The sequence below is a fragment of the Paenibacillus sp. SC116 genome (assembly GCF_024733555.1).
Lineage (GTDB): Bacteria > Bacillota > Bacilli > Paenibacillales > Paenibacillaceae > Paenibacillus_B.
Window position 1 is genome coordinate 1 of the sequence record NZ_JANIOF010000008.1, and the last position, 57,671, is coordinate 57,671.

At 45.4% G+C, this 57,671-nt stretch carries 48 protein-coding genes and 1 riboswitch (1 of these 49 running past the window's edge); of the genes, 38 read left to right on the forward strand and 10 right to left on the reverse strand.

Annotated elements, in window-relative coordinates; translation table 11 throughout:
* The 5 genes from rnhA to NQ117_RS22435 all read left to right on the forward strand — a co-directional run.
* On the forward strand, positions 1–427 hold a 427-nt coding region (rnhA, locus tag NQ117_RS22415; RefSeq protein WP_258280250.1), incomplete at its 5' end, for a ribonuclease HI.
* Between the two features lie 630 nt (positions 428–1,057).
* Positions 1,058–2,743, forward strand: a complete 1,686-nt coding sequence (gene queG / locus NQ117_RS22420) for a tRNA epoxyqueuosine(34) reductase QueG (RefSeq protein WP_258280251.1) — start codon at positions 1,058–1,060, stop codon at positions 2,741–2,743.
* A 155-nt stretch (positions 2,744–2,898) separates the two neighbouring features.
* Positions 2,899–3,108 carry a YneF family protein gene (locus NQ117_RS22425; RefSeq protein WP_258280252.1) on the forward strand — a complete coding sequence of 70 codons (210 nt, stop codon included), beginning with the start codon at positions 2,899–2,901 and terminating at the stop codon, positions 3,106–3,108.
* Between the two features lie 64 nt (positions 3,109–3,172).
* Positions 3,173–3,766: a GTP cyclohydrolase I FolE gene (gene folE, locus NQ117_RS22430; RefSeq protein WP_258280253.1), complete on the forward strand. Its 594-nt coding sequence runs from the start codon at positions 3,173–3,175 to the stop codon at positions 3,764–3,766.
* A 167-nt stretch (positions 3,767–3,933) separates the two neighbouring features.
* Positions 3,934–4,995 (forward strand): DUF7309 domain-containing protein, encoded by a 1,062-nt coding sequence (locus tag NQ117_RS22435; RefSeq protein ID WP_258280254.1) that lies wholly within the window; start codon positions 3,934–3,936, stop codon positions 4,993–4,995.
* 557 nt (positions 4,996–5,552) lie between these two features.
* On the opposite strand, the gene NQ117_RS22440 is transcribed toward NQ117_RS22435, so the two are convergent.
* Positions 5,553–6,425: a LysR family transcriptional regulator gene (locus NQ117_RS22440; protein WP_258280255.1), complete on the reverse strand. Its 873-nt coding sequence runs from the start codon at positions 6,423–6,425 to the stop codon at positions 5,553–5,555.
* Positions 6,426–6,545: 120 nt separating this feature from the next.
* Between NQ117_RS22440 and NQ117_RS22445 the strand changes: the two genes are divergently transcribed.
* The 5 genes from NQ117_RS22445 (at position 6,546) to NQ117_RS22465 (ending at position 12,674) form a co-directional block, all read left to right on the forward strand.
* Positions 6,546–7,292, forward strand: a complete 747-nt coding sequence (locus NQ117_RS22445) for an ankyrin repeat domain-containing protein (protein ID WP_483874621.1) — start codon at positions 6,546–6,548, stop codon at positions 7,290–7,292.
* Positions 7,293–7,336: 44 nt separating this feature from the next.
* Complete coding sequence (locus NQ117_RS22450; protein WP_258280257.1) at positions 7,337–8,560, forward strand: amidohydrolase family protein; 1,224 nt, start codon at positions 7,337–7,339, stop codon at positions 8,558–8,560.
* Positions 8,561–8,800: 240 nt separating this feature from the next.
* Positions 8,801–10,282: a sensor histidine kinase gene (locus NQ117_RS22455; RefSeq protein ID WP_258280258.1), complete on the forward strand. Its 1,482-nt coding sequence runs from the start codon at positions 8,801–8,803 to the stop codon at positions 10,280–10,282.
* Positions 10,279–10,968, forward strand: coding sequence for a response regulator transcription factor (locus NQ117_RS22460; RefSeq protein WP_258280259.1), 690 nt, complete (start codon positions 10,279–10,281; stop codon positions 10,966–10,968). Before NQ117_RS22455 ends, NQ117_RS22460 begins: the two co-directional genes overlap by 4 nt.
* A 185-nt stretch (positions 10,969–11,153) precedes the next feature.
* Positions 11,154–12,674: an S-layer homology domain-containing protein gene (locus NQ117_RS22465; protein WP_258280260.1), complete on the forward strand. Its 1,521-nt coding sequence runs from the start codon at positions 11,154–11,156 to the stop codon at positions 12,672–12,674.
* Between the two features lie 255 nt (positions 12,675–12,929).
* Here NQ117_RS22465 and NQ117_RS22470 read toward each other — a convergent pair whose 3' ends face one another.
* Positions 12,930–13,790: a DNA adenine methylase gene (locus tag NQ117_RS22470; RefSeq protein ID WP_258280261.1), complete on the reverse strand. Its 861-nt coding sequence runs from the start codon at positions 13,788–13,790 to the stop codon at positions 12,930–12,932.
* A 129-nt stretch (positions 13,791–13,919) separates the two neighbouring features.
* On the reverse strand, positions 13,920–15,359 hold the full coding sequence (locus tag NQ117_RS22475; RefSeq protein WP_258280262.1) for a Fe-Mn family superoxide dismutase: 1,440 nt from the start codon (positions 15,357–15,359) through the stop codon (positions 13,920–13,922).
* A 119-nt stretch (positions 15,360–15,478) separates the two neighbouring features.
* On the opposite strand from NQ117_RS22475, the gene NQ117_RS22480 reads away from it, so the two are divergent.
* Positions 15,479–15,604, forward strand: a complete 126-nt coding sequence (locus tag NQ117_RS22480) for a hypothetical protein (protein ID WP_258280263.1) — start codon at positions 15,479–15,481, stop codon at positions 15,602–15,604.
* Positions 15,605–16,150: 546 nt separating this feature from the next.
* Here the strand turns inward: NQ117_RS22480 and NQ117_RS22485 are convergent.
* Complete coding sequence (locus tag NQ117_RS22485) at positions 16,151–17,173, reverse strand: alpha/beta hydrolase (RefSeq protein ID WP_258280264.1); 1,023 nt, start codon at positions 17,171–17,173, stop codon at positions 16,151–16,153.
* Positions 17,174–17,713: 540 nt separating this feature from the next.
* Here NQ117_RS22485 and NQ117_RS22490 point away from each other — a divergent pair.
* The 5 genes from NQ117_RS22490 (at position 17,714) to nrdF (ending at position 25,001) form a co-directional block, all read left to right on the forward strand.
* Entirely contained in the window at positions 17,714–18,469 is a 756-nt protein-coding gene (locus tag NQ117_RS22490; protein WP_258280265.1) for an IclR family transcriptional regulator, read from the forward strand.
* 89 nt (positions 18,470–18,558) lie between these two features.
* Positions 18,559–18,673: riboswitch (TPP riboswitch) on the forward strand.
* A 427-nt stretch (positions 18,674–19,100) separates the two neighbouring features.
* The gene (thiC, locus tag NQ117_RS22495) at positions 19,101–20,849 is read left to right on the forward strand and encodes a phosphomethylpyrimidine synthase ThiC (RefSeq protein WP_258280314.1); all 1,749 of its coding nucleotides are present in this window, start codon (positions 19,101–19,103) and stop codon (positions 20,847–20,849) included.
* 684 nt (positions 20,850–21,533) lie between these two features.
* The gene (gene nrdI, locus NQ117_RS22500) at positions 21,534–21,923 is read left to right on the forward strand and encodes a class Ib ribonucleoside-diphosphate reductase assembly flavoprotein NrdI (RefSeq protein WP_192026991.1); all 390 of its coding nucleotides are present in this window, start codon (positions 21,534–21,536) and stop codon (positions 21,921–21,923) included.
* Positions 21,910–23,994: a class 1b ribonucleoside-diphosphate reductase subunit alpha gene (nrdE, locus tag NQ117_RS22505; RefSeq protein WP_258280266.1), complete on the forward strand. Its 2,085-nt coding sequence runs from the start codon at positions 21,910–21,912 to the stop codon at positions 23,992–23,994. Before nrdI ends, nrdE begins: the two co-directional genes overlap by 14 nt.
* 56 nt (positions 23,995–24,050) lie before the next feature.
* Positions 24,051–25,001, forward strand: a complete 951-nt coding sequence (gene nrdF, locus NQ117_RS22510; RefSeq protein ID WP_258280315.1) for a class 1b ribonucleoside-diphosphate reductase subunit beta — start codon at positions 24,051–24,053, stop codon at positions 24,999–25,001.
* Positions 25,002–25,821: 820 nt separating this feature from the next.
* Here nrdF and NQ117_RS22515 read toward each other — a convergent pair.
* Both NQ117_RS22515 and NQ117_RS22520 read right to left on the reverse strand, forming a co-directional pair.
* Complete coding sequence (locus NQ117_RS22515) at positions 25,822–26,325, reverse strand: hypothetical protein (RefSeq protein ID WP_258280267.1); 504 nt, start codon at positions 26,323–26,325, stop codon at positions 25,822–25,824.
* Positions 26,326–26,386: 61 nt separating this feature from the next.
* Entirely contained in the window at positions 26,387–26,914 is a 528-nt protein-coding gene (locus NQ117_RS22520; protein ID WP_258280268.1) for a DNA topology modulation protein, read from the reverse strand.
* Positions 26,915–27,188: 274 nt separating this feature from the next.
* On the opposite strand from NQ117_RS22520, the gene NQ117_RS22525 reads away from it, so the two are divergent.
* The 3 genes from NQ117_RS22525 (at position 27,189) to NQ117_RS22535 (ending at position 32,237) form a co-directional block, all read left to right on the forward strand.
* Complete coding sequence (locus NQ117_RS22525) at positions 27,189–28,685, forward strand: erythromycin esterase family protein (protein ID WP_258280269.1); 1,497 nt, start codon at positions 27,189–27,191, stop codon at positions 28,683–28,685.
* Positions 28,686–29,042: 357 nt separating this feature from the next.
* A complete protein-coding gene (locus NQ117_RS22530; protein WP_258280270.1) occupies positions 29,043–30,554 on the forward strand; it encodes an erythromycin esterase family protein in 1,512 nt (503 codons plus the stop codon).
* Positions 30,555–30,734: 180 nt separating this feature from the next.
* A complete protein-coding gene (locus NQ117_RS22535; RefSeq protein ID WP_258280271.1) occupies positions 30,735–32,237 on the forward strand; it encodes an erythromycin esterase family protein in 1,503 nt (500 codons plus the stop codon).
* A 151-nt stretch (positions 32,238–32,388) separates the two neighbouring features.
* Here the strand turns inward: NQ117_RS22535 and NQ117_RS22540 are convergent, their stop codons facing one another.
* Together NQ117_RS22540 and acnA are read right to left on the reverse strand one after the other, a co-directional pair.
* Positions 32,389–33,828 carry a hypothetical protein gene (locus NQ117_RS22540; RefSeq protein WP_258280272.1) on the reverse strand — a complete coding sequence of 480 codons (1,440 nt, stop codon included), beginning with the start codon at positions 33,826–33,828 and terminating at the stop codon, positions 32,389–32,391.
* Between the two features lie 162 nt (positions 33,829–33,990).
* Positions 33,991–36,717 carry an aconitate hydratase AcnA gene (gene acnA / locus NQ117_RS22545; RefSeq protein ID WP_258280273.1) on the reverse strand — a complete coding sequence of 909 codons (2,727 nt, stop codon included), beginning with the start codon at positions 36,715–36,717 and terminating at the stop codon, positions 33,991–33,993.
* A gap of 266 nt (positions 36,718–36,983) precedes the next feature.
* Between acnA and NQ117_RS22550 the strand changes: the two genes are divergently transcribed.
* The 10 genes from NQ117_RS22550 to NQ117_RS22595 all read left to right on the forward strand — a co-directional run bounded on the left by NQ117_RS22550 (position 36,984) and on the right by NQ117_RS22595 (position 45,809).
* Entirely contained in the window at positions 36,984–37,982 is a 999-nt protein-coding gene (locus NQ117_RS22550; RefSeq protein ID WP_258280274.1) for an amidase domain-containing protein, read from the forward strand.
* Between the two features lie 109 nt (positions 37,983–38,091).
* Positions 38,092–39,201, forward strand: a complete 1,110-nt coding sequence (locus NQ117_RS22555; RefSeq protein ID WP_258280275.1) for a D-alanine--D-alanine ligase — start codon at positions 38,092–38,094, stop codon at positions 39,199–39,201.
* A gap of 220 nt (positions 39,202–39,421) precedes the next feature.
* A complete protein-coding gene (locus NQ117_RS22560; RefSeq protein ID WP_258280276.1) occupies positions 39,422–39,910 on the forward strand; it encodes a hypothetical protein in 489 nt (162 codons plus the stop codon).
* A 95-nt stretch (positions 39,911–40,005) separates the two neighbouring features.
* Positions 40,006–40,326, forward strand: coding sequence for a hypothetical protein (locus NQ117_RS22565; RefSeq protein ID WP_258280277.1), 321 nt, complete (start codon positions 40,006–40,008; stop codon positions 40,324–40,326).
* 541 nt (positions 40,327–40,867) lie between these two features.
* Positions 40,868–41,008 carry an XkdX family protein gene (locus tag NQ117_RS22570; RefSeq protein WP_258280278.1) on the forward strand — a complete coding sequence of 47 codons (141 nt, stop codon included), beginning with the start codon at positions 40,868–40,870 and terminating at the stop codon, positions 41,006–41,008.
* Positions 41,009–41,185: 177 nt separating this feature from the next.
* Positions 41,186–41,644: an ArpU family phage packaging/lysis transcriptional regulator gene (locus tag NQ117_RS22575; protein ID WP_258280279.1), complete on the forward strand. Its 459-nt coding sequence runs from the start codon at positions 41,186–41,188 to the stop codon at positions 41,642–41,644.
* 233 nt (positions 41,645–41,877) lie between these two features.
* Positions 41,878–42,879 (forward strand): UV DNA damage repair endonuclease UvsE, encoded by a 1,002-nt coding sequence (gene uvsE, locus NQ117_RS22580; RefSeq protein WP_258280280.1) that lies wholly within the window; start codon positions 41,878–41,880, stop codon positions 42,877–42,879.
* Between the two features lie 146 nt (positions 42,880–43,025).
* A complete protein-coding gene (gene fabI / locus NQ117_RS22585) occupies positions 43,026–43,796 on the forward strand; it encodes an enoyl-ACP reductase FabI (RefSeq protein WP_144993571.1) in 771 nt (256 codons plus the stop codon).
* Between the two features lie 233 nt (positions 43,797–44,029).
* Positions 44,030–44,854, forward strand: a complete 825-nt coding sequence (locus NQ117_RS22590) for a sulfite exporter TauE/SafE family protein (RefSeq protein ID WP_258280281.1) — start codon at positions 44,030–44,032, stop codon at positions 44,852–44,854.
* 100 nt (positions 44,855–44,954) lie between these two features.
* Complete coding sequence (locus tag NQ117_RS22595; protein WP_258280282.1) at positions 44,955–45,809, forward strand: inositol monophosphatase family protein; 855 nt, start codon at positions 44,955–44,957, stop codon at positions 45,807–45,809.
* Between the two features lie 80 nt (positions 45,810–45,889).
* Here the strand turns inward: NQ117_RS22595 and NQ117_RS22600 are convergent, their stop codons facing one another.
* Both NQ117_RS22600 and trpB read right to left on the reverse strand, forming a co-directional pair.
* Positions 45,890–47,236 carry a C39 family peptidase gene (locus NQ117_RS22600; protein ID WP_258280283.1) on the reverse strand — a complete coding sequence of 449 codons (1,347 nt, stop codon included), beginning with the start codon at positions 47,234–47,236 and terminating at the stop codon, positions 45,890–45,892.
* Positions 47,237–47,406: 170 nt separating this feature from the next.
* Entirely contained in the window at positions 47,407–48,576 is a 1,170-nt protein-coding gene (gene trpB / locus NQ117_RS22605; protein WP_258280284.1) for a tryptophan synthase subunit beta, read from the reverse strand.
* 321 nt (positions 48,577–48,897) lie between these two features.
* Between trpB and NQ117_RS22610 the strand changes: the two genes are divergently transcribed.
* The 9 genes from NQ117_RS22610 to ptsP form a co-directional block, all read left to right on the forward strand.
* Positions 48,898–49,782: an ROK family protein gene (locus tag NQ117_RS22610; RefSeq protein WP_258280285.1), complete on the forward strand. Its 885-nt coding sequence runs from the start codon at positions 48,898–48,900 to the stop codon at positions 49,780–49,782.
* 943 nt (positions 49,783–50,725) lie between these two features.
* Positions 50,726–51,505 (forward strand): dethiobiotin synthase, encoded by a 780-nt coding sequence (gene bioD, locus NQ117_RS22615; protein WP_258280286.1) that lies wholly within the window; start codon positions 50,726–50,728, stop codon positions 51,503–51,505.
* A 40-nt stretch (positions 51,506–51,545) separates the two neighbouring features.
* Complete coding sequence (gene bioB, locus NQ117_RS22620) at positions 51,546–52,544, forward strand: biotin synthase BioB (RefSeq protein WP_258280287.1); 999 nt, start codon at positions 51,546–51,548, stop codon at positions 52,542–52,544.
* 58 nt (positions 52,545–52,602) lie between these two features.
* Positions 52,603–53,811 (forward strand): aminotransferase class I/II-fold pyridoxal phosphate-dependent enzyme, encoded by a 1,209-nt coding sequence (locus tag NQ117_RS22625; RefSeq protein WP_258280288.1) that lies wholly within the window; start codon positions 52,603–52,605, stop codon positions 53,809–53,811.
* A 108-nt stretch (positions 53,812–53,919) separates the two neighbouring features.
* Positions 53,920–54,987 (forward strand): alpha/beta fold hydrolase, encoded by a 1,068-nt coding sequence (locus NQ117_RS22630; RefSeq protein WP_258280289.1) that lies wholly within the window; start codon positions 53,920–53,922, stop codon positions 54,985–54,987.
* The gene (locus NQ117_RS22635; protein WP_258280290.1) at positions 54,953–55,930 is read left to right on the forward strand and encodes a methyltransferase; all 978 of its coding nucleotides are present in this window, start codon (positions 54,953–54,955) and stop codon (positions 55,928–55,930) included. Before NQ117_RS22630 ends, NQ117_RS22635 begins: the two co-directional genes overlap by 35 nt.
* A gap of 461 nt (positions 55,931–56,391) precedes the next feature.
* Positions 56,392–56,877 (forward strand): PTS sugar transporter subunit IIA, encoded by a 486-nt coding sequence (locus NQ117_RS22640; RefSeq protein ID WP_258280291.1) that lies wholly within the window; start codon positions 56,392–56,394, stop codon positions 56,875–56,877.
* Positions 56,878–57,123: 246 nt separating this feature from the next.
* The gene (locus NQ117_RS22645) at positions 57,124–57,384 is read left to right on the forward strand and encodes an HPr family phosphocarrier protein (protein WP_258280292.1); all 261 of its coding nucleotides are present in this window, start codon (positions 57,124–57,126) and stop codon (positions 57,382–57,384) included.
* 56 nt (positions 57,385–57,440) lie between these two features.
* Positions 57,441–57,671, forward strand: the 5' end (the start) of a protein-coding gene (gene ptsP / locus NQ117_RS22650; protein WP_258280293.1) for a phosphoenolpyruvate--protein phosphotransferase. Its footprint extends 1,509 nt past the window's final position; 231 of the gene's 1,740 nt are visible here — the first part of the coding sequence; its start codon is at positions 57,441–57,443; the stop codon falls past the right edge of the window.

Below are 57,671 nucleotides of genomic sequence, written 5' to 3' on the forward strand. Positions count from 1 at the left end.
CGTCTACACAGATGGCGCCTGCTCTGGGAACCCCGGTCCTGGAGGATGGGGCGCCGTTCTCCTTTATGGTGTGTATCGGAAAGAAATATCGGGCGGAGAAAAGCATACTACGAATAATCGCATGGAGATTCAGGCGGTCATTGAGGCATTGAAAGCGTTGAATGAACCTTGTCTCGTCAAGCTGTACAGTGATTCTGCTTATGTCGTGAATTGTTTTCAAAAGGGCTGGATCTATAACTGGATGAAAAATGGCTGGCGTACGAGCAAAGGGCTCGCTGTCGAGAATAAGGAATTGTGGCAGGAGCTATGGCAGCTGATGCGCAAGCATAAAGTCGAATATATTAAGGTTAAAGGCCATAGTGATAATGAGCTAAATAATCATTGTGACTTCCTGGCAAGAGAGGCGATTAAGCAGTTGGGCAAATGAGTGGTATGGACAAAAATGCAGTTATTTTACAAGCTCAGAGGCTTTAAATAGGTATATGGAGAAAAACAACTGTATTTTTGCGGATAATATCCCTAATAAGCACAATTTCAGATTAAATAACTGCATAATTGACGTTTTCTAAACGAGTAGCCTCCTTCCCACTAATGGAGCTCTGGTTCTCCCTAAAAGCGCAGCCGTTGGCTTTAGTGAGTGTTGGTTGATTGAGGAAACGAGTTAGAAACATAAAGTAGTTATGCTATTGCAGAGGCAATTGGAACTAGAGCATCATTCACTTTGTTAAGTTGTTGGCATTAGGATATGGATTCATAAAGGCTTCGAACCATAAGCAACGCCAACTGTCAGCTTTATCAACTGTATGATGAGACAGACATCAAGTAATACTTTGCTTGGTGTTTTTGGTAATCTCGTTATTACAGAAACACACATTGATCCAAACCGTACTTTAACGTTATCATTAGTAAGGTTACAATAAGGTGTCGACAAGACGTCGAATATTTAGATAACTGACTTCAAATATAGAGATAGAAATCATATAATCTTAGCATCTAGGCATTTTGATTGAATTTGTAATGATAGATGTGAAATATAAGTAGAAGGAGGGGGCGTGAAATGCCTCGTGCGAATTGGCATGAGCCTGAGACGGCAGAACGTTGGGCATCCTTGAAACAAGACATCATTGAAGCAGCGTCGTCCTTAGGTATTGACCAAGTCGGGTTTACGACGGCAGATCCGTTTCTTTCTTTAAAAGAAAGGCTACAAACCTCGATTGATCGTGGCTATGCCTCGGGATTCGAGGAACCGGATTTGGACAAGCGAACGACACCGCGTCTGCTAATGTCGGAAGCACGGTCGATTATCGCGATTGCTGTCGCGTATCCGTCTAAGCTACCGGAGTCGCCGCTGAAGTCGGAGCCTGGGCAATATCGCGGGATGTTTGCCCGCACCGCATGGGGGACGGATTATCACCATGTGCTGCGTGATCGCTTGCAGAAGCTGGAGGCGTTTATTCGCGAGCGCGTGCCTGAACCGGAGCTGCAATTTAGAAGTATGGTCGACACAGGCGAGCTGTGTGACCGCGCTGTTGCAGAGCGGGCTGGCATTGGCTTTAGCGGCAAGAACTGTTTAATTATCTCGCCGCAATATGGATCGTGGATCTATCTCGGTGAGATGATCACGAATATTCCATTTCCGCCGGACCATGCGATTACGGAGGACTGCGGCGAATGTACGCGCTGCTTGGATGCTTGTCCGACAGGAGCCCTTGTTGGACCTGGCCAGATGAACGCAAAGCGCTGCATTTCGTTCTTAACGCAGCTCAAGGAGCCGATTGCTGGTGACTTGATGGCGAAGATGGGGAATCGGCTGTACGGTTGTGATACGTGCCAGGTCGTATGCCCGAAAAATAAGGGCTTCAACTGGACACATCATCCTGAAATGCAGCCAGACCCCGCGGCGGTTAAGCCGCTCTTAGTACCGATGTTGGAGCTGTCCAACCGCGAGTTCCGCGATCAGTTCGGCATGAGCGCCGCCGCATGGCGCGGGAAGAAGCCGATACAGCGCAATGCGATGGTGGCGCTGGGCAACTTCCGTGATCGCAGTGCAGTGCCTGCGCTCACGGAAGTGTTAAACGCCGAAGCGCGCGCAGAGCTGCGCATCACGGCGGCATGGGCACTTGGCCGCATCAGTGGAGCGGCCGCGATCGAAGCGCTCGCGAAGGCATTGCCGCGCGAGCAGGATGAGGAGGTGCGTCAGGCTATGCGCGACGCAATAGAGGAAGCGAAGGCGGCGCCAGAGCCGTTGTACGTACAAGAGATGGAATCCCCAATCGGTACATTGACATTGTGCGCTACGCTGGATGGTCTTTGTGCCATCGAGTTCGGCTCCGTATTGGAACGTTCGGATGCGATCCAAGCGTGGGCGGCTAAAGCAATCGGCAAAGTAACGATGCAGCGTCATCCAGAGCGCTTGAAGGAAGCGAAGCTTCAGTTGGGTGAGTACTTCCGAGGGGAGCGCAAGCAGTTCGACCTTAAGATCGATATGCGTGGCGGGACGCCGTTCCAACGTGAAGTATGGACAGCTCTGTGCGATATTCCTTACGGCGAAACTTGCTCGTATAAGCATATCGCAGAGGCAGTAGGTCGCCCTAAGGCAGTTCGTGCGGTAGGCGGAGCGAACAATCGCAATCCACTGCCAGTAGTCATTCCATGTCATCGCGTCATTGGTGCGGGTGGAGCACTTGTCGGTTATGGCGGCGGTTTAGGTATAAAAGAAAAGTTGCTTTCCTTAGAAAATTGACGAATTTTGTCTGATTTCCGGGTAAACAAGAAAAAAATGGAACTAAGTTCAATTGTAAAGAAACGGCAGACATGCTATCATAATGGCTAATGTAATGGTAGAATTATGGTTAGTGCATAAAAGTAAGAATATAAATGCTGGGGTGACGACGTAACATGTGGACAACCATTTTCATTATCCTTGCGCTAATTATCGGCATTGTCATTGGATTTGCCGCTGGCGTATTCTACTTGCGTAAGCAAATGGAGAAAATGCAGACTGATCCGCAGATGCTGCAAAAGATGGCCAAGCAAATGGGCTATAACTTGAATGGCAAGCAGATGCAAAAAGCACAGCAAATGATGAAAAACAAGAAAATGAGATAATCGGCCATCCTCTAAACGCAATTAACGGAGATAGAGATGGAGCGGCTGGAGGAAGGGGCCATTTATGGCAGGCGTGAAAGATTACCTTAATACGCAAGTTGGCGATAACCGAGAGCGAATCGAGCATCATGTGAAAGAAATCTTGAAGCTCATTGGTGAAAATGTGGAGCGTGAAGGATTGTTGGATACTCCTGCACGCGTGACGAGAATGTATGAGGAAATCTTCTCTGGCTATCAGGTAGATCCTCGCGATGTGCTCGGCGTTACCTTTGACGAACAGCATGAAGAACTTGTCATCGTCAAAGATATCACGTATTATAGCCAATGCGAGCACCATATGGCGCCGTTCTTCGGTAAAGTTCATATCGGGTACGTTCCAAGCGGCAAGATTGCTGGTTTGAGCAAGTTTGCTCGACTGGTTGACGCGATTACGCGTCGCTTGCAAGTGCAGGAACGGATTACATCCGAAATTGCAGATATAATGGATGAAGTGCTTCAACCACAAGGTGTTATGGTCGTTGTGGAAGGGGAGCACTTGTGCATGTGCGCACGCGGCGTGAAGAAGCCGGGCAGCAAGACGGTAACGTCTGCGGTTCGTGGTAGCTTCCGTAGTGATGCAGCACAGCGCGCGGAATTCTTATCGCTGTTGCGACAGTAGACTTGGGTTTAATGATGGAGGAAGAACCCGTTCCGGGCATGGAACGGGTTCTTCTTGCTCATAGACAGGAAGGTTTCGTAGGAAGCACACGACATCGTCGCGTTCTTCGTGCGAAGCCTTCGATGGTACGATCCGGTAGGCAACGAAGAAGGAGGAATTTTGAACTCATGACAGTGAAACAAGTGGAAGAGAATAGTGTAGAACAAGAACAGGTACTTACGGAAGAACAAGCTGAATTGACACGTATGTATGAAGCAGCGACAGCTTATAAGAAGTTGTCTCCTTGGAAGTGGATGTCCGATAATACGGTATTCGCAATTAGAAATCCTGAAGACGAAGAGATGGGCTATTGCAGTATTATGGGCACAAGCGAATCTTTGTTTGGATTGGCTTTGTTCCGTGGTGCAGAGGGCTTGGAAAGCTTGAATAACATGCTGCTAGAGCGCGATGAGCGCTACGCATGGTTGCACCGTCAAAAGTGCATGATGGTAACGTATGAAGACCGTGCAGATATCGAGAAGCGCGACTGGCAAGAAATTAAGGATTTGGGCTTCAGCTTCCGTGGTAAAAATGCATGGCCGATGTTCCGTGCTTTCGACCCAGGTCTTGTACCTTGGACATTGAACCGTGAGCAAGTTCGCTTCATGACAACAGCACTTGAGCAAGCGATGATCGTAGCAGAGCGAGTGAAAAAAGATGCGGATACACTTGTAGCACCGCGTTCTGGACAAGTGCTGGTACGTGAACTGGAAAACGGTACATGGAAAGATACATGGAGAGATCCGGACTTTATTCTTAAGCGTCCTGTTAAAGTTATGTGTGAAGATCAAGCTCGCCTAAATGATATTATGGAGCGCTTCCCGAACAAAAAAGGGCATTGGGAGACAGAGTTCTTCTTTGCTCCTGTAGCGGTTCAAGGTGAATCTGACCGTCCTTACTATCCACGACTGTGCCTGTGGGTAGACCGTTTGGCGCGTCAAGCTGTAGGCTTCCACTTGTCTTATGACGATAACTATGAGCAGGAGTTCCTGAACCATTTCCTTCAATTGATCGAAGAAAAAGGCACTCGTCCGCAAAAGCTTATCATTCGTACGAACGATACAGTGGACTTGCTTGAAAAGACAGCACAGCGAATGAAGATCAAGATCGAGCGCGAGCCGAAGCTTGTTTATTTGGAAGAGGCACGTGATGATTTGTTCGAGTACTTCATGAAAAATGACAAGAAATAATAGATAGATTTATTCGCTATTCCACTTTGCTTGTGTGTAAAGCTGGATGCGAATCTACAAAAAATCGCTTTTCTTTTCCCTATCAATATGGGGAGGAAGAAAGGCGATTTTTTTATTCAATTAAATTTGTTAGAGTAGCAATTTCTAGTGAGCAGTCCTCGAACGTAGAATTGAAAAGAAGTAAGTAAGCGATTTTAATGAAATAGTAGACAATATTAACTGGCGTGAATTCCTGCTAAAGTGCATGTGTTTAGGCCGAAAATGGCTATATTAGGGAAATGGGTGCATATGTGCATCCTTTAGCTGCATAATCGCAACAATTCCAGAAGTAGCTGTCCCGTATATTTATTAAGGCTGGCAGGGAATGATCTGCTCCATTCCTATTTAAAATGCAAATCTCCCACCTTTTACAGAAAGATGGGAACGAATCAAGATGTAACGATTATCGACAGGCTTCTGCTCCAGCCAACTTTCCAATGAAAACTGGGTCGATTTCCAGTTATAAGATTGTGTGTAGATATGAGTAGATATAATTAATCAACAAACCTTTGCGCATGTTACTGGCGATAGTGGACTTGGCACAAGTCTATAAAATGCTGGGCTGCTTTAGAGAGATAACGATTTTTCAGCCATATTAATACAGATGCCGAGGTTGAATCTTCTATTTTCACAGTTTGAACCTGAAATCCAGGATGCATATGAAGCACAGTCTCTGGTATGATCGTTGAGGCAAATCCAGATTGAACAAGATTCATAAGCAATGCTATGTCCGAACATTCACCGATAACATTCGGTGCTATGTCTCTCCCCGCAAATTGTTCCATAATTAAGCTGTGCACACCAAGCCCCTGGGTACTCGGTAAAATGAGGGGCACTTCTCGCAGCTGCTGCCATAGATCACTGCTTGTACAAATGTTTTGTGTACTGGTTACAAAGCATAGTGACTCTTTTCGCAGCGGCATAACAGTGAACTCTTCCAGATTAAGAGGATAACGGATAATGGCGATTTCAATTGCTCGTTCCTTGACCATTTTACACAGCTGAGCGGATTCATTTTGCTGTATTTTATAAGTGATTTTCGGATATTTATCGCGAAAGGTTTGTAGTAGTTTCGGAAGAACGTTATCCGATAGCGTATTTACACCAAACGCTAATTGACCACGAATTCCGCTGCCGATTTCTTTAACCTCAATCTCACTCTCTTCCATGAACTGGACGATTCGAAGTGCATGTTCATATAGCGATTGTCCAGCGCTAGTCAGCTCGATCCCGGAGCGATGGCGCTTAACCAATTGGACATTAAGTTCTTGCTCAAGCTGCTTTAGCTGTTGGCTGAGCGGTGGCTGCGCCATGCGGAGCTTGGCAGCTGCTCCAGTAATTGTCCGCTCTTCTGCGATGGCAATAAAATATCTAAGTTGTCTAATATCCACAGTAAGCGCAACACTCCTCCCATACTCAATTCATATACAAAAGTAACTATATCAATATTTTTCATATATTTTGTTCCATGGTAGCATAAATAGCATTACCAAGAAAAGGCGAGGTGAAGCATCATGTTACGAGCTTTTACTATCGTATTATCCGGAATTGTGCTGATGGGCTGTTCAAGCGAGCCGTCTCAACAAGAGACTGCAAATTCCGTATCCTCCGAACAGGCTCATAAACAAGAGCCATCTCCTTCGAAGACGGGCAATGAAAAGGTCTTGAATGAAGCATTGTTGGCTGCAGCTGAACAAGGAGAAACAGCAGAAGTGCTTAAACATCTTAAAAACGGTGCGGACATCAACACGAGAGATAAGGATGGTCGTACACCTGTTATGTTGGCGACCGTTGGCAATCATCTTGTGACGGTTAAGGTCCTGTTAGATCGTGGTGCTGATGTTAACATTCAAGATGAGCGTAAAGACAACCCATACTTGTATGCTGGTGCAGAAGGGTTAACGGAAGTGCTCAAGCTGGCGATCGAAGCGGGTGCAGATACAAAACTTACGAACCGCTATGGCGGTACCGCGCTTATTCCGGCAGCGGAACATGCACATTTAGATGTTATTGAATACTTAGTACAGCATTCGGCTGTAGATATTAATCATGTTAACAATCTTGGCTGGACGGCACTGATGGAAGCAATTGTGCTGGGCAGTGGAGGAGAAGAACACCAGCGAGTGGTGGGAATGCTTATTCAGCATGGAGCTGATGTAAATATTCCAGATATAGATGGTGTATCGGCATTAGAACATGCGAAATCCAGGGAGTTCGATGAGATTACACAGATACTGGTTGCGGCAGGTGCAAAATAGAAGGTTAAAACTCTCAATTTTTCAGTCACTAGGAGGAAGATAGAATGAATGCATCGACGTATTGGCTAACGAATGTTTTGTTAGAAGTAGCTTTTGAAAAAGAGCAAGACGTGGTCGTAGGGACACAGACAGCACTACATCATATCCAAGTCAAAGAAGGCGTAATTGCTGACATTATTGCTGTGGGCCAATTGCCAGATGACGGGATTCCACATGTGGATGCCAAAGGTCTGCTTATGCTGCCGTCATTCAAGGAGATGCACATTCATATCGATAAAACGTATTATGGTGGGCCATGGAAAGCGGTACGGCCAGCTACAAGTATCTTCGATCGGTTGGCAGAGGAACAAGTCATTCTTAAGCAGCAGCTGCCTACTGTGAAGGAGCGAGCTGCTAAAATGCTCGACTTGCTGCTTGGTCATGGAGCGACGCATATTCGAACACATGTTAACGTCGATCCGATTGTTGAGACAAAAAATATGGAACTAACGCTGCAAGTACTTAGCGATTACGCTGGCAAGCTGACAGCAGAGAGTGTTGCTTTTCCGCAGCATGGGCTGCTTAAGTCTTCGTCTGTAGATCGAGTGAAGGGCGCGATGAGACTCGGAGCTACTCATGTTGGAGCTGTCGATCCAGCCGTTGTCGATGATAACATCGAGATGTCCTTAGCTACGTTAATGGATATTGCGGTTGAGTTTGATGCAGGTATCGATTTGCATTTGCATGAGCGCAATCAACTAGGACTATATACGATGAACAAGCTCGCTGATCTGACTGAAGAAGCAGGATGGCAAGGTCGTGTAACAGTGAGTCATGCCTTCGGATTCGCAGGTCCTGTAACGAAAGCGGCAGAGCAGTTGGCTGAACGTTTTGCTGAGCTAGGTATATCCATCTCGTCTACGGTACCAATCGGAGCGGTACAGATGCCAATTCCAATGCTGCGTGAAAAAGGAGTGCTTGTTGAGCTTGGAAATGACAGCATTACTGATCACTGGTCACCGTTTGGAACAGGGGATATGCTGGAAAAGGCTAATCGAATGGCAGAATTGTATGGTTATGCGGATGAATATTCATTATCCCGTGCGCTTACTTGCATTACAGGAGGTGTCACTCCGCTGGATAATGACGGGAAGCAGGTATGGCCTGTTCAGGGAGTCCTTGCAGATGCAGTATTCGTAAAGGCTAGCTGTTCAGCTGAGGCAGTTGCTCGTCGTTCGGATCGCCGCGCAGTTATGTTTATGGGACAAGTAGTAGCTGGAACATTATAGTTGGTAGGCAATAATTGACGTAGTCTAAAAGTTTCTAAAGGTTCAGAGGTTCATGGGTGCTAAATAGATGTCTAAATCGACGTCTAAATAGATGCAAACATACAGGGAGCGGCTTAGCCGCTCCTTTTCGATATCTAGGGGTAGAAGATAAATGTACTGTACAAGCGCTATCCAGTTATCTTAGTATCTTTAGATAAACGAACAGATAAAATACAGGATAGCTATAGAAGAGGTGATCGAATGACGATACGACTACGCTTGTTGTTGTCTTATACAGCGATGCTCATGACAACAGTCATTATGTTTGCTATCGCTGCAGTGCTTATTACGGTAGCGTTGACGGGTGATATACGGAGCTTAAAGGACTTTTACCAAATCCACTATTCCATTCGGCCGCTTACCGAGCAGGAAGAGACATTGTATCAAGATTTGAAATATATAGCGAAAAACAATCCGGACCAGCTCACAGATGAGAAGCTATTACAGGAATATGATTTCGAGCTTCGGAAAAAACAAGCAGGGCTTCATGTGCGAAAAGGAAATGACACGGTATTTTTATCGGGCATATGGAATGATCCCAATCTGACGCAGGCACTGCCAGCCTATGATCCTACTAATGTGAAGCTTCGCAATACGGTGAACGTAGATAATCGATTCTACGCGTACATGAAATTTGATTTTACATTTTTAGATGGACAGCCGGGCGGCATGTATGTCATTCGAGAGTTAAGCCCGTATACAGCATTGACGCAAAATTTATTTCCGGTGCTAATTGGATTGTTGTTCGTCATTATTGCGGTGGCAAATGGACTCTTATACTACTTTGTCACGAGAAGCATAACAAGACCGCTTGGGCGTCTTCGTGAATCCGCTGAGAAAATTCGGGATGGGGATCTGAATTTCCAGATTGCGTCCAGCTCGAATGATGAAGTTGGACAGCTTAGTCAAGCATTTGAAGATATGAGGCAGCGATTAAAGGAGTCGATAGATCTTCAACTGCAGTATGAGGACAATCGCAAGCAGCTTATTGCGAACATTTCGCATGATTTAAAAACACCGCTGACGACGATCAAAGGATATATCGAGGGGATACGTGACGGAGTGCCGGATACACAGGAGAAAATGGACAAGTACACAGGTACGATTTTTTCCAAAGTTGTTCATATGGATCAGATGATTGATGAATTGTTCCTGTTCTCGAAACTAGACTTGAAGCGACTGCCATTCACGTTCGAAGAGGTAGATCTCGCATCATTCCTTAGAGACTGTGTAGATGAATATAAGTTGGATCTGATGAGTAGAGGCATTGAGATTGAGTTGAGTGAGTCTGAGTCTAGGACACGTCCTATTATCGCTAAGGTAGATCGTGAGAAATTAATGCGCACGATGAATAACATCATTAGCAATTCGATTAAGCATATGGACAAAGAACACAAAAGAATCGAGATTCGTTATGAGTCGCATCCAATTGACAATACGGTAACGGTTGCGATTTCGGACAATGGTACAGGTATCGAATCTGAGGCGGTACCGTTTATTTTCGATCGGTTCTACTGCGCTGATCCTTCCCGCACGCAAGGCGGCAGTGGTCTCGGACTTGCCATCGCGAAGCAAATTGTTCAGGGACATGGTGGGGAGATTTGGGCAGATAGTGAGCAGGGAGAAGGCACAGTTATCACTTTTACCTTGCAGCGAATACGTAGACAGGAGGGCTCTGTATGAAATCGATTCTGATTATTGAAGATGAGCCGAGCATTGCCGAGCTGCAAAAGGATTACTATGAACTGAGCGGCATGCAGGCGGATATTTGCCACGATGGAGAAGAGGGGCTAAAGCGTGCTTTGGAGGGCGACTATGATCTCATCGTGCTGGATCTGGCCTTGCCGAAGCGGGATGGCTATGAAATTTGCAAGCAAATTCGAGCGGTAAAGGAAATACCAATCTTGATGGTATCCGCTAAAAAAGAAGAGGTCGATAAAATTAGGGGCCTCCATCTAGGTGCAGACGACTACATTACGAAACCGTTTAGTCCAAGTGAGCTCGTAGCACGGGTTAAGGCACATTTAGGTCGCTATGAGCGGCTAACAGGCAAGCAGCAGCCAGCAACAGATGAGATTCGAATTCGCGGATTACTTATTGATAAAGTATCGCGTCGCGTATATGTGAATGGACAGGAAGCGGTTATGACGACGAAGGAGTTCGACCTGTTAACGCATATGGCGACCCATCCCAATCGGGTATTTAGCAAAGAGCAGTTGTTTGATCAATTGTGGGGCTTTGACTCGATTGGCGATATTTCCACCGTGATCGTACACATACGGCGCATTCGCGAGAAGATCGAGCTGGATCCATCTAATCCACAATATATCGAGACCATTTGGGGAGCGGGCTATCGCTTTAATGTGTAATGGGATATGTAATGGAATGTGCAAAGTTTAGTGTAGAGTTTAACGAATGGAACGATTTGAAGATGCAATCCGTTATTTAATCTTTTGTTAATCTTTTGTTCAGTATGAGTTTCTTTTTCCTCTGTAAAGTGGTTGTTAGACGCATTACAACGACAAGACACTTTACACTTAAGGAGGAAGAACCTATGACACCAAATACAAAGAAGGTTGCTGCTTTCGTAGTAGCGGCAACAATTATTACTGGATATGCAGGGCCATTGGCAGTTCCTGCACAGGCAGCTTCTACTAAGGTTGCTCTTACTAAGGCAGTGGCTGTTAGCTTCAAGGATCTTTCACAAGATAGTGAATACGCACAAGCGATTCAAGCAATGATCGAGCAAAAGGTCATCGCAGGATATAAAGATAACACGATTAAGCCTAACCAACACGTGAATCGTGCCGAGCTGGCGAAGATGGTCGTACTCGCTCTTGAATTGGAGCAGGCAACTGCTGGCGAAGATGATGGTTATGCTGATGTCGCTCCAGGACAATGGTTCCATCGCTATGTAGCTACATTGACAAAGAACGGTGTTCAAGTGGATTCCGATAAATTCCAACCACGTAAACAAGTGACACAGCAGGAATTGGTCAATATGCTAGCTAATGTTTTGGAAAAAGACGGAGATGAAATCCAAGCTTGGATTAGCGACTATGCGGGCAACAAGCATGTGACGCGTGCACAAGTTGCTCAAGTGCTTTACCAAGCACAGCTAGCGAAGTCTTCTGAGACAGTTATCACGAACATTACACCGTTGAACTCTGTTACACTTCAAGTAACCTTCTCGAAGCCGCTGACACCAGAAGAAGTGAACCTAGATAATGCATCTAAGAACTTCGTGTTCAACAACGATTTGAAAATTGTGAACGTACCGCAGTTGAAAACAGGTGCAACTCAAACGTACATCGTGCCGACGACAACTCAAAAAGCAGGCACATCTTATACATTGAAGTATCGCGATGAAAAAGCAGTTAGCTTTACAGGAACAGCTGAGAAAATTCAACTTAGCAGCGTGGAGCAAGTAACAAACGATACGGTTCAAGTAATATCTAATCGTGCAGATGGCGTTGTTGACTATGGCTATGTGATTGCAGCATACCGCAATGGCCGTGGTGCGTTGGCTATGCAGTTGGATGAAAATAACCGTGCGAATGGCGTAACATATGAAATCATTCCATCTTTGCGCAGCCGTACAGCGACATTGACGCCAAACAATGGTGGCGCAGTTATTACAGCGAACTATGTACCATTCACACAGTCTACAGATGGTCGTCAAGCACCTAAGTTCCGTCTACCACAAGGTACGACGCTACAGCCAGGCGTTACTTACACGATTACATCTGACTGGATGGAAGTGAAGAATGCAACGTTCACAGCTGCTCAAATTGCACCATTGGCATTGCAATCTGCGAAGCCGGTATCTCCAACCTCGTTGGAAGTGACATTGGTAGCAGATCCAAAAGATGAGCTCTTGGCAGGTCGCAGTGTAACCCTGACAGCAGCAGATGGCAGTCAACTAACAGCTACGTACAAGTTCTCTTCACGTAAGGGAGCAACAGGTACATTCGATATCGCTAACAACGGCCAATTGAAGCCAGGCACGACGTACACGGTAACAGCTGTGAACGGTTGGGCAACAGCGAATCAAGTAACAGTAGCGGCACAATAATACAACTCAGATATAACTCTATTTACGCACAAACGAACACACTTATAGTAACCCCTTCCTTCATCTTATAAGTGACCTTTTTATACAAAGAGGCTATAGCGTTTTCCGGATTGATTTCGGGAAGCCTGTAGCCTCTTTTTGCGTGACACAGTAGAGAACATATCACTAAGCTGTGAAAGGGAATGAGCTGATGAGAGTGCATATCTATTGTCTATTGTAGGTACGAGTTAAAAGATAATCGCTGTGAAGTATGTCTTAGAAGGAATAGGCTGAGGAGCGTGAATGGGTGTCGTAGTTGACGACGACAACTTCATTGACACCGCCGCGAGCAGTACCTTTGGAGTTAATTAGGCGTTTGGCATGGACTTGATGGATGTGATAGTTGCGGTATAAGTCGGTGATGAACTCGGTGGCGTGGTTGGAAAGCATGACGTATACACCTTTTTGATCTAGCTCTTTATATAGTTCGGCAAGTCTGCGTTGTTCTTCTCGCGTAAATCCTCCCTTGGCATAGGATGTGAAAGATGCGGTGGGTGAGAGTGTATCATAGGGCGGATCGAAGTAAACAAAATCTCCTGCTTTTGCTTGGGTTACCGCCGCAGCATAATCTCCATGACGAATCTGGATCTTATTGCGGTTTACATACCGGGAAAAGGCACGTACTTTATGTTCCTGCACGATATTTGCCTGCTTGTACTTCCCATACGGCACGTTAAACTTGCCACGGCTATTTACACGATATAGACCGTTAAAGCATGTCCGATTTAAATAAATCGTCCGTGCAGCACGTTCAATAGGGGTGAGTAACGCATAAGTATCCTCCTCCCTATCCCAACTGCGGACTTCATAATAATGAGCCTCTGAGTTGACGTGTCCGCTGAGAGTGGCAATTAAGGCTTCTGGATCGTGTTGAATCATTCGATATACATTGATTAAGTCTTCATTAACATCATTAATTACGGCAGCTTGGGGCTTTAACGAAAGGAGCATGGCCGCTCCTCCTACGAATGGCTCGTAGTAGGTACATGTGGACCCATCCAATTGCGGCAGTTGATTGTGTAGATGATGAAGTATTTGCCGTTTGCCCCCGGCCCATTTTAGGATCGGCTTGAGCACAGGCTTTCTCCTTCCATAATAGCTTGGTATAGGGGATCGTCCCTTAGCATGAGCGAGCATATACTAAGGGACGAACATCTGTTTACCTATTTTAACCAAGTAAATACAAGGAATCAAGACATCATTAGGTTAAAATGGAGCCCATTTCAATTGACGTGCTTTCAAATAACGTTCATTAACAGCAGGCCAATACACGACGTTCCACCAGTCTTTAATATAATCAGCGCGTTTGTTCTGATGTTTCAAGTAGTAAGCGTGTTCCCACACATCGAGCACGAGCAGCGGGATAACATCCCATTGGGATAGGTTCTGGTGTTTCTCTGCTTGGAGAATTTCCAAGCGACGGCTGCGAGGGCTCCAGACGAGGATGGCCCAGCCGCCTCCTTCTACCTTTTCAGCTGCTTTGGAAAATTGCTGCTTGAAGGCTTGGTAGCTTCCGAAGTCCTGTTCAATTTGGCGTCTTAGATCGCCCTGAGGTTCGCCTCCGCCTTTCGGACTCATTACGTCCCAAAAGATCGTATGCAAATAATGTCCTGCCCCGTTGAACGCCAAATCGCGCTCTAGCGCTTTGATCTGATCGAAGTTGCCAGTGCGGCGTGCTTCGACTAGAGCCAGCTCTGTTTTGTTCAAGTCATCGACATACGCCTTGTGATGGATGTCGTGGTGGATTTGCATCGTTTTCGTATCAATGTACGGCTCTAGTGCATTGTAAGGGTAGGGAAGTGGCGGCAAGCGATGCCCGCCTGGAGGCACGTATACATTATCTGCTGGACGTGCCTCTTCTGGAGCCGCTTGGCGCAGCTGCTGCTCCACAGCAGCGTCTGCGGCTGCCACTAGCGAAGCGCCCGCCGCAGCTTGCGGCGCATATGGCGTGCCGTGCTGGCCCGCCGCAGCTTGCGGTGTGTAAGGCGTGCCGTGCTGCATCGTCGCAGCTTGTGGAGCGTAAGGCGTGCCGTGTTGGCTCGCCGCAGCGCTGCTAGGCGGGCGCCCGCTATGCGGCGGAATGGCTTCGCCCGCCGCAAAAGCCTGTGACAGCGGCCTGCTGCCTATGGCCGCTGTCACATCATTAGGCCTAACAGCGGCTGAAACGTACGCCGCAGTGGGGCCTTGCTCGTGCGCCGCAGCGTTCACTTGCGCTTCGGCGAGCGGGGTGCTCGTCAGCGACTTGGTCACGCTGACGAACACGTATGATTCGCGCACGACGTGGGCGCATAGAAGCGGTGCGGCTGACGTGTGCCGCACCCCTTGGCTGAACTGCTTCATATGTTCCAACTGCTGAATAAAATGCTCTGATTGGTGGACGGAAGCGCCTAGCAGCTGATCGATCTGTGTCAGCAAGGAGGTGTCCCATCGTCTATCTGAGCTTATGCAGTTGTGCAGCCAGCCGCGCGCCGTCTCCTCCGTCTTAGCAAAGACGTGCTCCCATTCAGTTAGCACCTGATGGAAGTTTGGTTCTAACTCTGGAACAACGCTGCGAATGAGCACAGCATGTTCCTTCTCTTGGCTTTTCCAGTCTTGAATCGCTTCCAATATTCGAATCGGCATGTAAGGACCGTAAATTAGCAGCATGGCATTCCTCCTCAACCACACGTGATGCGTTCACGGCTATTTATATGAGGATAAAAGGTTGGACTATAACAATGATAATGTTATCGATATGCTTGGGCATGACTAAGGGATGGTGGGAGATGAAAAAAAGCCGTCGTGGAGCAGCATCATTTTCTCGAAATCCTCCAGATGAGTGCATCAATTATGATGGTGTGGACAAAAGTACAGCTATTTTAAGCGAAAAACGCCATTTTGCAGTAGATTAGGACAAAAGTGCAGTTATTTTTTTCCGAATAGGCACTATACATGGGAAAGGAAACAAAATAAATGTATTTTTGACGTTAATAGTCTAAATAAGCACATTTACAGATTAAATAACTGCAGATTTGTCGCAAATCGAACAAGCGGCTTATCCACTGATGCAGAATTAGAGCTAGTCGAACAAGGGGCTTTTCCACTAATGCAGAATTAAAGCTAATCGAACAAGGAGCTATTCCGCTAATGCAGAATTGGCACTCATCCAAACTAGGAGCCTCCCACTAATGCAGCTTTGTCTACTATTGTCTACTTTCGCCTAAAAAGTACTGCCGAATGGTTACATATGAGCGAGCGATAAGCAAAGTTTTATTGCAAGAGCAACTTGAAGCGGAGTAAATATACGCTCGGTTCATTTGAACGCTTATTCATTTGATACATAAATATGACGCTGTATGAAATTTTTGACGCTTGATTTAAATGTTGATTCGATTAAATATAATAAAAAATCCCTTCCTAATTTAGGAAAGGGACTGATATTAATGTCAGGCCTGTGGTTACCGCTGAGCTGTAAGCTGCGTATCACGCTCGGCAGACGACTCCAAAAACTGTGCTACTTTGCGTAAATACGTTTTGCTATCTTCTCGATAGATGAGCTCATGGTGAGCACCGTCTACGATCCAAGAGCTTGAGAGAGCAGGATCCTGATTGCTAGCAATTTGCTCCGCAATTGTATAAGGAGCCTTTGTATCTGCTGTTCCATGAATGAAGAAGGTTGGAATCGAATACTGATGTGCCTTTACTTCATCATAGGGAATTTGCTGTAAACTCGTATCGTTCAGCAGCGGGAACATCATGCGTAATACATTTAGCGATGGCTCTTTTGGAAGATTTACAAACTGCTGCAAATTATGATAGAGCGTATCCGGCTCTAATAAGAACATGCTGTCCAGCACCATGGCATCGATATCATTGCTAATCAAGCTCGCTTGAAGTGCAGTACCAGCTCCCATAGAGAAGCCCCATACAACGATATGATCCGAACCGCGCTTTTTCGCTAACTCAACTGCTCCGAGAAGCTGTTCTTTCTCCAGCCTCCCGCCCGTTGCTTTTGTCTTATGGTTGGTTGAAGCAAAGCCATAATCGAACATAATGACGTTATAGCCGAGACGTTGAGCGAAATGGGCTAAGTCATACATAGGTACCCAGTATTCCTCGCGATTCGCTCCATAGCCATGGCTCAATATAATCGTCTTCTTGGATGTGGAGCTTGCTGGAATGTACCATCCTTCTACAAGTGTATGCTGATCACGCGCAGGGAAAGTCACATTTTCATATTGAAGTCCTTTCGCTGTCATAGGATTCGCAAACAGCGGAGGAACTTGAGGGTTAGCGAACATCCAAGCAATAAAGCCATGCAGGGCTAAAAAGATGACAACTACTGTGAACACAGCGGATAACAGCAAGGCGATGAGTATATGTTTCAACTTCACGCGCTTCATTCGAGCGGGTATTGCTGGCTCGATAGGAGCAATCCAATCGGGCTGGATGTTTGGGGTTGATATCATAGGTGAACTCATGGTGGATGCCTCCTTTATTCGCGATGTCTCACGGATGATCTGTACAACGATCGTGATGTATTTATGAAACGAAAGGCCTAGTCGAGTGTTGTCGAACAGGACGATCTCCGTGTAACGCTCTAGTTTGTTGGTATTGAGTTGAAATCGTTTTCTACTATTACCATCGTATGCGTATAACCCTGCTAAAACAATGGTATTGCATGATTTGTAAGGCGATTGTAATGCTCGTGTAATATAGTAAACTTCGTGTAAAAATAGAGCGGATTATGGGACTAAAGTCCAGCGTAGCAATCATCTTTTGAAATAAAGACGAAGCGTACGGAGTGGAGAGTGAGATCATCTGGATGATTACATACAAGTCATAGCAGAGACAGTTGTGAAATAGAGTATGGATAAGCATGTACCTTATCAACTGAATCCAACGCCGCATTCTTTTGTATTTAGCAATTTAGAACAACATCTCTTTACGCAAACAAATCTCGGCGTTATACTAGATGTAACAAAGTTCCATGTAATGGAACGAAAGAAGGTGATTTACCTATGGAAGAAAGCGGAGGTAAGTTGACGGTTCGTGCGGTCGAAAGAGCGCTTGATATATTGATGTGCTTCAAGGATGCTCATGATTTGAGCTTGACCGAAATCTCAGGACGAGTAGGTTTAAATAAGAGTACCGTTCATCGTTTGTTGGCTACGTTGGAGGAGAAAGGTTTCTTGCTGCGTGACGGAGATAAGTTCAGACTCGGGTACAGCGTATGGGAACTGGCAGCGAACTTAACTCAAGTGGATGATGCAGCTCAGCTGCTGCTTCCGGAAATGGAGCGTTTGCGGGACCAGCTTGGGGAAACGATAAGCTTGTATGTTCGGGACGGAAATGACCGGATTCGTATTCAAGCGGTGCAGAGCAATCAGGCGATTCGTCGTGTTGCACCGATCGGTGTACGATTGCCTCTATATGTAGGCGCATCGAGCAAAGTGCTTCTTGCCTTTGCTGATGAAGCAGAACGTGCAGAAACGATGCAAAGTCCATCTTGGCCAGCTTCGATTGAGACGACGGACTTTTTGCAACAGCTAGAAGAAGTAAGAAGAAGTGGATATGCATTAAGTGTGGAGGAGCGTGAACCTGGGGCGGCAGCGGTATCTGTACCTATACTCGATCGTTCCCATCGAATTTCAGCTGCGTTGTCCGTATCGGGTCCTGTTAGCCGCATGACTCCAGATACGATGCGGACGTACGCTCCTTTGCTCATGGAAGCTGCTTCTCGTATGGAGAAGATGATTCGTACTGTTAATTTGTAACGTTTATTTTCTGGGATTACTTGCATAATTGTTTCTATTCCGTTATGGTTAGTGAGATATAAGTTAACATTTACCATGCATGAACTGCATATTGTTACTGGGGGTGCCTCCGAGCGGGGGCTGAGACAAGATCGCACTGAAGATCTTAAACCCTTTGCACCTGATCTGGATTATACCAGCGTAGGGAAGTAATCGGCACGATAAGCACTAGTAGATTAGGGTGATGATCATCCTTTGTCTCGGTGTGTGGGTATATCGACGTCAGCCGGTTCCTTTACGGGACCGGCTTTTTGTATGTTTGAATCTATTGCTGAATCAAATACTACAGTCGAATATACGCACTACAGCTGCGCCACTGACCTATAGCCCTTATATTTGTAGAGATATAATAACGGGCCCCTCTGTTAGGTATAAACCGATAGATTTGCACATTTGCAGATTTCGTCATGGCATGACCAAGGAGGAAATGAACGTGAAGAAACCTACAACAACAACTGCACAATCGCAGACTGATTTTACCCCTAATAACGTATCGACTGAATCCTCAACTATTGCTGAAGCCGCAACAAGCGTGCAAACGGGAACGGAACTATCCGTAGACTCGCAATCAGCATCAACTTCTTCCAAGCCTATGATTGAACCTTTCCCGAGCAGCAGTAAAGTATATACGGAAGGATCGCGTCCAGATATTTTAGTGCCCGAACGCGAGATTAAGCTCCACGATACAGAGACACCTGACGGTATCGAGCATAATCCACCCCTGCGCGTATATGACACAAGCGGACCTTACACCGATCCTAGCGTCACGATTAATATCAGACAAGGCTTGCAACCATTGAAGATGAAATGGGTGCTTGAACGTGACGATGTAGAAGGTTACTCTGGTCGTGATGTAAAGCCAGAAGACAACGGCTTCCGTACAGAGCAAGGCGTACGCGTTGCTGGTGCAGAGCAGTTCCCTGCTGTGAATACGCAGCCGCTGCGTGCGAAGTCAGGTCAAAATGTAACGCAGATGCACTATGCGCGCAAGGGCATCATTACGCCTGAAATGGAGTTTGCAGCTATTCGCGAAGGCTTGTCTCCTGAGTTTGTCAGAGATGAGATCGCACGCGGTCGCGCAATCTTGCCATGCAACATTAATCATCCTGAGTGTGAACCGATGCTTATCGGGCGCAACTTCCATGTAAAGATTAATGCCAACATTGGTAACTCAGCCGTCGCTTCTTCTATTGAAGAAGAAGTGGAGAAGATGGCATGGGCGATCCGTTGGGGTGCAGATACGATTATGGATTTGTCCACGGGCAAAAATATTCATACAACACGTGAGTGGATTATTCGCAATTCACCTGTTCCAGTCGGTACGGTGCCGATCTATCAGGCATTGGAGAAAGTAAATGGCAAGGCAGAGGACTTATGCTGGGAAGTATTCCGCGACACGTTGATCGAGCAGGCGGAACAAGGAGTCGATTATTTTACAATACATGCGGGTGTACTGCTTCGTTACATACCGATGACGGCCAAGCGAATGACGGGTATCGTCTCGCGGGGTGGTTCGATAATGGCTGCATGGTGTCTTGCGCATCATAAGGAGAACTTCTTGTATACGCATTTTGAAGAGATCTGTGAGATTATGAAGCGCTATGATGTTGCGTTCTCTCTTGGCGATGGCCTTCGTCCAGGCAGTATTTATGATGCGAATGATGAAGCACAGTTTGCAGAGCTGGAGACGCTTGGTGAGCTGACAGACATAGCGTGGAAGCATGATGTGCAGGTTATGATTGAAGGACCTGGACACGTGCCTATGAACAAAATTAAAGAGAACGTCGATATTCAGCTGGAAATCTGTAAAGAAGCACCATTTTATACGTTGGGTCCGCTGACGACAGACGTTGCGCCAGGTTATGATCATATTACGTCTGCCATTGGGGCTGGCATGATTGGCTGGTTCGGTACTGCGATGCTTTGTTATGTGACACCAAAAGAACATTTGGGCTTACCTAATAAAAATGATGTGCGTGAAGGAGTTATCGCCTACAAAATTGCGGCTCATGCAGCAGATTTGGCGAAAGGACATCCACGTGCTCAGAAACGAGACGATGCCCTGTCTAAGGCTCGCTTCGAGTTCCGTTGGCGCGATCAGTTCAATCTGTCCCTTGATCCGGAGCGCGCGATGGAATATCACGATGAGACGCTTCCTGCAGAAGGGGCAAAGTCTGCTCATTTCTGCTCCATGTGCGGACCTAAGTTCTGCAGTATGAGAATTACGCAGGATATTCGTCAGTATGCGAAAGAGAACGGCTTGGATGAGGATACAGTCATTTCAACTGGCATGCAGGAGAAGGCGGAGCAATATCGTAGTAAATTAACAGCGACGTCCTAAGTTCGTAAAATAGCGTCAATACGATTTCTAGTTGAGCAATATGTGGAAATGAGTCCATTCGAACCATGAAAGGACACTAACACCAGATGTTGTGTTTGATTGCGTTGGGTAATTATAGAAGGGTTACAGAGGTTAGACGTATGTCAGACGTATGCTTGCAATAGCTAGGGTCCATTATAAAAGAAGCATTAACCTAGTTATTGATTTGCTTTAAATTATTTTATGCTCTAAATAATATGGTCCATTAAGGAAGGGTCGACAATTCGTCGATCCTTCTTTTTTCGCGCTGCATCAATATCTAGTGGTTGTTTACGGATTGTCAATGCGAACAAGTGAACTTTCTTTTTTTATTTTTTTGTGAAATAGAAGGATATGTGTTGAAGCACAAACATGCTTGTCCACGTAACCTCTGAAAGACACGGAATTGTCGATATCTCCGCAATGGCTTGCAGGTCAAGAGTTGGGCATTTTGTGCAAAGGAAACAAAGATTTGGAATGTGCGCAAGTCCATTGACAAACACTATATATTGATATAAATTTGATAATGCACTCTAGATATTGTTACGGATAGTCATTTCAAACAACATAGATAGCAGCGTTCCTGTCAGGGACAATGATCTATGCATGATCGCTTTAGGTGGGGCTGACAGGCTTCATATGAAGATGGAAGGAGATACGATTAAGATGTTAGTTGCCTATGATTCCAGAACCGGAAACGTACGGAGATTTATAAATAAATTGAACCTGCCTGCGGTACAAATTGACGATAAAATGACGTTGGACGAGCCATTTGTGCTCATTACCTATACAACAGGATTTGGAGAAGTGCCTGCGAAGGTGCAATCCTTCTTGAAAAATAATTATGCTCGTTGTGTTGCTGTTGCAGCCAGCGGTAATCGTAACTGGGGCGAATGCTTTGGCCGCAGTGCGGACATTATAGCTCGTACGTATGGTGTGCCTGTATTAAGCAAGTTTGAATTGGCAGGTACGACACAAGATGTAGAGCGGTTTAAGCAAGGCGTTGCTCGTTATGCGGGCTATCAAGAGGAGGTGAGTGCAGTTGCGTCATATTGAACTAAACAACTTGTTAATGCAGCGCGGAGCAGATGGCTTCTTCCAGTTGGAGCGCGATAAGGAAGCTGTACAGGCATTCATGGAGGAAGTGTTTGCGAAGAGTATTTCATTTGCTAACTCTGCAGAGAAAGTTCGTTATATGATTGACAATGATTATTACGAGGATGTCTACGCGAAGTACTCGTCTGAAACTGTAGAAGAGATTTATGAAATTGCACATAGCTATAATTTCCAATTTCAATCCTACATGGCAGCATCCAAGTTTTACACAGACTATGCGGTGAAAACAAACGACCGCTCTCAATACTTAGAACATTATGCAGATCGCGTGGCAATCGTTGCTTTGCACTTGGCACGTGGTGATGAAAATATTGCTCGTGAGCTGACAAGAGCAATGATGGAACAGCGTGTACAGCCTGCAACACCTACATTTTTGAATGCAGGGAAGAGCCGTCGCGGTGAAATGGTGTCCTGCTTCCTATTGGAAATGGACGATGCGCTTAACTCGATTAACTTTGTACTCGGCACGTGCATGCAGCTCTCGAAAATCGGCGGTGGCGTAGCAGTTAACTTGTCGAAGTTGCGTGGACGCGGTGAGCCAATTAAGGGTGTTGAAGGAGCAGCGAAAGGGATTATGCCTGTTCTGAAGCTGATGGAGGATGCATTCTCCTACGCAGATCAGATGGGGCAGCGTAAAGGTTCTGGTGCAGCTTACTACAACATCTTTGGCTGGGATCTTTTAGAGTTCCTGGATAGTAAGAAAATTAATGCGGATGAGAAGACACGATTGAAGACGTTGTCGATCGGTCTAATTGTACCAAATCAATTTTACAAGCTAGCGGAACAAAACAGACCGCTTCATCTATTTGCACCATATTCTGTGTATAAGGCATACGGCGTTCATATGGACGATATGGATATGGATGAGATGTACGAGCAGCTTCTAGCGGACGATCGTGTTCGTAAAAAAGAAGTGATGAGCGCACGTGACATGCTGACGAAGATTGCAATGATTCAACTCGAATCCGGTTATCCGTATATTATGAACAAGAGCAATGCGAACCATGCTCATGCCCTTAAAAATATCGGTTCCATCAAAATGTCTAACCTGTGCACGGAGATCTTCCAGTTGCAGGAGACATCCGAAATTACGGACTATAATCAAGAGGACATTATCCGCAGAGATATTAGCTGCAACTTGGCTTCTTTGAACATTGTTAACGTAATGGAGCATAAGAAAATTAAGGAATCCGTACATGCAGGCATGCTAGCTCTGACTTCGGTTAGTGACATGACACGCATTGAGAATGCACCAGGTGTTGCCAAAGCAAACAGTGAACTGCATTCCGTCGGTCTTGGCGCGATGAATTTGCACGGATTTTTGGCTAAAAATAAAATCGCTTATGATAGTGCAGATGCGAAAGAGTTCGCACGTACCTTCTTTATGATGTTGAACTTCTACTCTTTGGAAAAAAGTATGGAAATCGCGAAAGACAGCGGTATTACGTTCCAAGGGTTCGAGCGTTCTGATTATGCAGATGGTTCGTATTTCGAGCGTTATCTAACGACAGATTACCGTCCGTCTTCGGACAGAGTGAAGCAGTTGTTTGAGGGAATGGACATTCCCGGTGAAGCAGAGTGGCAGTCGCTTAAAGAAAACGTACAGAAGCATGGACTATATCATGCTTACCGCTTAGCAATCGCACCAACACAAAGTATTTCGTATATTCAAAATGCGACTTCCAGTGTTATGCCGATCGTAGAGCAGATTGAGACTCGTACGTATGCGAACTCAACGACATTCTATCCGATGCCTTATATGAATGCAGAGAATTTCTTCTACTATAAATCAGCGTATCAGATGGATCAGTTCAAAGTGCTTGATCTTATTGCTGAAATTCAAGTGCATATTGACCAAGGTATTTCTACGGTACTGCACGTAAATAGTGACGTGACGACGCGCCAATTGGCCCGCTACTACATTTATGCAGCGAAAAAAGGCTTGAAGTCGTTGTATTACACACGTACGAACCGTTTGTCTGTTGAAGAGTGCATTAGCTGCTCCGTATAATAGAACGATCATATAAATAGGCAACGAACGAGAAGGGAGCAACGGAATTGAGCGCCATGAAAGCTGTCAATTGGAATCGTCCAGATGACGATTTTACAATTACATTTTGGAACCAAAACATTATGCAATTTTGGACGGATGATGAAATTCCCCTGTCTGACGACAAAATGTCTTGGCTGACATTGAATGCGGATGAGCAGGATTTATATATGAAAGTACTTGGAGGACTTACGCTACTTGATACGATTCAGGGCGGCGTTGGTATGCCGAAAATTTTGGACCATGTAGAAGGCTTGCAGCGTAAAGCGGTTCTAGGATTTATGGCGATGATGGAGCAAATTCATGCTAAGTCTTACAGCAGTATCTTTACAACGTTGGCAACAACGGAAGAGATCGATGGCGTATTCCGCTGGGTAGAGGACAATGCTTGCTTGCAGAAGAAAGCTGAGATGGTATCCCGCTACTACACGAACATTGAGACGAGCAAAGATTTGTACTTGGCGATGTGTGCTTCGGTATTGTTGGAAAGCTACTTGTTCTATAGCGGTTTCTTCTATCCGCTGTACCTAGCAGGACAAGGTAAGATGACGAGCAGCGGCGAAATTATCGATCTTATTTTGCGTGACGAAAGTATCCACGGACTTTATGTGGGTGTACTTGCGCAAGAGTTGTTTGCAGAATTGAGCCCAGAGGATCAAGATGCAGCAGTGGCGGAGTTCCAAACGCTGTTTAAGGAACTACATGCTAACGAAGAAAAGTACACGGAAGAGCTGTACACGACGATTGGCTTGACGGAAGAAGTGAAGACATTCATCCGCTACAATGCCAATAAGGCGTTGATGAACCTTGGCATGGAGACTATGTTCCCAGAGGAAGAAATCAATCCGATCGTGTTCAATGGGATCAGCACACGTACGAAACAGCACGACTTCTTCTCGAAGAAGGGTAACGGATATGTGCGCGCGATGCATGTTGAACCACTGACAGACGACGACTTCCGCTTCTAATAGAAGTCATATATGGCGATATATTAAGAAGTGATAAATAAGCGGCTAAATAGGAAAAGCGTTAACGCGGCCACTAGAGTCTGACCTTGTTTGCGAGACAAGGATCAGCACTATGGCAAGTCGTTACCGCTTTTTTGTGCTGGTTACAGGAATGAATTTCATCATGCATCAAATTTAAAAAGTAGGCTACTTCTCTTTGAGTTGCTTCTGCCGTATGATGCTTCACGCATAACGCATAACGCATAACGCATAACGCATAACGCATAACGCATAACGCATATTGCATGTTGCATGTTGCATGTTGCGTATTGCACATCGCACATCGCGTATGGTCCATAGCTCATCGCTCAGGGTTGCACTAACGGCCGCCGCACTTAATTAGGCGGAATCAGCAGGGCCACAATAGTTGAAAACCCCAGACGTAAAATACTGACAAATATGCAGTTATTTTATCCGAAAATGCCCTTACCTAAAGGATTATCGACAAAAATACATTTATTTAAGCCGCTTTCCCTGATTTAAGCACATTATCGAGTAAAATAACTGCACTTTTGTCCTTATCTAACGCAAAATGACGCTTTCTACTTAAAATAGATGCACTTTTGTCCATACCGTCGAAATTGACGCACTCAAGGGGGAAATTGCACGTCAAGCTAGAATATCCAAGCGTTATTTATTCTGCCTCCTCAAAATGTTATTTTGAAGTGTGATTACGTAATTTCACCACTGCCCTATGCCCCTTTCACATGATGCAATAAAAGTAGGTAGTTTCTTTTTCTCATTAAATGGTCTATTTAATCGATGTTATCGAAAAACCCTTTTAAAATCCTACCGTTATTTTTCTTCGTTCATTATTTTCGTCCCATGATACAGTAAACGTAACCTTTTCTTTAAAGGATGCCAGTTTTCTATCGTCATCAAATGCCACTAGATATCTCAGTTCTGTCTCACTATCGCTTTCTAAACGGGGCCCTTTTATACCAACAAAAGATGCATGAATGTAGTTTAATGGAGTAGGTTCATTTATTTTTACGTCAAGGTTAGAAGCTTGTTTAGCTCCTACATTTTTTACTCGTACTAGAATATCAAGAAGCTTGATGCTGCCTGAGCTTTTAGCTAATACAGATGGTTCTAGTTTCATAATCTCATCTTTATCAGATACGACTCTATAGTCGGGAGATATAGACAGCTGGACGCCTTCCTTGGCCTGTTCAATCCGTTCTGCTATGTCAGGGTGTTTTGATTCTGTTGGGGCACATGCCGTGGTAACTAGTAATAGGGCAAGTATAGAGCTTAGCAGCAGGCGTTTGTTCAGAGCATTCAATAAATATCCCTCCTCGATGATAAAGTAACTATAATTGCTAACGAGTTAACGATTTCTTATACTAAAGCAGCCCCTCAATTCCATTTTTCTCGATTTCCTTCAACACTTTAGCAGAATCTGAGAGTTTGCGAAAAATTATAATCTTTTTCTCACGACCATACTCCGCTAGCTTTTGCTCGATTACAGGCTTGCTGTTCCTTCTGAAGTTCCACACCCATTTTATAAAAGCCCAATCAAGCTTCTCATCACAGCCTTCATTCATATCAGGTCTCGTTTTCCCATCGTACTGAATGCGTCTTTTGATGACTCGATAGGTGTTTAGAATAGGTGGGAGGTCGAAAAATAGGATGACATCAGCTTCTTTTATTCGAATATCCAGCGTTCTACTATAATTCCCGTCTATAATCCACGACTCTTCTTCCACAAGATTATTCATAAACAGGTCCCATTCTTCATTAGGCGTTGCAACCCAACTAGGTCGCCAGTAATAAGCGTCTAGATGATAGACAGGTAACTTGGTAATTGCGCTGAGCTTTGTTGCAAATGTGGATTTTCCTGAACCGGCAGATCCAATAATCATGATTTTCATAGGTAGGTAGTTGTCTCCTGCTTGTATTTGTGTTTATTGAGCTGTATCTCTATAACTAAAATATAATGAATCAATTGAAAAAGTCAGAGGGCTTATATTCTATACTAGCTTCCATGGATTAACAATGAACTGTTTTTTAACCTGAATTTAAACTTTAGGTTTCTCGTATTTAACTTTGGCCATCTAAACTTACATTATGAATACAGCAAGAACAAACAAACGAGCATTGAAGACGCTCCGTATATAAATAACTTTATTAAAAGGTGGAATTAGGATGAACAAAACAAAGATGCAAGCCAATAAACAAAGTACAGTGTGGCGAGGACGCTTGCAGGCTATGCTATTAACGGTAACGATGACGGCAACCGTAATGACAGCTTGGCTCGGGCCAGTTAACGTTGCTCAGGCTCAAGCAGCGACAGCCGGGACAGGTACAGCCATTCAACAGGGAGTAGCAACGACACAGCAATCGACTGTACAGCCAGCCCCAGCGGATAAAGCACGCACATATCCTCAAGCGATGGCAGATTGGACATCTTGGATCAAGGACAATGCTTACGCGCTAGATTCCATTGAACCGGAAAAGATTGAATTCGGCAGTGGCACAATTGCGAAGAAAGAGTTTGATGATTTACAGATGTTAAAGCCATTGCTGCAGTCAAAACGAATTGTTTATCTTGGTGAAAGTACACATGGTGCGGCACAATTTAATAGTGCGAAGACAAGACTTATTCAGTTTTTACATCAAGAAATGGGATATAACGTGCTTGCTTTTGAAAGTGGCTTAGGTGATGTTGCAGCTGCACAAGGTAAGTTGACCAGCGGTACTGTAGAAGAAGCGATGAAACAATCGATCTTCCCCGTTTGGTGGACAGAGGAGACATTACCGCTATTTCATTATATGAAGGACACACAATCCCAAAAGCAGCCGCTTCGTATGGCAGGCTTTGATATGCAGGATTATAAATTCAAAGTAGAAGAATGGTTGAATGATGAGGGGCTCATTAAAGAAGTTCAACAGGCGGAGAAGAATTTACGTGAGGCACGTGATGATTTGAAGGCTTATCAAAAGGTGAAGCCTAATGCGATAAAGACTTTCGAGAAGGTAAAACAGCAGGTGAAGCCAAGTGCAGAGCGCTTGAAGAAAGTATACCCAGATGAGCCTCATATCGTAAAGTTGATGGAGCGTGCGTTGAAGGTAAAGATTGATGTCATTAATGAATACAATGAGCTGAGTATCCGTGGAGGCATAGATGCAAAGCAAGGTAAATACGATACGATACTGCAATCATTTGCATGGCGCGATAAAATGATGGCGGCGAATCTGGTGTGGCTTGCAGAAGAAGTATACCCAACTGAAAAAATCATTGTATGGGCACATAATGATCATATCCGTAAAGCTCATTCTGAAGTAGAAGGTACGCCATATACGGTGAAGTTTATGGGCGAGTTGATGCCGGAAGATTATAAAAAATACAGCTATGTTCTTGGGCTTTATATGGCTAGTGGCGAGACAGCTGATAATGGAGGCAATAAGGTAGATGTTGCTAAACTTGAGCAGGGTTCCATGGAATCGATTCTATCAGCATCCAATCAGCCTTACACGTTCCTAGATTTGCGATATCAGCGTGAGACGCGGGGCAACTCTTGGATGTTCGAGCCTGTATCTACTTACAGTTGGGGGTATATTCCGGAGAGCATGAATGTTCGTGAGCAATACGACGGCATGTTGCTAATTGATAAAGTTCAGGCACCGAAATATGTGAAATAGATGAATTAGAACATCGAAAGCGTCAAAAGAAAAGCAAGCGCTGAATCGTGCAGGATTCAGCGCTTTTTTATATTTATCTCACTTGTTATTATAAGTAACATTCTATGTAGTAGTTTGCTCTGTAAATACGGCGTCTAGAACGGATACATTCTGTTCAAATGCTTCTCTCATACGCTCCAGTGCAGTTCTACTTGTATTTTTAACCTGAATTTAAACTTCAAGTATCTCTCATTTAACTTTAAGAATCTAAACTAACATTATGAGAGAAAGCAAGAAGATATAAGTGACTTCGTGAACAAACGTAATGATAGAACACAATTCGTACATACATCATTTTTGGAAAAGGCGGGTATGAGAATGAACACAACTGTGGGGCAAATGAACAAGTCAAATCATGTATGGCGTAAGCGTCTGCAAGCGATGATCTTGACGGTAACGATGACGGCAATAGTAATAACGGATTGGCTCGGGCCTGTTAACTCCGCTCAGGCTCAAGCGGCGACAGCGCAGCCAGAACAGAAATCTGAGCAAGCAGTGAAGCAGGGCGATCAAGCCAAAGAGCAGGTTGAGAAGACAACAGATAGCAAAGCCCGTACTTATAAGGAATCAATCGCGGATTGGAAAAAGTATGCGAATGATCATGCCTATGCTTTGAATTCGATTCAACCGGAGAAGCGGGTGAATGGCTCTATACCAGCAAGTAATTTTGAAGACCTTGATATGTTAATTCCATTGCTAGTAGATAAGCGCATCGTTTACTTGGGTGAAAGTACTCATGGTGCTGCAGAATTTAACTCGGCGAAGACGCGTTTGATTCAATATTTGCATCAACAGCTTGGCTATAACTATGTTGCATTCGAAAGCGGTCTTTCTGATGCAGCAATAGCTCAAGGGAAAATGAAAAATAAGACAGCTAAAGAAACGATGAAACGCTCTATTTTTAGTGTGTGGTGGACGGAAGAAACACTGCCTTTGTTCCAGTACATGAAGGATACACAAGACAGCGAGCGTCCGCTTCGTTTGGTGGGCTTTGATATTCAAACGCAAACTCCACTTCTTAAGGATGCTTCCTGGTTGAAGGATAAGGCACTTCAAGAAAAAATCATGAAGGCAGAAGCTGATTTTTCCAAATGGAGAGGCAGCAAAGATTTATCGGGGTATCGTAAGGTGAAGCCGGAACTTCTTAATTTGTATAAAAAACTAGTAAAGCAAGTGGAATCTCAAGAGGAAGCATTAAAGAAAGAGTATCCGAATGAGCCGAAAATTGTGGTTTTGATGAAACGGGCGGTAGAAGATCGAATTCGCTTGATTGACGAATATATTGAAATTAACATTGAAAGAAATATCGCGGTTGAAAAAGGTGACATGTTGGCAGTATTTCGTGCTACGGAATGGCGTGATCGTGCCATGGCAAACAATTTGATTTGGCTTGCTACCGAGGTATATCCAACAGAGAAGTTTGTTGTGTGGGCTCATAATGGTCATATTAGTAAGGCGCAGTCTCAAATTTATAGTTTCAAAGGCGCTCATAAATGGATGGGCGAGCTTATGCCGAAGGAGCTCCAACGTCAGAGCTATGTGATGGGATTGTACATGGCAAGTGGAGAATCGGCTGATAACGAAACTAGACAGCCGATCCCTGTACAGCCGTTGATACCAGGGTCGTTAGAGGATATTTTATCTGGAGCGAAGCAGCCTTACACGTTTATGGATTTACGCTATCGTGATAATGAGCGGGGTAACTCTTGGATGTTCGAACGTGTATTTGCTTATGATTGGGGAAATATGCCGACATTGATTGTGGCGCGTAATCATTATGATGGTATCTTACTTATCGATAAAGTGAAGCTGCCTCGTTATATTCCTTAATTGAATGATGTAAAAAACACCTAAATAGGCTCTTAGGAAAGCTAACGCTGCATCGTGAAAGGATGCAGCGTTTTTTCTATTTTTTCCAATAAGAGAGCACAAAATGTCAAGACGGTCATCTTGTGTAACTACTAGAATGATATCAAGATAAATAATACTGTATTTAGGGAGTTGAACCTAATGAAGCCAATGAAATTAACGCAGTCAGATCATACAGTCCAGCCGCCGTCTACACGTCGTCGTCGTTTTGCTTTGCTTCTGTTAACAGCGACAGTTGCGCTAACATCCGTAAGTTATGCAGCGGCACCGAGCAGCATTGTTTTTGCTCAAAGTAATACGCCATCCAAGCAGGAGGAACAATCTGAGCAGCAGGCAGACAAACAAACGGAACAGAAGGAAAGCAAACAAGCCCGTTCATACACCGAAGCTATTACGGACTGGAAGAAGTATGCCAATGATTATGCCTATGTTTTGAAATCGATTCAACCTGAAAAGCGGGTGAATGGAGCGGTTCCAGAAGGTAATTTTGAAGATCTCAACATGTTAGTTCCTTTGCTGGCGGATAAACGCATCGTCTACTTGGGAGAAAGCAGTCATGGTGCTGCTGAATTTAACTTGGTGAAGACGCGTTTGATTCAATATTTGCATCAACAGCTTGGTTATAACTTTGTTGCATTCGAAAGTGGTCTGCCAGATGCGGCCATTGCACAGGGGAGCATGAAGAGCAAATCAGCGGTAGAAACAATGAAACGCTCCATTTTTAAAGTGTGGTGGGCGGAAGAAACGCTGCCTTTGTTCCGATATATGAAGGATACGCAAGACAGCCAGCAGCCACTTCGCTTACTAGGTTTTGATATCCAATTGCAAACTCCGCTTCTGAAAGATGCACAATGGTTGAAAGATAAGGCGCTTCAAGAAAAAATCATGCAGGCAGAAGCTGAGTTGGCCAAGTGGAGTCGTGGAAAGGATTTAGCCGGCTACCGTAAAGCGAAGCCTGAACTCCTTAATTTATATGAAAAGTTATTGAAGCAAGTGACATCTCACGAAAACGAGTTAAAGAAAGAATATCCGAATGAACCGAAAATTTCGATTCTGATGAAACGCGCGGTTGAGGATCGTATCCGCCTCATTAACGAATTTGTAGAAATTAATATTGAAGTAAATCTAAGCGTTGAAAAAGAAGGAATGGCGGCGATGTATCGGGCAACGGAATGGCGTGATCGTGCCATGGCGAACAATTTGATTTGGCTTGCTACTGAGGTATATCCAGAGGAGAAGTTTATTGTATGGGCCCATAATGGCCATATCAGCAAGGCACAGTCTCAGGTTGTAGAAGGGACTCATAAATGGATGGGGGAACTCATGCCGAAGGAACTCCAGCGTCAAAGCTATGTGATGGGGTTGTATATGGCAAGTGGAGAATCAGCAGAAAATCAGACAAGGGAGCCGATCCCTGTACTGCCTCTAATCCCAGGCTCAATGGAAGATATTCTATCTGCATCGAAGCAGCCATACACGTTTATGGATTTACGATATCAGGACAAAGAGCGAGGCAACTCGTGGATGTTTGAACGTGTCATTGCTTATGAGTGGGGAGCGATGGCAAGCTTGATTATACCGCGTCATCATTATGACGGTGTATTGCTTATTGATAAAGTGAAACTACCTCGATATATCCCTTGATCACCCAAATAAACGAATGTACTCTTTCTATGTTTAATAGAAAGGCGCTGCAAAACTAACGTATGCAGTGTTTGGCGACAAGCGATAAGAGTTTCCGCAGACTGACGGGCGGTTTTCTCTTATCGCTTTTTTGCATCTACATTTGTATTCATCAGGTCAGCATAAGTATCACGATTGCTACCATAGTCGTAGCGATGAGTCCGATGAATACGGGAACAAGATTGCGCCGTGCGAGCTCGAAGGGGCTGACGCCGCAGATCGCAGCGGCTGGAATGAGTGCCCACGGGATAAGTGTACCGCCGCCGACCCAGATGGCGGTGATTTGCCCTAGGGCGCTCAAGGTGGCGGTGCCGCCGTCGATGCTGCTGCCGAATACGCTGGCGATTGATCCCACCAGCGAAAGGCCAGAGAAGCCCGAGCCGTCGAGGCCGGTAATGGTTCCGATAGTCGTCATCGTTACCGCACCAATCGCGGGATGAATAGGCACACTGTTGGCCAGCGCTAAGCCTAAATCATTGACGATGCCATGGGAGCCGGCTGGCAGCACAGAGCCGTACAAATCGATCAAAGCCGCATCACCGAGGTAGAAGAAAGCTGCGATTGGAACGACAGGTACGAATACTTTGAACCCGAATAGAAAGCCATCAATTAAATGTACCGTTGTTTGTTCCAAGCCCTTTCCACGGTAAGTAAGCAAATTGATGAATAGGAGAATAAGTACAGCGGTACCACCAACGAGAGCGGTAGCTTCACTTCCTTGGAGATTATAGCGAAACAGGATGATAACATCGAGTACGAACAGAAAAATAATAAATATGGCAGCTATGCGTTGTAGCAAAGGAGAGAGCGCTGTTGTCTTCTTGCTGGAGGTATCGGTATCTTGATTTGCGTTAGGTCTATCAGAAGGAGTTATTTCTGTCTCGGTCAACCCACTATTAATGTGCAGACTACCTGACTTCATGTCTCGCCGTATCAGCCAAAAGGCAGCAGCCGTCGTTGTTACACCCATCACAAATACGAGTGGAAGGCTAGCACTGATAACACTCTCTATCGGAATGCCAGCAGCATCTGCCGTCAGCTTTGGTGCACCTTGGATGATAAAGTCACCAGACAGTGCAATGCCTTGACCGAATAAACTCATCGTCATGGCGACCACTAGTGGTGGTAGTCCGGCGCGGATGGCTGCTGGAAGGAGTACAGCACCAACCAACGCCATGGAGGGTGAGGGCCAGAAGAAGAAGCTCATCGTCATAATAAGAATGCCAATCGTCCAGTAAGCCATCGTTGGGTTACGCATAAAGCGTGTGAATGGAGAAACCAGTGCTTCGTGAATCCCCGAAGCAAGCAGTACACGGCTCATACCAACGATGATAGAAATAATAAGTATCGTGGGCATCAGTTCTTTTAACGCATAGATAAAGGTAGAGAAAATACCACTAACAGCATGTGCAAGAGAGGATGTGGCCGTCCAGCCAAGCAGTAATATTCCGATAATACAAATGAGTGATGTATCGCGGCGTTTAATAAGAAAGACAATAACTAGGAACATAAAAATGAGATAAATACCGTGCAGCCAATTAAACTCCAGCATAGTACGTGATACCTCCTTGAGAAGGCTTACATGTGAGTTATTCATCATATGCGGAAGCCTATCTTTCGGCACGTACGGTCACACATCTATATTTGGTCAAAAAAGAGGTCCTTCCTAAGCATTAATCTGCTCGGAAAGGACCTCTTCATTTATAAGAAATAATTAAGCATGAGTGCGCATGTTAGCGATCATTTGACGAAGAACCGTCTGCAAAATACCGCCATTGCGATAGTAATCAACATCAACCATGCTGTCGAGACGCACGATTGCGTTGAATTCAAACGCTGTTCCGTCTTCGCGTACAGCCGTTACTTTCACTTGTTGGCCTGGAAGTACTGCATTGGACAATCCTTCGATGGAGATTGTCTCACGACCAGTCAAGCCAAGGGATGCCCAGCTTTGACCCTCTTCGAATTGAAGTGGCATTACGCCCATACCTACCAAGTTGGAACGGTGGATACGCTCGAAGCTTTCTGCGATAACAGCTTTAACGCCTAGCAAGTACGTGCCTTTTGCAGCCCAGTCACGGGAGCTTCCTGTACCATACTCTTTACCTGCAATAACGACGAGGTTTTTACCTTCTGCTTGATACTTCATAGAAGCATCATAGATGGACATTACTTCGTCAGTTGGCAAGTACTTCGTTACGCCGCCTTCTGTACCTGGCGCAACTTGGTTGCGGATACGAATGTTAGCGAATGTACCGCGCATCATTACTTCATGGTTACCACGACGGGAGCCGTAGGAGTTGAAGTCTTTGCGTTGTACGCCGTTGTTAATCAAGTATTCGCCACCAGGGCTGTCTGCTTTAATGTTACCAGCAGGGGAGATATGGTCCGTCGTAACGGAATCTCCAAGCAACGCCATAATGCTAGCATCTTTGATGTCGGAAATATCATCAAGATCATCGCCCAAGTTCTCGAAGAACGGTGGGTTCTGGATGTAAGTGGATTTCGGATCCCACTCATAAGATTCGCCTTCAGGAACTTCAATTGCATTCCAACGCTCGTTCTGCGTAAATACGTTCTCGTATTTATCGATGAACATTTGCGGGTTGATTGCTTGAGCAACAGCTTGTTGTACTTCTTCAGAAGATGGCCAGATATCTTTCAAGTATACAGGCTCATTATTCTGATCATAGCCGATTGGATCATTAGACAAATCGATATTGACTGTTCCAGCTAGCGCGTAAGCAACAACGAGTGGTGGAGATGCCAAGTAGTTTGCTTTTACTTGAGCATGTACACGGCCCTCGAAGTTACGGTTACCGGAAAGTACTGCTGCAACTGTCATATCGTTGTCTGTGATTGCTTGGCCTACTTCGTCTGGTAGTGGACCGGAGTTACCGATACAAGTTGCGCAGCCGTAACCAGCTACGTGGAAGCCAAGTGCTTCAAGCGGCTCCAACAGGTTCGCTTTCTTCAAGTATTCCGTAACGACAAGGGAACCTGGCGTCAAGCTGCTCTTCACATATTCAGGTTTAACCAAGCCGCGCTCGACTGCTTTCTTCGCAACGAGACCTGCACCAAGCATTACGCTAGGGTTGGATGTATTTGTACAAGATGTAATAGCTGCGATAACGACCGCGCCTGTTGCCATCTTGCTTTCTTTATTGTTAGGATGCTTAACCGTAACTTCTTCAGCGATCTTCTCATCGGACAAGCCGTAGCCGCCTTTATCCAATGGCGTACGCAAAATGTCATTGAACTCTTTCTTCATGTTTGTAAGTTCAACACGGTCTTGCGGACGTTTTGGTCCTGCTAAGCTTGGTACAACAGAGCTGATATCAAGCTCGATTGTGTCAGAGAAGTCTGGATCTGCCATGTCAGCTGTACGGAACATGCCTTGTGCTTTGTAGTACTCTTCAACAAGCTGTACTTGCTCTTCTTTACGACCAGTTGCGCGCAAGAAGTTCAATGTAACGTTATCAACTGGGAAGAAGCCGATTGTAGCGCCGTATTCAGGTGCCATGTTCGCAACCGTTGCACGGTCTTCCAAACCAAGCTGCTCAAGGCCAGGGCCGTAGAACTCAACGAATTTACCAACAACGCCTTTTTTACGAAGGATTTGTGTAACCGTCAAAGCCAAGTCAGTTGCTGTTGCGCCTTCTGCCAATTTACCTGTCAATTTGAAGCCGATAACTTCAGGTGTAACGAAGTAGAGTGGTTGTCCGAGCATACCTGCTTCTGCTTCGATACCGCCAACACCCCAACCAACAACACCAAGACCGTTGATCATCGTTGTGTGGGAGTCCGTACCCACTAGAGAGTCAGGGAATACTTCTGTTACGCCGTCGACTTCTTTTGTAGCTGCTACAGAAGCAAGGTACTCCAAGTTAACTTGGTGAACGATACCTGTAGCCGGTGGTACAGCGCGGAAGTTATCGAACGCCGTTTGAGCCCAACGAAGGAAGCGGTAACGTTCTTCGTTGCGTTCGAACTCAATGTTCATATTATATTCAAGAGCGTCTTTATTACCGAATGCATCTACCATGACAGAGTGGTCAATGACGAGGTCTACTGGAACGAGCGGGTTGATCTTCTTTGGATCGCCGCCTGCTTTTTTAACCGTGTCACGCATTGCTGCCAAGTCAACAACAACAGGAACACCTGTGAAGTCTTGCAAAACGATACGTGCAGGGATGAACGGAATCTCTTTGTTTCCATCACGGTCTTCAGCCCAGTTCGCGATTTGCTTCACGTGTTCTTGCGTAATTGCACGACCATCGAATTGACGAATTGCTGCCTCAAGAAGAACTTTAATAGAGAACGGTAGGCGAGAAATGCTGTTGAATCCTTGCGCGTTTAGTGCATCCAAGCTGTAGTAACGATAGGACTTGCCTCCGACTGTCAGCTCACGCTGAGCGGAATATGCATTAGTTCTTGTCATGTAAAGGACCTCCTTCATGGTTGTGATTGCAATATCTAGTTAGTGGTAATCGTTATAAACTCCTCAAATCCTCTGTATCAAATGAATGTTTCATCTAATGAAACCCCATTTCATATTTACAATACAAGTATATCGTTTCTAGTGACGCTGGTAAAGATGTTTTGCTTCAAAAATATGCCTAAATGTTTCACATCGACATGTACGAGACAAGTTGTGCATACATATGAATTTAGATGAATAGGCGATGGACAGGAGGAGGCAGGAAGATGAGGCAGGCATGGAAGACGACATTATATGCTTATGTAGAGCAGCATAACCGACACGAAGTTGACGAACGTCCTCAAGCACTTCTTACGCCAATTACGGATAGAAGATATGTGCTCATGATGAGTGAACGCAGGCAAAGGCTGCGTGAATGGTATCGGAGTCGTGATTTTGAGCCGGTCAAGTCTCAAACGAAGGCCAAATTGAATCGTGTGCGTGAGGCAGAAGGAGAAGTACATGTTGACTTGGAATTCCATGTTCAACGCATTGGTCAGCAAAAAGGAACTACATTAATAGAAGAGCGACTGGAATCGGAACGAGTCGTTCTTGTAAAGGAAGAGGGAGACTGGGTTATTGCCCAGATTGAGCATGCTGCCCCAGAACGAAAACCGATGTCGACGCTTATGCAGGATAAAAAGCTGCTGCAGGAGCAACGATCTACAGCGCGTCCATTTTTAAACCGAAATGTGCTTGGTCATTCAAAGCCAGCTAACTTAACGCCTTATCGCCGTGAAATGGCTGTGGAATACGCAGAATTGTATTGGAATGAGCCTAATCCTCAATTTTTACATTTCGAGGTTGATTGCACGAATTATGTATCGCAATGTCTCTTTGCAGGTGGAGCGCCCATGAACTATACTGGTAAAAGAGAATTAGGCTGGTGGTACAGAGGGATGGTAGCCGATCGTGAAGCGTGGAGCTACAGTTGGGCGGTATCAAATAGTTTAGAGGGTTATTTCACGCACAATCAATCTGGATTGCGAGCAATTGCAGTGGATTACCCACAAGAACTGAAGCTTGGAGATGTTATCCTTTATGATTGGGATGGCAACGGACATTATCAGCATAGTTCCATCGTGACTGCGTTCGATCTGAATGGTATGCCGCTCGTGAACGCTCATACGACGAACAGCCGTCACCGTTATTGGGATTATCAAGATTCTTACGCATGGACGGAAGCGACAGCGTATCGCTTTTTCCACATAAGAGACGTATTCTAACCGCTTGAAGTTATGAATTGCATGTTGCCGGTATTTTGGTACAGTCAGCGAAGCCTAAGGTACGTCATGGATAGACTAACTGCGCGAAGTGCGCTAAATGGAGGGGCTTATGGATAAACAACGTAAAATGCGCGTCGGTCTTGTGTACGGCGGCAAATCCGGGGAACATGAAGTATCGTTATCAACAGCGCTCGCCGTTATGAACGCTTTTGACTTTGACAAATATGAAATTATCCCATTCTTTATTACACAATCCGGGGAATGGCGTGTAGGCAGCTTGATGAACGCTCCGTTTGCAGATAAAGAGCAATTGAAACTATTGGATGCAAAGGGTGGAACCGTTCAAGCTATGGATATGTTATTCCGCAGCTTGGATCGCAGTGCAAGCACAGCCTCTGAACCTAGCATCGATGTCATGTTCCCGCTTATTCATGGAACGAATGGTGAGGACGGCACGATTCAAGGCTTGTTCGAGATGGCCAACGTACCATATGTAGGTGCAGGCGTATTGGCTTCGGCTGTCGGCATGGATAAGGCGTTTATGAAGCTTGTATTTGCAGATGCAGGTTTGCCACAAGTCCAGTATGTTCATTTTATCGGTGCAGAATGGAATCGTGATCAGGAGCAAATCTTGCGTCAAACGGAAGAAGAGCTTGGCTACCCTTGCTTCATTAAGCCAGCTAACCTTGGCTCCTCTGTAGGGATTTCGAAAGCACGCAATCGTGCAGAGCTAATCGCAGCTATCGAGCTTGCACTTCAATATGATCGCAAAGTCATCATTGAAGAATTCGTAGATGCGCGTGAGGTTGAGGTAAGTGTATTGGGCAATGACGAGCCGCAAGCTTCTGTAACGGGTGAAGTTATTTCTTCCAATGAATTCTACGACTACAAAGCAAAATATATCGATGGTAAATCCGGCATGCAAATTCCAGCTGAGATCGATGCAGAGCTGGCTGCTAGCATTCGTGAGATGGCGGTACGTGCTTATCGTGCGATTGATGGTTCTGGATTGTCACGTGTAGACTTCTTCGTCCGCCGTTCTGACAATCAGGTGTTTATTAATGAAGTAAACACAATGCCAGGCTTTACGCCGTACAGCATGTATCCTTTGATGTGGAAAGAAACAGGTAAGCCGTATCAGGAATTGTTGGATGACTTGATTGAGCTGGCATTGAATCGCTTTGAAGCGAAGCAGAAGCTTCATTATGTGAATGTGTAATGGTGTTAATGAAAATGGATTCATAGATATATAAATAGGAGCGTGCTGCTCAGCTTACCTCGTGTAAGTTGTCGGCACGCTTTTTTATATTGGTTTCGTAGCAGTGGACAAGGAGGATACGTGTAACAAGCTTTTCCGATTCTCTCTTTGTGAAAGAGATGAAATTCTCGTGGACATACTGATTTCTATATAAGTATCAACGCAACGGAGGGAAATCATTATGAAACGGAAAGCTTCAAAGGTCGTTATGTTGGGTGTTATTGTTGCTGCGAACATATTTGTAGCTATAAATGTAGGAGCCTATACAAATAAAGAGGTATTTACCGCCTATACGGCTTCTTCAACCGGGGAGCAGGACTCTATTCAACAATTGCGTGAGCGGCCTATTGGTAAAGAGCATATAGGTTTGAAAATGAAGCGACTTCAGCTTAGTGAGGTACTCGTTGAGCTTGGATTGGGGGCAGATGCTTGGCAGAAGGCAACAGCGGAAGGGAAGTCACTTGTTGAGTATGCACATACTAAAGGGGTAGCACGGCAGACCATTGTCCAAAAGATGAGTGATCGGATCCATGAAAAGGTGGAGCAAGAGGTTCGGGTTCGTAAGCTGCCAGCGAGTAAACGAGATCGTTTGAAGAAGATGCTGGAGCTGCGTATCGAGCGACTTATTGATCGTAAGTTGAATGAGAAGGAATTGCTGCGCATTAGCTGACTTTTTAGCTAGGATAAGCTGCACCTATCTCACATTGCCATCCCGTAGGGTTTCATGCTTCAATAGAGGTAGTAGATCAGGGAGGGGCGGTTAATATGGGATTCCAGACAGAGTTCAATTCGGTATGCAAATTTAAAAGTGAGCAAGAGCTGTATGAATTATTAGAATATGGGCGCGGGAAAATGAAGAAATCTGGTTTGCGTATTTTCCCAACAGGTCAGAAAGTCATTGCGTATACGCCGGATAATACGGCAGTTGCTATTGTCAAAATCGTTGCTTCCATCGCGGAAATTAACTTCCAAGGAGAAGAGGTAACAGAGGTCGAAATGGAACTTGTTCGCAAGTTGACTGACGAGGAGTCGCGTATTCAGACGGCGTTAGCTTTTGAGATGTTCTTTGGCGAGCAGACGGTATAAGTATGATCGGTTCTTTGTAATGCCTTAACCATTAGCTTTAACAAGAAAAAGTCCATTCCTCATGGGATGGACTTTTTTTGTACACTTTCGCGGTATGAAGGTTCTACTTCTTATTTGGCAGGAACATTTTTATATGATATTTCGTCACGTTTATGACAGGGATTCGTCATGGATAAATCAAAGATCGATCATAGATCGTTCAAGGATGAAGCGGAAGATAATCAGAGATTATCCATCGTATTATGCATAAGTATACGACGTGAATTCAACAGTATGGAAACGATAGAACATAAAAATAAGAACAAATGTTCGTAGTTAATTAATAGGAATCCCATCAAGCGTTTTGTTCTGGGCGTGTTAAATTGGTATTACGAAATCAAACGCAAATGACACACCGGTTCCACAATGGAACAAAGGCGCGGGCAGGCGCGATAAATGTACGTTTTGGGTTTGCGTTTGATTCATTACGCCAACTAATAACTAATAACTAAACCTATACTTGTTACGGAGTCCTCAGTTTACAAGAAGGGAGACTAGAACAATGGAATTTTGGAAATATGCATTCGATATGAATTGGATCAATGTAGAGGTTCTACGTAAAGCTGTGCGAACATCGAACAATCCATCTGGAGATATTACACCAGAACAATACCGTGAAATAACATCTATCGACTATATGTAACACGAATCATCTCAGCCCCCGGATAAGTCCGGGGGCTTTATTTATTTATAGGTGAAATATAATTTTAACCATAGATGTATGGCAAAGGTGATATATGAAAAATAGCTTGAATAAGAACATTTGTTCTTATATAATGGAATTATAAATACTGCAGATGTGGACAAAGGCGGTGCTACGATGCTTTGTGACGTATCTCTCGACCTTCCGGATCTAGACAAGGAAGCGACTCGTAGAAACGTTGAGGCGGTACTGGAGAAATACCGTATGTACAAGCAAATTGGTTATGAAGTGAATGAAACAAGACTGACTTCTTCCTACACGGTGCGTTCTCATGGGCAGACGAATCGAGTAACAGACCAGACGAGGGATATTGCTGTGGACAATGTGGATATTCCCGAGAAGATGCGCAAATATTGTGAACGAGTGGAGAAAGCCACACAGCGCTTGCCTGAGAAGGAACGTCAGATTATTACGGAGCGTTATTTGAAGGAAGACGGTGTTTATGACTACCAAGTGTATAGTTTTACGTTCGATCCCCCTCTATCCGAATACAGTTACTACAAATTAAAGTGGAAAGCCATTTCCAAGCTAGCCATCTCGCTTAATGTTCAGGTGTTTGTTGACACGCCTTCTTGATCGATTTCTTCCAAAATACACGCGCGCACATAGCCGGTGGTTGTCTATTTCTCCGGCTTCGTGCAGCATATCTTGTGTTTATATATATCCGATCTCCTATCCAGCTTGAGCTGTCCGCATGTCTAAATTTCCAATTTGCTCTTATTCCAGTATGTCTCCAAATCTCCAAGTATGATCCAATCTCTTGATTGGGATGCTATACAGTAGCAAATCACACATTGGAGGCTACAACTATGCTTGTCCGCTTCGGATATGTAGCGATGTCGGTACTTGTGGAGAATTGTTCGCCTTCACGTACGATGACGTATACGAGCTACTGTAAGATTGATGACCGCGAAGCCGCGATTCGCAAGCTGGAACGGTTGTCTGAGGAGAATTTGACCAATACGCTGCGGTTGTTGAAGCATAATCGTGCTCATCATATTGAGTTGTACCGCTGCTCCAGCAAGCTGATTCCACTCGCCACACATGAAGCGCTCGCAGATTGGGATCCCTTTATCGCTTTGAAAGAACCATTTGCAGCAATTGGTACGTATGCCAACGAACATGGGATGCGACTGAGCTTCCATCCGGACCACTTTACCGTACTGAGCACGCCTCGGGAAGATGTGCTGCACAATTCGATCCGCGACTTAGGGCATCATCTTCGTATGCTTGAGGCGATGGGAATGGATGCGCGTGCGAAGAACAATATCCATATTGGCGGTGCTTATGGCAATAAGAAAACAGCGGGAGAGCGATTCAAGGCCAATTTCAAGTTGCTGTCTGAACCTATCAAGCAGCGATTGACGCTCGAAAATGATGATAAAACCTTTACCGCTGCAGAGACGCTGGACGTATGTGAGCAGCTTCAAGTCCCGATGGTGCTCGATATTCACCATCATTGGGTCAATCATGAAGGGGAGCAGCTAGCTGAGCTGTGGCCAAGAATATTGAAGACATGGGACACCGCTTATGCCCAGGCGGACGCAACGGTCGATAATCCGCTTCCTCCTAAGATTCATGTATCGAGTCCGAAGAGCGAGAAAGATATTCGCGGGCATGCTGATTATGTAGATGTAAAGCCGCTGCTTGCTTTCCTGAGGGATATAGCCCCATACACAGACAAGGTGGATGTTATGATTGAAGCGAAGAAGAAAGATGATGCACTCTTTCAACTGATGCATGACCTTACTCAGTATGAGGGCGAAGGGGTTTCGCTCGTAAGTCCTGCATCTGTGAGCATCCAATCTTAATGATGGTCGTCACTTGAAAAGATGCGCGAAATACGTTACCTTGTACAAAGAAAGCAAACCGTTTATTTGGAGAATCTTGCACGTGCAGAGATGTACAAGCTGGAGCTTACCAATTGTTCAACGGTGAGAGGAGGATATTTAAAAGTATGTCCCAAGTATTAGCAGGTAAAAATATCGTCGTCATGGGTGTTGCAAACGATCGTAGTATCGCGTGGGCAATCGCGCAATCGTTGGCAGCTCAAGGCGCAAGACTAGCGTTTACATATGAGAGCGAGCGAGTTGAAGCTCGCGTCCGCAAGTTGGCAGAAACGATCGAAGGTTCTGTGATTCTTCCTTGCAATGTTACAGTGGATGAAGATATCGACCAGCTTGCTGTCCAATTGAAAGAGCATTTCGGTACGCTGCACGGTATTGTGCACAGTATCGCATTCGCGAAAACAGAAGAGCTCACAGGCATGTATGTGGACACGTCCCGTGCAGGCTTTGCACTAGCGCATGATATTAGCGCGTACTCGCTCGTAGCTGTTACGCAGCGCCTACATCCGCTTATGACAGAAGGTGGAAGCGTCATGACGATGACGTATCTAGGTGCAGAGCGCGCAATGAAGAACTACAACGTTATGGGTGTAGCGAAAGCTGCGCTGGAGGCGTCTGTTCGTTACTTGGCGAATGATCTTGGCCAACACAATATCCGCGTAAATGCGATCTCCGCAGGTCCAATTCGCACATTGGCTGCGAAGGGGATTGGCGACTTCAACTCCATCTTGAGACAAGTGGAAGAGAAAGCTCCACTTCGTCGTACGACAGATGCTGCAGAAGTAGGGGATACAGCGATGTTCTTGATGAGCCCATGGTCCCGAGGCATTACAGGTGAAGTTATCTACGTGGATGGCGGTTACAACATCGTATCTACTTAGTTGAATGATTGATGGCGGCGATCAAGCTTGTGCGTTTGCCTACCGATTGCCACGCGCCTTGCACAGGTGTCTCCTAATGAGACGTTATCCTATGCAGGGCGCTTGTTCTATGTGCCGCTAATAATATGCGGTGCAATTGCGGAAGGCCGCCACAAAGGTTGTGGTTATAATCGAGGCACTGCGACAATAAATAGAAGCTATGGGCTTCGCTAACACGAAAGAAGGAACTTTGCATGTGGCTTGAAATTGTGCTGCTCGGTTTAATTGGATTCATTGCAGCGACATTCGGCAGCGTAGTCGGTCTAGGTGGGGGGATTATTCTCGTACCTGGTCTCGTTTTTCTTGGACCATGGTTGCTTGGGGAAGCGGTTTCATCACAGACAGCGGTCGCAACTTCATTAGCTGTTCTTATATTTACGGCCTTATCTTCTACGCTGGCTTACTCAAAAGTAAAGCGAGTGGATTGGAGAAATGGCTTGATCTTCTTCATAACAAGCGGCCCTGGTTCGATGGTTGGCGCACAGCTCGCCCAGTATTTTCAAGATAGCTCATTCCAATTGGCGTTCGGCTTTTTTATGTTGGCGATGGCAGTTTTGATGATTGTAAAAGAGAGAATGAAGCCGCTTCAGATTCAGTGGAGACGTATGCAGACGTTTACAGATGGAACAGGGTTAACGCATGAATATGGTGTGAATATCCCGCTTATGCTGCTGATTGGATTTATGGTCGGTTTAGTTTCGGGATTGTTCGGCATTGGTGGAGGCTCCCTGTTCGTGCCGTTAATGGTCTTGCTATTTCGCTACCCAGCCCATATTGCAACAGCAACTTCCATGTTTGTCATTTTCCTTAGCTCGATATTGGGCACGTCTGTCCATGCATGGAATGGTTCTGTGGACTGGATGCTTGTACTTATCTTGGCTCCAAGTGCGTGGATTGGCGGCAAGTTCGGTGCCGCGATAGCCAATCGCATGTCAGGAAAAGGGCTGCTGTTGCTGCTGCGATTGACGTTGCTCGTACTTTCCATTCGGATGATTATAAGTGGATTTATGGCTGATTAGTGGAATTTGATTGATTACGGATAATTGGATGAAACTTCGGCAGGGAGGCTGCGTATAGTTAAGGATATGACATTTTTATACAGAAAGTAGTGAGAGAGGATTGAATCAGGAAAAGACACCTTACGTTGTAACGGGGAAAAGCTTTACCGCTGTGGCCATCAATTGTGCTGCAAAGGCGGGTGAATGGATCAAAAGTCGACTCGGTCAATATAAATCGTTAGAAATGAAATCTTCCATGCACGATGTTGTAACGGAAGTGGACAAAGGTGCGGAGTTAATGATCCGCAAGCTGATACAAACTCATTTCCCGCATCATAGCATTTTAGGTGAAGAGGGAGTTGGGTGTGGACAGGTGGCTTCGGAAGAAGCACTAAAAGAAGCGTTGCAATCTGAATATCTTTGGATTATTGATCCGCTGGATGGGACGACGAATTATGTTCATGGTTTCCCATTCTTCTCGGTATCGATTGCATTAGCACATAAAGGTGAAGTGATTGTCGGTATCGTGTATGACCCGATAAGGGACGAGTTGTTCGTCGCAGAGAAAGGAAAAGGCGCTTATGTCCGCGGACAGCGGATGCAGGTAGCAGATGAGAAGAACTTACAGGGCAGTCTTATCGCTTCAGGTTTCCCTACGGACTTTACTCGGGCTCTACCAGCGAATCTGAAAGGCATTCAGGCCCTTGCACCCAAAGTGCGAAATATCCGAACGGCAGGCTCAGCAGCCCTACATATGGCGTATGTGGCAGCTGGTCGTCTAACAGGATTTTGGGAGCTGAATTTGAATGCATGGGATTTGGCAGCCGGAAGCCTTCTTATCTCAGAAGCGGGTGGAAGTATTACAGATACGTATGGGCAGCCGTATCATCTTGGAGTGAGAGATGTATTAGGTTCAAATGGCCATATTCATGCTGATTTCATTCAAGTGCTCAAAGATGCGGATGCACAAGGGTAATCGAGGGAATAGTGTGACTGATATTAATAGCGCTATATAAAAAAACAACCTGCATGCAGTTGAACTGCTTGCAGGTTGTTTTACGTTGTTGGCTGCATAATTGCAATGGCCTGTGAGCCCATTTGCTCCCAGCCACGACGGAAGGCATCTATTTTGATGCGATCTGTGCGTCCGAGTGGATCCAGGACATACATATAATTTTTATCGTAGCCTGTTACGAGCAAAGAGTGCTCATAATAGGTAATGCGGACAGGCCCAGTCGGCGTTTGCCATTGATGCCAAGCTTTTTCAGGGACAGCATCGTATAAGGTGGTGTGAATGACCCATACTGGTATTCCTTGACCGACCGTATATTTCAGATGCTCAAAAGTCGTACCTGTAATATCCGCTACTCGACCTGGTGCATACTGCTCGGCTAATTCAGCGATTGGTTCATGATACACACCAAGTCCAGGGTTCTTAATATTGTACATATCGCCGACAAAGCCATCATGCGGATTACCGAAGTGGATCGTATTGCCAACCTTCTTGTAAGGGGTTGGTTCTTTTTTGATCTGCTTGGCAAGTGTCATCTTATCTACGTCAATGTCATTCGCATATAACAGCATCGCGAGCGCAGTTACCTCGCAACCACGAGGTAGTTCAGGCAGTTGCATAATAGCCTTGGCTTTCTTATGGCGTACCGTTATAGGGGATGGCTTAGCAGGATCCCATAACACTTGATTGCTGCCACGATAGGTCACCTTGCGACCAGAACTTTTCCTTGCATATGCGACAGCTTCATTCCACGTTTTAAATAATGCCTGACTATGATTGGACGCTTCTACTGTGAAAGAACCAAATGCTTCATAAGCAATATAAGAAGAGAGTTCTTCGCGCCAAGCAGTCATTCGGTCAGAGTCGGGCATATCTTTACTGCGAGATAACAGCACAACACCGTCTTCAATATGAAGGTTGCGGCCAAATGCTTCACTTGCCGCTCGCAGTGGAACGTAGGTAATACCATCTTTCACCACAGGTTTGGTTTGAAGCTTGAGCGATTTTCCTTCTACTTGTGCTTGAGCCTTATTTAATTCGTATCGAATGCTTCCTTCTTCTGAAGTAAGCGCGATATTTCCTTGTTTATTGTTGTAAGTGAGCTCTGCATCGAAGCTGTCTGCTAAGAAGCGAGCAGGAATGAGTGTTTCGCCGCTATATTGATAGGGAGCGGCATTTTTCGTGTTAGAATCGATCGGTACTAAATACGGACCTACAATTGCCGTGTTGCTATACAACATGAGCACAATATCATCGGTAGGCATCTCGAATGAGAAGCGTCCTTCATTGATCTTGGACGATACCAGACGTTGTAATGGAAACACGCACAAGGTGATAATAATACAGAACAGTAGCCAGCGATTCGTCTGGCGAACAAGGCGCGACACCATTGCATCCTCCTACTAGTTACGTGGACATAGTTATACTTATTTATCGGATAGGAGAGGTGGAAATGTTAGTTCAAAAGTTGATTTGAATAATAGAAAAAGCCCTCTTGCGAGGGCTTTTGAAGCTAAATGGGAAATATTATGTTGCCTAATCATAAAAGATCTTTACGATCTCAACTGGATTTCTTCAGCATCTCATAGACTTGTTCCACGTCTTTATCTCCGCGTCCAGAAATGTTAATGATAACAATCTCATCTTGCTTCATTTGCGGAGCTAGTTTTAGGGCGTATGCGACCGCGTGCGAACTTTCGAGCGCAGGGATAATGCCTTCTGTCTTGGATAACTGCATAAACGCATCCAGAACTTCTTCGTTCGACACCGTAACATATTCTGCGCGGCCTGATTCTTTCAAATAGCTATGCTCTGGTCCTATTCCTGGATAGTCGAGACCAGCTGCAATCGAGTAAGTAGGAGCTGGATTTCCGTTCTCATCTAGCAGAACGAGACATTTGAAACCATGAAGAACAGCTGGTACCCCTTGTGTTAGTGCCGGAGCCTGGTCAGGTTCCACACCGATAACGCGGACACTAGGCTCATCCAAATAATGTGCAAATGCGCCAATCGCATTGCTTCCGCCGCCTACGCATGCAATGATGGCATCTGGAAGCCTACCCTCTGCTTTCCATATTTGTTCTTTCGACTCGCTGCTAATGATCGCTTGGAAATGACGAACGATCGTAGGGAATGGATGTGGTCCAACGGCAGATCCAAGCAAATAAAACGTCGTTTCATAATTCATAACTAAGTCATTCAAGGCCTCATCGACAGCATCTTTAAGTCGTCCTTGCCCTTTATCTACAGAAACCACGGTAGCGCCCAGCATTTCCATGCGGAACACATTGAGTGCTTGACGGCGAATATCTTCAGCTCCCATATAAATGACGCAATCTATCCCGAACATTGCACAAACGGTAGCCGTTGCAACACCATGCTGGCCTGCGCCTGTTTCAGCGATAACGCGTTTCGCACCCATACGCTTAGCGAGAAGAATTTGGCCCAGAACATTGTTAATTTTATGAGAGCCAGTGTGATTCAAATCTTCACGCTTCAAATAGATACGAGCACCGCCCAACTGCTCTGTTAAATGTTTCGCATAGGTAAGTGGACTCGGTCGACCGACATACTCACGCAAGTAGTATTCGAATTCTGCTATAAATTCAGCGTCATCCTTGTAAGTCTCAAATGCTTCTGCTAAATGATCCAGCACCCCTTGTAATGCTGGTGGAACGTAACTTCCCCCGAATGAACCAAACATGCCTGGAGTAGATGTTGTCATAGTCATGGTTTGTCCCCCTGTTCGAGAATAAATAGAATGGAAAAAGGTTGAAATATTCTTATTTTAGCGGAGATTATAATGGAAAGTCTATCCTTTTAAGTGTGATAGAGAAGATATTTCTTCATCTTTACTCTTGATTATTTTTACTCGTGATTCGTAGCCCATAAGTGTAGTTTGCTTGGTGTAGGGTCTATGTTTAATATTGGATTACAAAGATATAAATGATATAATCAATATGTGTTGGAAGCGCTATCGTAAGACGATACTTTCCTATCGGCAGCGTTTCGTGTAGAGGAGAGAGCAGTTCGAAGGAGCGGAGATACGAACATGACAGTACTGGGAGCTATTGAAGGCGGCGGCACGAAGTTCGTCGTCGGAATTGGAACATCGGATGGAAACATTATTGAAACGGAATCATTCCCGACAACAACTCCAGAAGAGACGATGGAGCGTACGGTGCAATTTTTCCAAAACAAAGGTGTGGAAGCGATCGGGTTCGGCTCATTTGGCCCTGTGGATTTGAATCGTGCTAGTGATACGTATGGTCATATTGCAAAGACACCGAAACCGCATTGGAGCGGGTATGATGTTGTTGGACACTTGAAGCGTCATTTCCAAGTGCCAATCGGATTCGATACCGATGTGAATGCGGCAGCGCTTGGTGAAGCGACATGGGGTGCAGCACGAGGATTGAACAGTTGCTTGTATATTACAATCGGTACTGGCATTGGTGCAGGTGCTGTTGTAGAAGGGAAGCTCGTACATGGACTGACTCATCCTGAAATGGGGCATATCGTCGTGCCTCGTCATATAGATGATACGTATGCGGGCAAATGTCCTTACCACGGCGACTGCTTGGAAGGCTTGGCAGCAGGACCAGCGATTGAAGAGCGTTGGGGCGTTAAGGCTTACGAGTTGGGCGAAGACCATCAGGCATGGGAGTTCCAAGCTCACTATATTGCTCAAGCATTAATGAATTATATTTTGATCTTGTCCCCTGAGAAAATTGTGCTGGGCGGCGGCGTATCTAAGCAACGTCATTTGTTCCCTCGTATACACGAGAAATTGCGCCAGCTATTGAATGGGTATGTGCAGCACTCGGCTATTTTGACGGATACAGCTTCCTATATCGTATCTCCAGGCCTAGAGGATCGTGCAGGTATTACGGGCTCTCTGGCATTGGCAGTGCAAGCATTACATGAGCAGCGTTAATTGATGATTAACTGGTGCGCAAATCGGTGCCGTTAATAAGGTTGTAGATAGAAACGTCGTTATTGTTTTTAAATATAACTTAGCAATAAAAAGCGTCCCACATTCGTGGAGATTCTGTTTATAGCTAGTAGTTTGAGTATTGCTTCAATAGAAGCCTCCAAACATCCTCTCTTGAACATTAACATTGGATGCTTGGAGGCTTTTTTGCTTGTATTGTATATAGTATAGACTCTTGCCTTGTAGCAAACAGGTATATTGGACACACATACAACGGACAAATAAGTAGTTACGAAACCGATACGAATTTCCGTGTGATAGCCGTGTAGAAACCTAAAAACCTAAAAACCAAAACCCCAAAAAGAACGTCTTCGCTCCATACTAAGTTGATCCTCTCTACTTTATCCGCTAAGACCTATCTGTTTGTAAGAATTCCTGCGAAAATACATCAATTGAGCCCTCTTTTTGCCTTAAGCAGCTAATTCCTGCGATTCTGCATCCTTTTCTAGCTGTTTTCCTTACTAAACTTAAAAGTGAAGTAAAAGCCTGCACATCCGCATCAATTTCCCTTGTGTAACTACTTTTGACTTAAAAGTATGCACTTTTGCAGTTATGCAGTTAGAAGTACGTCGAACCTTACAACTTAATCAGCGGGCACACCAAAACACCAAAGGAAGCTTGGGAGAGTTTGTACTTTTCATTTTTAAAATGCTTGGGATATACGACTCAATGTGTTTAAAGATTTATTTCGGATCAGTCATATAGGTGCTCTTATTTCAATAGAGTTTGTGATTAAGGAAACGGAATGGGATTAGGTTTAACAGTTGATGATTGAGATGGTTTCATATACAATACAACTTGCGTAAAGTGTTAACCCATATGTTTTAGTATAAGGTTTACAAATATAACGAATATGAGGTATCTACAGTAAATAAAGAGGTGAACGATGGCGCTTCTTGATAGACGTTTTGGCAAAGGGTTATTTATATCAGCGACAGGGACAGAAATAGGAAAAACGGTTGTCGCTTCAGGAATTTCACATTGGATGCATATACATAAGTTAGGCACAACTGCACTTTGGAAACCGATCCAAAGCGGAGTGGAGTTAGGAAGCATAGAGGCAGATAGTTATCTGTTGTTGAAAGGTTCAGGGTTGACAAATGTGGAGGAACGTAACCTCGTTACATGGACTTTTCGCGAACCGTTGGCACCATGGGCCGCTGCTAAGCGAGAGGGTCTGGAAATCGGCATGACAGAGCTTATTGCAGAAGGTGAGCGGAGAATGGAAGCAGCAGACAGGCTCGTTATTGAGGGAGCGGGTGGTGTGGCTGTTCCATTTAATGCTCGGCATACGATGTCGGATTTGGTCGCGGCGCTTCAATTGCCTATGTTAATCGTAGCTGCTCCGATGCTGGGAACGGTAAGCCATACGGTTACAGCAGTGCAATATGCCCAATCAAGAGGCGTGAAGGATATTGCGGTTGTGTTTGGTGCCGCGTTGATTAAGCCGACCTCTCAAGGGAACAAAGCTGCTTATGAGCAGCAGTTGCACGAAAATGCCGAGATGATTGAGTCGTTAGCTGAAGTTCCGGTATTAGGCGCTGTGCCATATCTTCCGCACCCCAATAGGATGGATGAGGAACTTTGGGTCAACTGGCGTAAAGATTGGCTGCGTGAAACAGCTCATATAACAGCTTTGTATGATTGGTTGAATGCTCGGTTGTAAAAGAACAATTCGATATATAGGTGAGAGGATGGGGAAGAAGATGTCTATGATGATGGTGGAGCAAGATTGGTTAGGGTTAGCGCGTAAAGCAATTGCTGGGGAGTCGATTACACGTGAGGAAGCGCTAAGTATAATCAGAGCGGATGATGATGAAGTATTGGCGATTATGGATGCTGCATTCCGTATAAGAAAGCAGTTTTACGGTAAAAAAGTAAAGCTCAATCTCATTATTAATGCGAAAAGTGGCTTATGCCCAGAAGACTGTGGCTATTGCTCACAATCTCGTGTTGCGACTACTCCTGTCGATAAATACCCGTTGCTTGAGAAAGGTGTGCTCATAGACGGTGCCCGCAGAGCAATGGAAATGCAGGTGGGTACGTATTGCATCGTAGCCAGCGGACGTGGGCCGACGAATCGTGAACTGAATCAAGTAATTGAAGCCGTGCAGGAAATTAAGTCATCTATGCCGATGAAAATATGTGCTTGTCTCGGTATTTTGTCTGAAGAGCAAGCGAAACGGCTTAAAGAAGCAGGCGTAGATCGATACAATCATAATCTCAATACGAGTGCTGATCATTACTCTCATATTACTTCTACCCACACTTACGAGGATAGAATTGAAACGGTTGAGACAGCTAAGTATGCTGGCATGTCACCTTGTTCTGGTGTCATTATCGGCATGGGAGAATCGGATGAGCAGCTGGTGGATGTAGCGTTTGCTCTTCGTGAAATTGATGCGGATTCCATTCCTGTGAACTTTTTAAATGCGATTCCGGGAACGCCGCTTGAGAAGCTGTCTAATTTGGATCCTCGACGCTGCTTGAAGGCATTGGCTTTGTTACGGTTCGTATGTCCGACAAAGGAGATTCGGGCTTCTGGCGGTAGGGAAGTTAATTTGCGCTCTATGCAAGTGTTGGCGCTCTATGCTGCTAACTCGGTGTTTGTTGGCAACTATTTGACGACAGAGGGACAAGAGGCTTCTGCTGATCACGCCATGATTGAAGATATCGGATTCGAGATTGAAAAATGTGCACTGTAGGTCATAGTGAAAAAATATATGCAGGGAAACTGGTGCGGAGGAGGTTCTTCCTCAAACGATGAGTTCAACAAGATACGATTGGATGCATCAGGAACTGGAGCGATTGGAAGCTGAAGATCGTCTACGCAGTATGACGGAGAGCCATTGGCTGGACGATGGTTTTATGGAACGAGACGGAGTTCGTATGCTGAATCTTGCATCCAATCATTATTTGGGATTGAATCCGTGGTTGGATGACTGCGGTTGGGAGCAAGTAAAGGCATGGTGCCGGCAGTATGGTGAGCCAGGCGTGCGTATTGGCTCGGGAGCTTCGAGGCTCATATCTGGTCATGATGGGGTGCATGCTCAGTTAGAGCGGGAGATAGCAAAATTCAAAGGACGGCAGGCTGCGCTCGTGTTCACGAGTGGATATATGGCCAACGTTGGTAGCATTGCTGCGCTAGTAGGACGGAATGATGCTGTGTTCAGTGATCGATTGAATCATGCCAGCATTGTAGATGGAGCATTGTTAAGCCGAGCTCACATGTATCGGTATTCGCATCTTGATATGAACAAGCTGGAGTATCAGTTGCAACAGTGGAGCAAGACGCTGGAGGGAAAACGCAATCAAGCGTTGATCGTAAGCGATGCGGTATTTAGTATGGATGGCACCGTTGCGCCATTACGTGATCTGGTATTGCTGAAGGAGCGCTATAATGCGCTCCTTCTTATTGATGAGGCGCATAGCAGCGGTGTATATGGTGCTAAAGGGCGAGGTTTGTGCCATGAGCTAGGCATGCATGAACGTGTCGATATCGTGATGGGTACATTCGGTAAAGCATTTGGTGCAGTAGGAGCCTATATTGCTGCGGACGACATCGTGATTCGTTATATGATTAATCGCGCCCGTACGTTGATCTACAACACGGGATTGCCTCCGTTAATGGCGGCGCTCATACTTATGCGTTTGGAACAGGTGAAGGATGCGGATGATTCGCGGATAGCGCTTATGCGGAACGCTGTTCTACTGCGTGAAGGATTAAAAGGAGCGGGATTGAATGCAGGTGTGGGAAACAGCCATATCGTTCCGCTCATACTTGGTACAGATGAGAGGGCTGTGGCGATTAGCCGCAAGCTTGCTCAATCAGGGATAGCGGGTATTGCGATTAGACCGCCAACCGTTCCAGAAGGTACGGCTCGAATTCGATTCACGCCGATGGCTTCTCAATCGGAAGATGAGCTGCGCAAAGCAGTTTCCATCATTACGAAGGTGGTTCGAGAAACCTGAGGGGAAGGGCAGAAGTACGCTGTGAACATTCATATAGATTCATATGAATTCATTGATGCAGGGTCTTATTGTGCACAAAGATGAGCGAGAAAGGGGGGGCTGGAGCCAATGAACAGAAGCCAACTCAGCGTTAATGACAGTTATATATGGATTCACGGCTGGGGAGCCAGTGAACAGCTGTGGCACCATGCTGCTAAGGCGCTTCCCGATGCGGCTCATCATTATGTTAGTTTTAGGGACTGCGATTCATCGGATGAAATGGCAGCAGAGATTATGGAACGAGTGGCTACTGTAGCTGTAAACTCGCAGCGCTGCCATCTCGTCGGCTGGTCCATGGGCGGCATGCTGGCGATTGAGGCGGCTGCCAAGTGGTTACGCGAAGCGGGCAGTGGTATGCGAAGTGAAGAAGAAGTGAGACCATGCGATGCGGGTAGTGGCACGGGCAGTGGGGAAGGGTTAGAGCTACGTGGAGAGGAAAGTAGTATTCGAAGTGGGGAAGGCATAAGGTTGTGTGGAGAGGAAAATGGCATACGAAACGGGGAAAGCAAGGAGTTGCACAAAGCGGGAAGCGGGGAAGATATGAGGCTGCGCGAAGTGATAAGCAATGCGCGGAGCCGGGGAAATGTAAGGCTCCGGCAGCCTAACGAAGAGCTGCTCGCGAGCCTCGTGCTGGTGGGCTCGACGCTGCGATTCGTCGCGCCGACCAGCACGGAGGGGTGGCCCCTGCGCGTATTGCAGCGCATGCGGCAGCGGCTGGCCGCCGCGCCAGAGCAAACGCTCCGCGAATTCGCGGTGCGCTTGCTAGCTCCGGCGGAGTGGCAGCAGCATGAGCCGTTGGAAGCGACGCTTATCGAGCGCTTCCAACAGCCTGGCTTTACGCCCGCGGGATTGGACGCGGGCTTAGCCTACTTAGCATCCGCTAACTTAACGGATGCGTGGGCGCAGCTATGCGCAGCGCAGCTCCCCGTGTTATGGCTGCACGGGGAGCAAGACCCGCTAGTGCCTATAGGCGCGCAAGCAGAAGCGCGCCGCCTAGCGGGTCCCAACGCACGGTCCGTCGAATACCGGCGTCTAACCGGACAAGGGCATGTCCCATTCTTGACCCATCCACGCGAATGGGATGAGGAGGTAAGCCGCTGGCATGAACAATTCCAGCTCCAACAAGTCACACCATAGCGGGGGAATATCACCCCGGATTAACAAAGAGATCGTTGGGCAGCGATTTGATCGTCGTGCGCATGAGTACGACCGCTACGCTGACGTTCAAATAGAAATGATTCGAACACTGCTGGATTGGCGGCCTGTGCAGCAGCATATGCAACTGCTCGCAGATCTGCATAGCGATCAAAATTCACGCAATCGTGAGCCAATAAAGCTGCTCGACATCGGCTGTGGTACAGGTGCGTTGACGCAAGCCGCAGTCTCAACCTCAGCCATGCCGTCATCAGCCCAACTATCATTATTGGACATATCATCACGCATGCTGCAAGAAGCACAACGGAAGCTGATGCTTACAGGATATGACGTTGAGCAATTACAGCTTATTGAAGCGGATGCAGAGAAGTGGGCTGTTGTCGACGTCGATACCGACAGCGATACTGGCAACGACATCCCAAGCCAAGACAGCTATGACCTCATCTTATCGAGCGCTGCGTTTCAATGGTTCAATCAACCACAATCAACACTGCAAGCAATCTATAGACGTTTGCGACCAAGAGGCATGATCGCATTCGCTACCTTTATGCCAGGTACACTGCAGCAATTGCACGATGCTTGTGCCTATGCGGACAGTCAGTTTAACTTCGAAGTGGTTCCGCGTGGACAAGCATATGTTAATGGGGTGGATTGGCAAGTGTGGATAGGAGAGTACGCCTCTTCTTCTGCTTGGATGGAGCAAGAGTGGACGTTGAGCTATAACAGCATTGAGGAAATGCTTCAACGCGTGCGTCGAATTGGAGCGAGCAATGCGCTTCAGCAGCATTCAACCCCGATTACGCGAAAATGGCTTCATTATATGAAGGAATATTACTACGAACATCATGGAACGGAAGACGGCGGTGTTCATTTAACCTATCGAGCAGGATTTGGGTATATCAGCAACGAACAGATCTCGAATTAGTTAAAATTAACGCATCAAACAACAATCGAACAGCTGGCATGTTTCAGCTATCTTACTGAGAGGTAATGACTTCAGTATGAGACTAGGGCGATTAGGAATAGACGTTACCAAGTTGTATGAATTGCTTGTTTAAAGTGCATCTTATAAGAGCGGCTATCGCTAGTAAGCAGCCGATTTTCAGCATATCATTGGAAAATATGTTGCAGTGCCCTGCTTGCTTGCATCCGCTGATTCAAAATGTTAAAATGACTTATATACTTTTTAAGTGGAATGCAATAGCGTGTTACTAGTACGACTAGGCATGAGCTAAGCAGCTGTTCATTAGGGTGAACTGCAGCTTCAGCTCGTGCCTTTTTTGACATTCAGTGGTAATTTTCCAGTTTGATATGATAAAAAGCCGTCTTAGACGGATCCATACAGTCAATACGCTGACAGCTAGATAACTTGAAGGAGGAATTCTCATGTTTGGTCTTTTTGGTAAGAAAAAAAAGCAAGTTTCAATCGTAGCTCCAATTACAGGTAAGGCAGTAGCCTTGGATCAAGTTCCTGATGCAGCATTTTCACAAAAAATTATCGGTGACGGTATCGCAATTGAGCCGACTGAGGGTGTTTTTATCGCTCCATTCGATGGAACAATTGTTCACTTGATCGATTCCCACCATTCCTTAGTCATGGCAAGTGAAACGGGTGTTGAATTGCTAGTTCATATTGGCATTAACACAGTATCTCTACAAGGTAAGCCATTCACTCCTCATGTGAAGTCTGGCGACAAAGTAAAAAAAGGCGATACGCTTATCGAATTTGATATCGCTCAAATTAAAGAAGCTGGTCTTCCAACGGTTACGCCAATTGTTATCGCAAATGGTGACATTGTAGCTGAGTTGAAAGCACACGAAGGTAACGTAACAGCAGGTTCTAGCGAGCTGTTGGAACTTACATTGAAATAGATAACGACTTTTCATCAATAATTAGTCATTTATAAAGTGGAACGAAATGAAGGCTTGCCTTAGTTAAACGGGAGCAGAATCGTTTTGGAGAAACACCAGCGGTCGACTTTGTAGTTATTTCTACAACAGCGATTGAAAATGATCTGCTCTTCCTAAATAAAAGGTATAGTCCTTATTTTTCGTTAAGCTTACGTTAATTTTTACAAATATAATTTCGAATCCAACGAATAAAGGAGCCATTTCATCATGGAAAAACAATTCACAGTTAAAAACCCACAAGGTATTCACGCACGTCCAGCAGGCGCAATCATGAAAAAAGCTAGCGAGTTCGCAGCTACTCAAGTCTCTCTTGAGCTAAACGGTCGTAAAATCAGCGCGAAAAGCATTACAGGCGTATTGACGTTGGGTATGAAAGCTGGAGATACAGTTACAGTAAGTGCAGAAGGCGAACAAGCAGAGCAAGCGGTTGAAGCAGTAGGCGCAGTTATCGAATCTGTACTTGACTAATTTTGTACGTTATCGAAGCATCGTCTAGGCAATCGTAAAGGAGTGGAGAATCCTTCATGCTACTTAAAGGAATCGCAGCAGCATCTGGTTATGCAATCGGACCGGCGTTCATTATGGAAGAGAATCATACAGAAATTGAGCGTCGTGAACTGCCTGCTGGTGAAGTAGAAGCAGAAGCAGCCCGCCTACAAGCGGCGGTACAGCAAGCGATGGCAGAGTTGGAACAGATCAAGGAAAAAACAGCAGCCAAGCTTGGTGAACATGAGGCAGAAATTTTTGCAACTCAT

Coding starts and splice junctions, on each gene's coding strand:
- NQ117_RS22455 (WP_258280258.1), top strand. CDS start 8,801: ATGACGATACGACTACGCTTGTTGTTGTCTTATACAGCGATGCTCATG.
- NQ117_RS22635 (WP_258280290.1), top strand. CDS start 54,953: ATGAACAATTCCAGCTCCAACAAGTCACACCATAGCGGGGGAATATCA.
- NQ117_RS22485 (WP_258280264.1), bottom strand. CDS start 17,173: ATGAGTTCACCTATGATATCAACCCCAAACATCCAGCCCGATTGGATT.
- NQ117_RS22560 (WP_258280276.1), top strand. CDS start 39,422: ATGAAACGGAAAGCTTCAAAGGTCGTTATGTTGGGTGTTATTGTTGCT.
- NQ117_RS22625 (WP_258280288.1), top strand. CDS start 52,603: ATGAGTTCAACAAGATACGATTGGATGCATCAGGAACTGGAGCGATTG.
- uvsE (WP_258280280.1), top strand. CDS start 41,878: ATGCTTGTCCGCTTCGGATATGTAGCGATGTCGGTACTTGTGGAGAAT.
- nrdF (WP_258280315.1), top strand. CDS start 24,051: ATGAAAGCTGTCAATTGGAATCGTCCAGATGACGATTTTACAATTACA.
- folE (WP_258280253.1), top strand. CDS start 3,173: ATGGCAGGCGTGAAAGATTACCTTAATACGCAAGTTGGCGATAACCGA.
- NQ117_RS22475 (WP_258280262.1), bottom strand. CDS start 15,359: ATGCTGCTAATTTACGGTCCTTACATGCCGATTCGAATATTGGAAGCG.
- NQ117_RS22610 (WP_258280285.1), top strand. CDS start 48,898: ATGACAGTACTGGGAGCTATTGAAGGCGGCGGCACGAAGTTCGTCGTC.
- NQ117_RS22550 (WP_258280274.1), top strand. CDS start 36,984: ATGAGGCAGGCATGGAAGACGACATTATATGCTTATGTAGAGCAGCAT.
- NQ117_RS22640 (WP_258280291.1), top strand. CDS start 56,392: ATGTTTGGTCTTTTTGGTAAGAAAAAAAAGCAAGTTTCAATCGTAGCT.
- NQ117_RS22460 (WP_258280259.1), top strand. CDS start 10,279: ATGAAATCGATTCTGATTATTGAAGATGAGCCGAGCATTGCCGAGCTG.
- NQ117_RS22630 (WP_258280289.1), top strand. CDS start 53,920: ATGAACAGAAGCCAACTCAGCGTTAATGACAGTTATATATGGATTCAC.
- NQ117_RS22520 (WP_258280268.1), bottom strand. CDS start 26,914: ATGAAAATCATGATTATTGGATCTGCCGGTTCAGGAAAATCCACATTT.
- nrdI (WP_192026991.1), top strand. CDS start 21,534: ATGTTAGTTGCCTATGATTCCAGAACCGGAAACGTACGGAGATTTATA.
- NQ117_RS22535 (WP_258280271.1), top strand. CDS start 30,735: ATGAAGCCAATGAAATTAACGCAGTCAGATCATACAGTCCAGCCGCCG.
- NQ117_RS22530 (WP_258280270.1), top strand. CDS start 29,043: ATGAACACAACTGTGGGGCAAATGAACAAGTCAAATCATGTATGGCGT.
- NQ117_RS22450 (WP_258280257.1), top strand. CDS start 7,337: ATGAATGCATCGACGTATTGGCTAACGAATGTTTTGTTAGAAGTAGCT.
- NQ117_RS22465 (WP_258280260.1), top strand. CDS start 11,154: ATGACACCAAATACAAAGAAGGTTGCTGCTTTCGTAGTAGCGGCAACA.
- trpB (WP_258280284.1), bottom strand. CDS start 48,576: ATGACTATGACAACATCTACTCCAGGCATGTTTGGTTCATTCGGGGGA.
- NQ117_RS22525 (WP_258280269.1), top strand. CDS start 27,189: ATGAACAAAACAAAGATGCAAGCCAATAAACAAAGTACAGTGTGGCGA.
- thiC (WP_258280314.1), top strand. CDS start 19,101: ATGATTGAACCTTTCCCGAGCAGCAGTAAAGTATATACGGAAGGATCG.
- NQ117_RS22435 (WP_258280254.1), top strand. CDS start 3,934: ATGACAGTGAAACAAGTGGAAGAGAATAGTGTAGAACAAGAACAGGTA.
- NQ117_RS22540 (WP_258280272.1), bottom strand. CDS start 33,828: ATGCTGGAGTTTAATTGGCTGCACGGTATTTATCTCATTTTTATGTTC.
- fabI (WP_144993571.1), top strand. CDS start 43,026: ATGTCCCAAGTATTAGCAGGTAAAAATATCGTCGTCATGGGTGTTGCA.
- NQ117_RS22570 (WP_258280278.1), top strand. CDS start 40,868: ATGGAATTTTGGAAATATGCATTCGATATGAATTGGATCAATGTAGAG.
- NQ117_RS22590 (WP_258280281.1), top strand. CDS start 44,030: ATGTGGCTTGAAATTGTGCTGCTCGGTTTAATTGGATTCATTGCAGCG.
- bioB (WP_258280287.1), top strand. CDS start 51,546: ATGTCTATGATGATGGTGGAGCAAGATTGGTTAGGGTTAGCGCGTAAA.
- queG (WP_258280251.1), top strand. CDS start 1,058: ATGCCTCGTGCGAATTGGCATGAGCCTGAGACGGCAGAACGTTGGGCA.
- acnA (WP_258280273.1), bottom strand. CDS start 36,717: ATGACAAGAACTAATGCATATTCCGCTCAGCGTGAGCTGACAGTCGGA.
- NQ117_RS22600 (WP_258280283.1), bottom strand. CDS start 47,236: ATGGTGTCGCGCCTTGTTCGCCAGACGAATCGCTGGCTACTGTTCTGT.
- NQ117_RS22425 (WP_258280252.1), top strand. CDS start 2,899: ATGTGGACAACCATTTTCATTATCCTTGCGCTAATTATCGGCATTGTC.
- NQ117_RS22575 (WP_258280279.1), top strand. CDS start 41,186: ATGCTTTGTGACGTATCTCTCGACCTTCCGGATCTAGACAAGGAAGCG.
- NQ117_RS22480 (WP_258280263.1), top strand. CDS start 15,479: ATGAAAAAAAGCCGTCGTGGAGCAGCATCATTTTCTCGAAATCCTCCA.
- NQ117_RS22645 (WP_258280292.1), top strand. CDS start 57,124: ATGGAAAAACAATTCACAGTTAAAAACCCACAAGGTATTCACGCACGT.
- bioD (WP_258280286.1), top strand. CDS start 50,726: ATGGCGCTTCTTGATAGACGTTTTGGCAAAGGGTTATTTATATCAGCG.
- NQ117_RS22490 (WP_258280265.1), top strand. CDS start 17,714: ATGGAAGAAAGCGGAGGTAAGTTGACGGTTCGTGCGGTCGAAAGAGCG.
- NQ117_RS22555 (WP_258280275.1), top strand. CDS start 38,092: ATGGATAAACAACGTAAAATGCGCGTCGGTCTTGTGTACGGCGGCAAA.
- NQ117_RS22565 (WP_258280277.1), top strand. CDS start 40,006: ATGGGATTCCAGACAGAGTTCAATTCGGTATGCAAATTTAAAAGTGAG.